A 41,407-nucleotide genomic window follows, 5' to 3' on the forward strand; every position below is an offset into this window, starting at 1 on the left:
ATTGTCCTAAAACAAGAACGATTACTGTTACTGCTTCCGATAAAGCTACTATTACATCGGTAAACGTAGTAGATTTAACCACACCAAATAGTATAACGGTTTATGTTACTGGTGCAGGGAATTATGTCTATACACTAGATGATATAAATGGTTTGTACCAAAATGAAAATGTATTTGCTAATGTGAGTGCAGGAATTCACACGGTTTACATCAAAGATTTAAATGGTTGTGGCGTTGTGCCTAAAGAAGTTGCTGTTTTAGGAATCCCAGATTATTTTACCCCAAACGGCGATGGATATAATGATTATTGGAATATAAAAGGGGCAAATAGTAGTTTAAATTCTAAAACCATTATTTATATTTTTGACCGGTTTTGTAAATTAATCAAGCAAATCACAAAAAACAGTCAAGGTTGGAATGTAAATTTCAACAACCAAGCACTACCCGCAACAGATTATTGGTACTCGATAGAACTAGGAGATGGAAGAATTGTAAAAGGACATTTTGCTTTGAAGAGATAATATCTTAATTTGGATAATTGAGTTAAAAGATGACTAATATTTAGCTCATTTTTTTATTTTATTATGTTTTACATCACTAATTTTAGTTAGATGAAATATCATTAAAATTAGTGATTGTTTGGTGTCTATTTGTTGTTATATATTGCTCATTCTATTATTTAATCCAATTTAATCATTAAAAAATTATGGGAAGTACAGGATCGGGAACATTTTCAGATTACGGACATAAACCGAAAGAAAATGCTAATCAAGGAGCGTCTAGTGGAGAAGATAAATGTGCAAGGGCATTTTCGACATTTTTAGAAGAGATACAAAATTGTGAATATTTTAAAGCTACTACCAATGTTCCACCAGTAGGGACTGCTGTTTCCATTACGTTTCATAATCCAAGATTAGCTGTTCAGGATGATAAGAATGTCATTATTGGATACCTACCTACAAAATTTAACTATTTATTAGCTTGTATAGAGTCTGGGATAAATTACTCTGGAATAGTTTCTAATTCAACATTAACTCCATTAGCCTCTGTTATGGTAGATATTTCTCCTATTTAATGTCGAGTGTTTGTTTAATTGGCGATATTCTGATTGATGTGACGTTACAAACTAAAGAGACTCCTTTAAAAATGAGGCTCGGAGGAATCATACATTCTGCTAGAGCATTATGGGCTATGAACGTTGAATATACAATTGCATATTTTGCTCCAAAATATTTAGTAAAGCAGATAGAAAATTTTATGACAACTCTTGGAAATCCTGAATTAATTTATTTAGGTGAAGTTGTGACGAGTCCATACATTATTTTAATAAATGAAGCTAAAGAAATTGGAAATCAAGGATATGAACTTTTATTACGAGAGAATATTGAAATTGACTATAATGAGTTAAATCTAAAAAAATTAGAGCATTATTCTGATATAATAATTATTTCTGGAAATTTTGATTTAAAAAAAGTCCTTAAATCGCTTAAGCGTGATTGTAATATTAATATTGATTTTGCTAATAACATAAATGATTTTGTAGCTATAGAGAAAGAAGAGATTCATTTTGAAAAAATATTTATCTCAACATCTTCTAATTATTTTTTAGAGTATTATGGTAAGGGAGATTTCAAAATTGAAAATTTCTTTCAGCAGTTTAGAAGTTTTACGAATAAAATAATATTAAAGGAAAATCGTGGAGGGAGCAGAGCTTTTGATTTTGTTAGAAATGAATTGATTTCAGTTACTTCTCAAACCCAGCCAATAGTACATTCTGTTGGTGTAGGTGATGTATATAATGCGATTAGTGTATGTAAAAACAGAACAGTTACTTTTGAAGAGAGTTTAAATTATGCGTCATGGGTTGCAACAGAGTATGCTTTAACCACATTTCCCAATGATTTTAAATTAATGGCTGAGCGTATTTTGAAAATATCTGCGCAGCAACTGGTACAAACAAAAGGGATTCAGTTACCATGGGAAAATAGAAAAAAAGTTAATATTTATATTGCCGCTCCAGACTTTGATTTCGTGGATACATCAGAAATTGATTTACTTTGCGAAAATCTATCCTATCACAATTTTTCACCTAGAAGACCAGTTAGAGAAAATGGGCAAATGAGTACTGATGATACTGAAATTCAAAAACGCGAATTTTTTAATAAAGATATGCAACTATTAGATGAGTGTCATATAGTAATAGCTGTTTTATTGTATAATGACCCTGGAACACTTATAGAAATTGGTGTAGCAGCAGAAAGAAAAATACCAACGTTTGTTTACGATCCGAAAAATATAGCTCAAAATTGTATGCTAACTCAAATACCAAATTTAGTGTCATCTGATTTGGATGAGATTATCAGCGAAGTTTTTTCTTCTGCTTCAAAAGTTTAAATTTATGGAAATAAAACTAGGAGTGATTTTAATGTCAGGTGGGCTAGACTCAACAACATTAGCATATTTATTTATTAAAGAAAAAGTTGACTTTATACCTTTGATAATTAATTATGGACAACATTGTTTTGAAACAGAATTGTCTTGTTTAAAAGAGGTATTACCATCTCAATTTTTGGACAAGCTGGAAATTATTAATGTTTCTGATATCTACAAGCATTCAAAATCGAGATTTATCAAACCTGCTGATTTATGGAATGAAGAAATATCGGCAGACGATTTATATATTCCATATCGTAACGTGCTATTACTGACTATTGCAGCTTCCTTTGCACGCACCATGAACATGAGTCGTGTTTATTCAGCATTCATAAATAGTAATCATGCAAAAGAAATTGATTGTTCTTCAGATTTTTTTGATAATTTAGACGCCTTATTAGAAGACTATGGTTCTGTTAAAATCATAATGCCTTTTAGAAATATGTCGAAATACGAGGTTGCGAAGTTGGGGATCGAATTAAATGCTCCAATTGGGCGAACTTTTTCCTGTCAGGCATCACCTGCGATACCGTGTGGTGCATGTCCTAACTGTGTTGATAGATTAGAAGCAATAACTAGACTGGAACTGAATAAATAAAATTATATGGCGTTAACAAAAATAAGAGATGCTAGAAAATTGGTTGATTTTATAGAAAATGATACAACCTTCGAGCTTATCCCTTCAAACTTTTGTCCTTATCATAACCACATAGCAGCATTATTTACTGATATTGTATTGCAGGCGGGACTCAATTATAAAAATATTGTAGCACCGAGAGTGAAGAGGGTTTTTAATAATTATCCCCATTGCGAAACTGTTAAAGAATTTAATGATCTGATCTTGGAAGAAGGATTGGAAGATATTATTTTGTGGAAAAATGAAGTCAAATTAAATAGAATTTATGATTTGATACAGTTTTGTTTCAGTAATCAAATAAATACTTCTCAAGAATTAAAGAAATATTTATTAAACCCTGAAAATAAAAGTTCTTTTCTCAATATAAAAGGCTTTGGTAACAAAACGTATGATTATTTATTAAAACTATTAAACGTTGATACGATTGCAGTTGATAGGCATATTTTTTCTTTCTTAGATAAAGCAGGCATATTTACAAAGGACTATACCTATACTAAAAACGTTGTTGAAACCGCAGCTGATTTAATGGATATCTCTAGACGTTCAATAGATTATAGTATATGGTCTTATATGGCTTATGAAAACAAGAAAAATTCACCACAGGCTATTTTAGAGTTTAGTTAATTCACTACTTAAATATAATCTTATTCTCAGAATACTTTAAAATATAAATTGGAATCAGTAACAAGAAGAAGTTGCGAAAGTATTCAGATTGTTGGTTAATTGTTGAAAAAAAAAACTTTTTACTTTAAGAATAACAAGGATAATAAACAAACCATATTTGAGTAGTAGTGTAGTTTCTAAAGAAACATTTTATTTAACATTCTTTGAACAAATACAAATCGAAGTTAAAAAGATTAAAAAATAAAAGGTTTTAATCTTCATTTCACAACTTTCGTTGGCTAAATGTTGACTAAAACCTTTGTAATATACTGCAAATAGGCAGTTTTTGTGGGCGATGAGGGGTTCGAACCCCCGACCCCCTCGGTGTAAACGAGGTGCTCTGAACCAGCTGAGCTAATCGCCCTAATTGCTTTCCAAGAATGTTATTCCCTTATTGCGAGTGCAAATATAAGACGTTTTTTTAGTTTTGCAAACAAAAACAAAGAAAATTACAAAATTTCTGCAACAACGAATGTACTTCCCCCAACATAAATAAAATCGTTTGCCGACGATTCTTTTAAAGCCAATTTATAAGCTTCTGAAACAGAATCACATACTTTACCTAACAATCCGTAATCCTTTGCTTGTTGCTGTAAAATACTCGCCGGTAATCCTCGTGAAATATTTGGACTACAAAAGAAATAATTTGCTTTTTTTGGAAATAACGGCAAAATGCTATCTAAATCTTTATCATTTACCACTCCTAAAACAAAAAACAATTTATCGAATTTCTCTTTTTGAACCTGATTTAGTACAATTTTCAGCCCATGACTATTGTGGGCAGTATCGCAAATTACTTTAGGGTTCGAATGTATTTGTTGCCATCGGCCTAACAAACCTGTATTTTTCACCACATTTAGCAATCCGCTTTTTAGATTCTCTTCCGAAATAGTAAAATGAGATTTTAAAACTTCAATAGTTTGAACCACGGTTTTCTTGTTGTGTATTTGATAATCACCTAGTAAATCGCTCGAATAGTCATTTGCAATCAAATCTGAAGCAAAATAGATATTAGACTTACATTCTTTGGCTTTGTCCAAAAATACTGTTTTAGTTTCAGTAGTATATTCGCCAATAACTACTGGAACATTGGGTTTTATAATTCCTGCTTTCTCAAAGGCAATAGCTTCGATGGTATTTCCTAAAAATTGGGTATGATCGAATCCTATATTGGTAATCACCGAAACCAATGGTATAATAATATTGGTAGAATCTAGCCTCCCTCCCATTCCAGTTTCAATAATGGCAACATCTATTTTTTCTTTTACAAAATAATCGAAAGCCAAACCAACGGTCATTTCAAAAAAGCTCAAATCATTTTCTTCAAAAAAAGTTTTATTTTGAGCTACAAAATCAACAACAAATTCTTCTGAAATTTCTATTCCATTTATCTTAATTCGTTCCCTGAAATCTTTCAAATGTGGTGAAGTATACAATCCTACTTTATAACCAGCTTCTTGCAAAACCGAAGCCAGCATAGAGGACGTAGATCCTTTTCCATTCGTTCCAGCAACATGTATTGTTTTGATATGTTTTTCGGGATTACCCAAATGATTCGCTAGTAAAATGGTATTAGTTAAATCTTTTTTATACGCAACAGCACCTTGCAATTGATACATAGGCAACTGAGCAAACAGCCAATCTAGAGTTTCTTGATAATTCATATAATACAGTTCAATTCACAAATTTTGACCACCAACAAAATAATTTTCTTCTTTTTTAGTTTAGTATACTATAGAAAATTATCTTTATGCAAAATTGAGATAATTTTTAATATAAATATAGCACTTTACATTTATGATTGGATTTTTTTTACAAGCCACAAACGACACAATAGCAGCAGCCACTGGCGCAGTAGTTCAAAATGTCGTAAAAGAAAACGAAATTTCGGTTTTAGAGTTTATACTAAAAGGAGGTTTTTTTCTGATTCCTATCTCATTACTATTATTTTATACGATTTACGTCATTGTAGAGCGTTATATCTACCTAAGAAAACATACTAAATATGATACCCATTTGATGAAAGATATCCGAATTCATCTTAATTCTGGTAACATTGATATGGCGATTGCTACTGCCGAAAAAGATACAACCGCTTCTGGAAACGTTATCAAAGAAGGGATTTATACCATTGGAAGACCCATTGCCGAAATCGAATCGAATATGGAAAAAGTAGCCAATATCGAAATTGGACAAATGGAAAGACGCCTAGGACATTTAGGTCTTATTGCTGGTATTGCGCCAACATTGGGTTTTATTGGTACTATTGGCGGTGTAATCAAGATTTTTTATAGCATTTCAATCACCGAAAATATTAGTATTGGAAACATTTCTGGCGGATTATACGAAAAAATGATTAGTTCTGGAGCGGGACTTTTAGTTGGTATTATTGCTTATTCTGCTTATCACTTGTTTAACGGCGTAATAGACAGTTTCTCTCTAAACATACAACGCCACGTATTAGAATTTGTAAACATAATTCAAAGACCAAATGCCACAAATAAAACGAAATAAACGATTTCATGCAGAAATAGCGACCTCGTCACTAAGTGATATTATGTTCTTTTTGTTGCTATTTTTCCTTATCATCTCTACATTAGCCAATCCTAATGTGATTAAAATGACATTGCCTAAAGCCAAAGCAACCGAAAAAACCAACAAGCAACTCATTACGCTATCTGTAACCGAGGACAAGAAATTTTACCTCGACAAGCAAGAAGTTGCCTTTAGTGAGTTAGAAGCTACTTTACTCACAAAAATGGGCGGTGCCAAAGACCAAGCCGTTGTAGTACGAATTCCATACAACTTACAAGTTCAGGATTTAGTCGATGTACTGCAAATAGGTGTCAAAAACAATTTGAAGTTTGTTATTGCAACGAGTTCGAGTAAGTAAGATATGAATATTTTAAAATGGATTCTGATCATTTTGTTCTTTCCTATTTCATTAATATTTGTCGGATATTACAAACAACAAGTAACCAAAAAAGAATATAGAAAGTAAAATGCCAATACAAAATATACCTGAAAGTTTTATTTCTTCAAAAAAGCAAAGACAGCTCGTTTCTTCGATTTTCCTACAGGAGTTATTGGAAATCTTTCTCAACCAGGTGGCTCTTTATTTGGAATTGGGCATTCAAACTGGTTTAATTTCTTTTCCTGGAGGAATTCCCGTAAAAAATGCAGATGGTGAAGTGATTAGTGCTATTGGAGTTTCTGGAAGCACTGTAGAAAATGATCATGCAGTTGCAGAAGCAGGTGCAAACTCATTATAATTAATAAATGATTTAAAAAAACTAGAATTAGAAAGCCTCTTTCTTAAAAACAAATATTCCGAAAGAAACATGAAGTTCTTTTCGGAATATTTATTTTTATATGCAACTTTTATTTTTTTATAACATCTTAATTACTTGGTAAAGATTTTTTCTTTTCCATCATATTTACTTCTTCAGGAACAACAACAGTACCTTTTATTTTAAGAGGAACCATACCACCTTCGTAGTTTACAGCATTAGATTCTACAGTAATAGTTTTTCTTATAGGTCCTGGATTCATATTATATTTCACATCTATTTTTCCTGTCTTTCCTGGCAAAATAGCCTCTGTTGGTTTTGTAGGAACAGTGCAACCACAAGATGATTTTACATCTTTAATAATAAGTGGTGCATCTCCAGTATTAGTAAATTCAAAAGTTCTAATACCATTGTCACTATCTTTAGTTACTGTTCCGTAATCAATAGTGTTATCTTTGTCTTTAAATTCAATTTTAGCACCACTTTGCGCTTGAGATGCAAAACCAAAAGTAATAATTGCTATAAATGTAAAAATTTTTTTCATTTCAATTTAATTAAAAATTATTCGTAAAAATAGTTTTGTTTCAGTAAACATACAAATATTTTAACTCTCTTTTTATATTTAATCAGTTTACCTACTTTTGCATACAATTACAAAAAGCATACCAAAGTTTTTTATCCTTTTCTAGGAGCATAACTTTTGCTTTCTGTACATTATTATTCCTGCTGTACGCTAAATCTTTCCTTTTTTAAAAGAAAAAAGAAAAGGATACCGCTTCCATCAGGGCTAAAAATAAAATCAGTCGTTTTTTACAACCGATTTAAACAAATATAAAAGAATAACTGAATCAACAAATATGACAATTCCAGCACAATTCAACGCCAAAGAAACTGAACAAAAATGGTATGACTATTGGATGAAAAATAATTATTTTCATTCTAAACCAGATCATCGTACACCATATACCATCGTAATACCTCCACCTAACGTGACTGGAGTGCTCCACATGGGACATATGCTAAATAATACCATTCAAGATGTGCTTATTCGTCGTGCTAGACTTAAAGGATTCAATGCTTGTTGGGTTCCTGGAACAGATCACGCTTCTATTGCAACAGAAGCAAAAGTAGTAGCAAAACTAAAAGCAGAAGGAATAAATAAAAACGATTTAACTCGTGAAGAATTCCTAAAACACGCTTGGGAATGGACTGACAAATATGGAGGAACAATTCTTGAACAACTTAAACAATTGGGTTGCTCTTGCGATTGGGACAGAACCAAATTCACGATGGATCCTGACATGTCAGCTTCTGTAATAAAATCATTTGTAGATTTATATAACAAAGGACAAATATATCGTGGTTACCGAATGGTAAACTGGGATCCAGAAGCTAAAACCACACTTTCTGATGAAGAAGTAATTTTCGAAGAACGTCAGGGGAAATTATATTTTATCAAATACAAAATAGAAGGAAGTGAAGACTTCTTAACTGTGGCAACCACAAGACCTGAAACTATTTTCGGAGATACTGCTATTTGTATCAATCCAAACGATGAGCGTCATACACACCTAAAAGGTAAAAGTGCCATTATTCCAATTTCAGGAAGAATCATTCCTATTATCGAAGATGAATATGTCGATTTAGAATTCGGAACTGGTTGTCTAAAAGTGACTCCTGCTCACGATATGAATGACAAAACGTTAGGAGAAAAACACAATCTGGAAATTATCGATATTTTCAATGAAGATGCTACGTTAAACAGTTTCGGATTGCATTATCAAGGTAAAGATCGTTTTGTAGTTCGCGAAGAAATTTCGAATGAACTAGAAACTTTAGGTGCCATTTCTAAAATAGAAAATCATGTAAATAACGTAGGAACATCAGAAAGAACAAAAGCCGTTATCGAACCTCGTTTGTCTGACCAATGGTTCTTGAGAATGGAAGATTTAGTAAAACCAGCCATCAAAGCGGTTCTAGAAACGGAAGAAGTAAAATTATACCCTTCTCGTTTCAATAATACGTACGCACATTGGTTAAATAACATTCGTGATTGGAATATCTCACGTCAATTATGGTGGGGACAGCAAATTCCTGCTTATTTCTACGGTGATGGAAAAGAAGATTTTGTTGTAGCTGAAAACATTGAAGAAGCTTTGAAATTAGCCAAAATAAAAACTTCTAACGTCCAACTTCAAACTTCCGATTTAACACAAGATGCCGATGCTTTAGATACTTGGTTCTCTTCTTGGCTGTGGCCAATGGCTGTTTTTGGTGGAATTCTTGATCCTGAAAACGAAGATTTTAAATATTATTATCCAACAAATGATCTAGTTACTGGTCCAGATATTTTATTTTTCTGGGTAGCTAGAATGATTATTGCAGGTTACGAATATACTGGAAAGAAACCGTTTTCGAATGTGTATTTAACAGGATTGGTTCGTGATAAACAACGTCGTAAGATGTCTAAATCATTAGGTAATTCTCCAGAACCATTAGGTTTAATTGAAAAATTTGGTGCCGATGGTGTTCGTGTAGGATTGTTGTTAAGTGCTTCGGCAGGAAACGATATCATGTTCGACGAAGAGCTTTGCAACCAAGGAAAAGGATTTACTAATAAAATTTGGAATGCTTTCAAACTAATAAAAGGTTGGGAGGTTTCTGAAACTATTCCGCAACCGGAATCTTCGAAAGTTGCAATAGAATGGTATGAAGCTAAATTGCAACAAACGTTATTGGCTATTGAAGATGATTTCGAAAAATACAGAATTTCCGATGCTTTAATGGCAATTTACAAATTGGTTTGGGACGATTTTTGTTCATGGTTTCTAGAAATGATAAAACCAGCTTATCAACAACCTATTGATAGCGTAACTTTTGCAAAAGCAATAGAAATGCTAGAAAATAATTTGAAATTATTGCATCCGTTCATGCCTTTCTTAACTGAAGAAATTTGGCAAATTATTGCCGATAGAAGACCAGAAGAAGCCTTGATTGTTTCTACTTGGCCAGAGATGAAATCATTTAACGAAAGTTTAATTTCTGATTTCGAAAATACTATTGAAGTAATTTCAGGGATTAGAACCATCAGAAAAGACAAAAATATTCCGTTTAAAGATACTATTGAGCTTAGAATTGTAAATAATGATAAGGCTTCTACTTATTTTGATTCGGTGGTAACCAAATTAGGAAATATTAGTTCGCTTGATTATGTTTCAGAAAAAGTAGAAGGCGCATTATCGTACCGAGTAAAATCGAACGAATATTTTATTCCAATTACGGGAAATATCGATGTGGAAGCTGAAATTTCTAAATTAACCGAAGAATTAAATTATACGAAAGGTTTTTTAAAATCGGTACAAGGAAAACTATCTAACGAGAAATTCGTGGCTGGCGCTCCAGAAAAAGTACTAGAAATGGAACGCAAAAAAGAAGCTGATGCTTTAGCAAAAATTGCTACAATCGAGCAAAGTTTGGCTAGTTTAAAATAACATAAAATCCCACTTTTAATTAGTGGGATTTTTTTTATTAACTTTGCAAAATACAACACAACAACAATGTACAAATCTTTTATTCGTCCAATTCTTTTCTGGTTTGACCCAGAAAAAGTACATCATTTTACTTTCTCATTAATTAGAAATTTATGTAAAATACCAGGGTTTACATCAATTCTAAAATATTTATACAAAATAGATGACAAACGATTAGAACGTGAAGTATTTGGGCTAAAATTTAAAAATCCAATAGGACTTGCAGCAGGTTTCGACAAAGATGCTAAGTTATATAAAGAGCTTTCAAATTTTGGTTTTGGATTCATAGAAATTGGAACTTTAACCCCTAAACCACAAGAAGGAAATCCTAAAAAACGATTATTTCGTCTTAAAGAAGATTCTGCTATTATAAACCGCATGGGATTTAATAATGGTGGAGTTCACCAAGCTGTAACTAGACTAAAGAAAAACAATGGGGTTCTAATAGGAGGAAATATTGGTAAAAATAAGCTCACACCAAACGAAAATGCTACTTCCGATTATGAGATTTGTTTTGATGCATTATATGATTATGTTGATTATTTTGTAGTAAATGTGAGCTCTCCTAACACCCCAAATCTTCGTGAATTACAAGAAAAAGAGCCACTTACTAACTTACTAAATACACTTCAAAGCAAAAATATTAAGACCAAACACCCTAAACCTATTTTACTGAAAATTGCACCCGATTTAACTAATGAACAACTATTAGATATTATAGATATTATTAAAATTACTAAAATTGCGGGAGTAATTGCAACCAACACGACTATTTCACGTGACAAATTACAATCAATTAATAAAATAGAAATGGGTGGATTATCTGGAAAACCTTTAACTAACCGTTCTACTGAAGTTATTCGTTTCCTTTCTGAAAAGAGTAATAAAGCTTTCCCTATTATTGGAGTTGGAGGAATTCATTCTCCAGATGATGCTATCGAAAAACTGGAAGCTGGAGCAACTTTAATTCAGCTATATACAGGTTTTATTTACGAAGGTCCAGCTTTAATTAAGGCTATTAATAAAAAAATATTAGAGGCAGTAAATTAATGAAATTTATTAACTAAAAGACCTACTAATAAAGCAATTCCAAAACTTAAAAGCGTACCAATAAGAACATATTCAGTTAGTTTTCTATCTTTTGCTTCTTTCAAATCACCAAATCTAAAAATAGATTTTGCAGCTAATAAAAATCCAATAGCTTCAAAATGTGCTGTTATAATAAAGCAAAAAACAAACAACCGTTCTAAAATACCTATATAATTTCCCGCATTTTGTAAAGAATTATCACCCTCTGATTTACTTTCGGGTGTCCAAATCGAGATAATATTTCTTATAAGAATTGATGTTGGCTTAGTTAAAAATATAATTCCTGTTATAAGTATCCAAAAAGTATCATTAAAAACATCAAAATCTACAGTTAACTTTTTATAAATGGTTATAACTACCACAATAGATAGTAAATGTAAAATTTGATCCGCAACAAACCAATTGCGTTTTGTTTCGGTTTTCTGAAAATATAGTTTTAAAAAATCTATAAATCCATGCAATAATGCCAAAAGTAATGCAAACCAACCAAATCTTATTTCTCCAACTAAAATCCAAGCTAAAACTCCGTGTAAAATAGTATGAATATATAAATAAATACTTTTCTGTTTTTTGCTTTCTTTGTCTAAAACCCATAAAGTTGGTTGTAGTAAAAAATCGCCAACCAAGTGGGCTAAAAGTAATTTTACAAAAATAATCATGAGTTTATATTTTTTATTTTTTGTCTAAAATACGCTTCTGTTTCTATCATCAAATCAAATTGCGCTCGTTTACGCCGTCTACTTACAGCAGCTTGATTAATCCCCAGCATAACACCTATTTCTTCTTGAGAAAGATCCTGATTTATAATAGCAACTTGTACAAATTCAGCAGATTGTGATAACCAATTATCCATAAAAACTAAACACAAACGCAAAATTAAATTCATTTCTAAATCAAAATCTTTATTTCCAGAATTAATAGCTAAATTTATTTTTTGCTTTTTTAGCTTTTCAAAAACTTCTCCTGAACGAGAAAAAGCAGTTCCATTACTTTCCGATATTTTTTTCGCTTTATAAGTTTTGTCTCCAAAACCAATACTCATTCTTACATCAAGTTTCATAGTTTTAAAATAAGCTTTTATTTGTAAAGCAACGTACAATGCTTCTTCTGGATTTTTAACTTCCAATTGAAATTCATCTCCTCTATAAATTTCCCATTCCATTGGATTTTTGCCAAAAGTGTTCAATAATTTTTTGAAACCATCTATCCATATTTTAGAAGAAAGCTTTCTCGAATTAACAATATCTCCTGTAATTATACTTATCATACTTCAAAAGTAATTAAAAAAAGCTTTCAAAATAATTTATTTTAAATAAATATTACCAATATATGTAATATAATAAATTATTACCTAATAACGTAATATATTTTATTATTACTAAAAAATGTAATAATTAAAAATTATTGAAATTTGAAATTCATAATTGTTTTTCTATCTTTGACTTTCTATGGAACCAATAAAAATAATCGAATGCCCAAGAGATGCCATGCAAGGTATCAAACCATTTATACCTACTGAGAGGAAAGTAGACTATATTCAATCATTATTACGGGTAGGATTCGATACTATAGATTTTGGCAGTTTTGTTTCAGCAAAAGCAATTCCACAAATGCAAGATACAGCTCAAGTTTTAGCACAACTTGATTTGTCACAAACACAAAGTAAACTATTAGCTATAATTGCAAATACTCAAGGTGCAGAATTGGCTTCAATACATAAAGAAATAAAATATTTAGGCTTTCCGTTCTCTATTTCCGAAAACTTTCAAATGCGAAATACACATAAAACTATTGCCGAAAGTCTAGTTACTTTGCAAGAAATTTTAGAAATAGCTGATAAAACAAATAAAGAGGTTGTTACCTATATTTCTATGGGTTTTGGAAATCCTTATGGAGATCCTTGGAATGTAGAAATTGTTGGAGAATGGACAGAAAAATTAGCCAATATGGGTGTGAAAATTCTTTCCCTCTCAGATACTGTTGGTACATCTACACCAGAAGTAATTAGCTATTTATTCTCGAATTTAATACCTAAATATCCAAATATCGAATTTGGAGCACACTTACATACCACTCCAGAAAAATGGTTTGAAAAAATCGATGCAGCATATAAGTCCGGATGTCGTCGCTATGATGGAGCCATACAAGGTTTTGGTGGCTGCCCAATGGCAACAGATAAATTGACAGGAAATATGCCTACCGAAAAATTATTATCCTATTTTACAGCTCAAAAAGAAAATACTAATACAAGCCCCATGAGTTTTGAAAGTGCTTACAATGTAGCTTCAAGATTATTTGGAGAATTTCATTAATTTTTTAAGGAGCTATTTCCAGCTGTACACTCTATCTTTTCCTTGCTAAAGAAGCAAGAAAAAGGATGCCGTTCCCATCAGGGCTAGGGCATTAATTTTCAAAAAAAATCTATCTAAAACGAATAATCCAGAAATCATTTAAATTTTAAACAAAAAAGTCTATATTTGCATGCAATTTAACTACAACTACAAATTGCAATGATCGCACACAACACAAAGATTATCGGAGAAGGATTGACATACGATGACGTACTATTAGTTCCTAATTATTCCAATGTACTTCCTCGTGATGTAAGTATAAAAACAAAATTTTCCAGAAATATTACATTAAATGTTCCTATTGTATCTGCAGCTATGGATACAGTTACCGAAAGTTCTATGGCAATTGCTATGGCTCAAGAAGGCGGAATTGGAGTTTTACATAAAAATATGACTATCGAGCAACAAGCTGCTAAAGTTCGTAAAGTAAAACGTGCCGAGTCAGGAATGATAATAGATCCTGTTACATTACCTCTAACATCGACCGTTGCAGATGCTAAAAATGCAATGAAAGAATTTGGTATTGGTGGTATTCCAATTGTCGATGATAACAAAACACTAAAAGGAATTGTTACCAATCGTGATTTGCGTTTCGAAAAAAACAATGCTCGACCAATTGTCGAAGTAATGACTAGTCAAAATTTAATTACTGTTGCCGAAGGAACTTCACTTGAACAAGCTGAAGTTGTTTTGCAAGGAAATAAAATTGAAAAACTACCAGTTGTAAATGCCGATTATAAATTAGTTGGTCTTATCACTTTTAGAGATATTACAAAACTAACCCAGAAGCCTATTGCTAATAAAGATGTTTACGGACGTTTAAGAGTTGCAGCTGCTATTGGAGTTACTGGAGATGCCGTACAAAGAGCTGAAGCATTAGTAAATGCTGGTGTAGATGCTATAATTATAGATACTGCTCACGGACATACTCAAGGCGTAGTGAATGTCCTAAAAGAAGTGAAAATTAAATTTCCTCAAATAGATGTTATTGTTGGAAATATTGCTACTCCAGAAGCTGCAAAATTCTTAGTCGAAAATGGCGCAGATGGTGTGAAAGTAGGAATTGGCCCTGGTTCAATTTGCACAACAAGAATTGTCGCAGGAGTTGGGTTTCCTCAATTTTCAGCCGTTTTAGAAGTAGCTGCAGCATTAAAAGGAACTGGAATTCCAGTCATTGCCGATGGAGGAATTCGTTATACAGGAGATATTCCAAAAGCGATTGCTGCTGGTGCAGATTGCGTGATGTTAGGATCCCTTCTTGCTGGAACAAAAGAGTCTCCAGGGGAAACTATTATTTTTGAAGGAAGAAAATTCAAGTCATATAGAGGAATGGGATCTGTAGAAGCGATGGAAGGTGGTTCTAAAGATCGTTACTTTCAAGATGTTGAAGATGATGTTAAGAAATTAGTTCCAGAAGGAATTGTAGGACGTGTTCCATACAAAGGAGAGTTAAATGAAAGTATGCTTCAATTTATAGGCGGTCTTCGAGCTGGAATGGGTTATTGCGGATCTAAGGATATTCAAACATTGCAAGAAACAGGACGATTTGTACGCATTACAACTAGCGGAATTAGAGAAAGTCATCCTCATAACGTTACAATTACGAAAGAATCACCAAATTATTCTAGATAATTTTTAAGTATATTCAAATAAAAAGATATTTTTTATTTATGTAGAAATGAATTAGAAATTTAAAATCTAATTCATTTCTGCAAAAGTATCTCCTTGACGAATGTCTCCAGTTTTATAACCTTTCATAAACCAATATTTACGTTGTTCTGATGTGCCATGCGTAAATGATTCCGGAACTACTTGACCTTGCATTCTACTCTGAATAGCATCGTCACCCACAGCTTGTGCTGCACTCATTGCTTCATCAAGATCGTCTAAATCTAAGTTTTGTTGGTTATATTTTGTCCAAAGCCCTGCATAAAAATCGGCTTGAAGTTCTAACGCAACCGATAATTTATTGGCTTCAACTTCATTTTTACCTTGTTGTAATTGCCTTACTTTTTCAGAAGTACCTAACAGAGTTTGAATATGATGACCAACCTCGTGAGCTATTACATAAGCAACAGCAAAATCACCACCTTTTGCTCCAAATTTAGTTTGAAGTTCCTGAAAAAAAGCAAAATCTAAATATACTTTTTGATCTCCAGGGCAATAAAAAGGACCTGATGCTGATGTAGCGCTTCCGCAAGCTGTTTCTACAGCATCGGTAAATAAAACCATTTTTGGTTCTTGATATTGCATATTATTTTCTTGAAAAATCTTACCCCAAATATCTTCTGTATCTGCAAAAATAGTTTTTACAAATGCTCCTGTTTTTTCTTCTTCAGCAGTTAATACTCTAGATTCTGCTGGTTGTGAAGTTGACTGATTTTGATTTAATTGCTCTAACGCTGGTAGAAATTGCTGCACTTGATCTCCACCAAAAATGCTCAACAATAATATTACAATTCCTAAAAAACCACCTCCAACTATTGCTTTTCCTCCGCCTGACATCCCTCTTCGGTCTTCAACATTATCGCTTTGGCGTCTACCTATCCATTTCATAATTTATTATTTTAAAAATGTTTATACAAATATACTTTTTCATTTTAATTGTGAACAATTCAATAATATCTTTTTTAAAAATTAAGATCTGTTTTTTTCTTCAATCCAGCGCGACATATATTTTGTACTTAGTGCTGTATGATGTAATAATAGACTTCCCATAAAATTTATATTTCTATGGTTTTCTAAATTCGATTGCAAAAAATTAATTTTATCTGTAAATAAGTTTTCAAACAAATCCTTTTTAAACCTATTTTCTAATATCTCAAATCCGTTTTTTTTAGATTGGTTCCAAACTGTTTCATCTTGATATAACAAAATTGCTTTAGATGCAAATTCTCCAAAATCATCAGCTATAAAACCGCTCCAATTATAATTTGCATTTATTCCTTCAGCACCAATATTTGTAGTAATAGTTGGCGTTCCCAATCTCATAGCTTCTAGCAACTTCCCTTTTAGACCAGCACCAAAACGTATTGGAGCAAGTAAAACTTTAGCATTTATAATTACATCATCTGCATTTTCGGCACGACCATGAATAATGAAATTTTCTTTTGAATTATGTAATTGTAATACTTTTTGAGAAGGATAAGCACCATAAATATTCATCATAGCATCTGGCAACTGATTTCTTATTTCTGGCCATATTTTTTCTTTTAGCTGTTTTACGGCATCCCAATTGGGTTCGTGAAGAAAGTTACCTATAAATACAAAATCTTTCTTTTGATGAAAATCTAACAGCTTGTTTTCTTCTTTCAAATCAAAAAACAAAGGTAAATAATGTAATAAATTAGGATCTATTTTGAAAACATCCTCTAGAATTTTCATTTCAATTTCCGATATGATTAATGACAAATCACATCTCAAAATACTAGCAATTTCTCGTTTCGAAATTTCGGAAGTTCGCAAATCCGAAAGTTGAAATTGTATATTTTTCTTAACCGCATTTTGACGCGTTAACCTCAGAGAGTGTAAATCTTCTGTATCTAAAATTCGTAATGTATTTGGACAGTTTTCGTAAACACGCCAGCCAAACTGTTCTTCAAGAACAAATCGGTCAAATAATACAATTTCAGGATTTAATTCTTTTATAAAATCATCAAAAGTATTAGAGTTTAGTACAATTTTTTGAGTTGCAATTCCAATAGATTTTAAATCATACGAAAAATCACTTTCTTGTGCTGCAGATGCAAAAACAACAGAAAAACCTTGTTCTTTAAACAACTTTATAAGTTGCAACATTCTTGTTCCTGCTGCTGATGATTTGGGTTCTGGCCAAACCAAACCTAATATTAAAAGTGTTTTATTTTTCAATCTAAAAAATTTTATGCAAAATACGATTATTAATTATTTTATTCGAGGTTAAAATCAAAACTAAAAAATGTAATTTTACAACCTTATTTTTAAGTTATGTTAGGATTAAAATTAAAAACAGACCCACGCTGGGTAACTATCGTAGAATCAAATATCGAAGAAATTCTTACTGACCATGCTTGGTGCGAACAAAAAGCAGCTACAAATGTGATTACAATAATTACTTATAATTCTGAACATGAGGAATTAGTAACTGAATTATTAAAAATCGCTAAGGAGGAAATTGAACATTTTCAGTTAGTTCATGATATTATTAAAGAACGTGGATTAACATTAGGCAGAGAAAGAAAGGATCATTATGTAAATGAATTATTCAAATTTCTAAAAAAAGACGGAAGCCGTAATGATGCGTTTGTAGATAGATTATTGTTTTCGGCAATGATTGAAGCAAGAAGTTGCGAACGTTTTAAAGTACTTTCTCAAAATATTAAAGACAAAGAATTAGCGAATTTTTATAGAGAGTTAATGATTAGTGAGGCAGGACATTATACTACTTTTTTAGGTTTCGCAAGAAAATATTCAGAAAAAGTTAATGTAGACAAACGTTGGGCAGAATGGTTAGAATTTGAAGGAGAACTAATCTCTAATTACGGCACAAAAGAAACTGTTCACGGTTAATATTTTAAAACAGAAAAATGAAAATTGAAGACTTCATGATTCCTTGTGTAAACAAAACACTCTTTGGAGTAGATTGTTTGGGTTGTGGTACACAAAGAGCATTTGTTTTAATTTTAAAAGGCGAATTTATTGAAGCTTTTTATATGTTTCCTGCTATTTATACCACTATTTTATTTTTTATAATTCTAGGGTTAAACTTTATTGACAAATCTAGAAATTACCACAAACTAATCATATCATTGGCAATTATTAATGCTGCCATTATGATTGCTTCTTATATTTACAAACTAACAAACTAAATTTAAAAACAAAAAAATTATGGAAAAAAGACAATTACCAAACGGAACTGCTGTGCTTGTTTTAGGAATTTTATCAATATTAACCTGTTGTTGTTGGGGTGTTTTTGGACTAGCCTTAGGAATTATAGCTTTAGTGTTGGCTAAAAAAGATATGGTATTATATGCAGAAAGTCCTGAATTATATTCTAATTATAATAATATAAATACTGGAAGAATTCTTGCTATTATCGGAATTGTCTTAAGTTCCATTACACTTGTAGCAACAATATACTCTAAAGTAGTTATTGGTGATGAAGCCATGATGGAAATGCAAAAAGAAATGTTAAAAGAATTACATAAAAGCAAATAACTAATTTTATATTTTAAAAAATCCGTGTCGTTTTTAGAACAACACGGATTTTATATTTTTACGAAATTTAAAAATAAATTACTTCTCAAATTGTTTCAATGTTTTAATAATTATCGAAACACAATCTAACAATTGTTCTTCATTCATTACTAATGGTGGCGCAAAACGAATAATATTTCCGTGTGTTGGTTTGGCTAACAATCCATTATCACGCAAAGCCATACAAATATTCCAAGCGGTATCACTTTCTTCGGTATCATTTATTACAACAGCGTTTAACAATCCTTTTCCACGAACTAAAGTTGCAATGCTAGAAGTTTCTATAAATTTTGCTAATTCCGAACGGAATATTTTTCCTAATATTTCAGCATTCTCAGCTAATTTTTCGTCAGTAACTACTTGAAGCGCCGCAATAGCAACCGCCGCTGCAATTGGGTTTCCACCAAAAGTAGATCCGTGTTGACCTGGTTTAATGACATTCATAATATCATTATTTGCTAAAACTGCCGAAACTGGATAAGCACCACCTGAAATTGCTTTCCCAAGTACTAAAATATCTGGCTGTACATTTTCGTGGTTTACGGCTAATAATTTACCCGTACGAGCAATTCCTGTTTGTACTTCATCAGCAATAAATAAAACATTATGCGCTTCACAAAGTGCTTTAGCTTTTGCCAAATATCCTTCTGAAGGGACATAAACTCCTGCTTCTCCTTGAATAGGTTCTACCAAAAATCCTGCAATATTTTTTGAAGATTTTAAAACATTTTCTAAAGCTGTTAAATCATCATAAGCGATGCTAATAAAACCAGCTGTATAAGGACCAAAGTTTTTACGTGCATTCTCATCGTTAGAAAACGAAATAATTGTAGTCGTTCTTCCGTGAAAATTTCCGTCGCAAACAATAATTTGTGCTTCATTTTCGGCAATCCCTTTTTTCTCATAAGCCCATTTTCTACATAGTTTCAAAGCAGTTTCTACCGCTTCGGCACCTGTATTCATTGGCAATACTTTATCAAAACCAAAATAATTGGTTATAAATTCTTCGTAAGGTCCTAATTTATCATTATAAAAAGCACGAGAAGTCAATGTTAATGTTTGTGCTTGCTCTATCATAGCACCTACAATTTTTGGGTGACAATGTCCTTGATTTACTGCCGAATAAGCAGATAAGAAATCATAATATTTTTTTCCTTCTACATCCCAAACATACACTCCTTCTCCACGAGCCAAAACAACGGGAAGCGGGTGGTAATTGTGTGCTCCATATTTGTCTTCTAAAGCAATAATTTCTTGTGAACTGATTTTTTCTAATACTGACATGGTAATAATTGTATTGATTTTAGTAATCTCAATTCCTTCTTGTAGAGAGAAATCATCTATAATTTTGGCAAAAATACAAAAAAGCTTATAAAGTTTTATAGGTTTAATGAGGTTTAGCTATTAAACTCTTTCTTCAAACATTTCTAACAACTTGGTAACCGTATTCCAGTTTCTAATAGTTGCCGTCACGTTTAGTTTTTTCTCAATATATTTCTGATCCAATCTGGTTTTTCCCGCTCCAACATCATATTTAATGTAAATTCTACTAGAATCAATACTCGCTTCATCGGGTTTGAATTGGCTAATTTTTAAATCGTTTAATGCCGAAGCATTCAATTCTTTCGAAATAAAAGCTACATACAACTTCTTTATATCTACTTCTTTTTCTTTTAAATAGCTGTTATTTTTAAAACAATCTTCTAAATCCTTTTTACCAATAATAACAATAGGAACATCGTGCCCAAAAACTTTAAAAATTTCTTGTTTGATAGTAAAACCAACACTTGGACCATTTTCTTCTTCCGAATCTACAAATACATTTCCTGACTGAATATAGGTTTGCACATTTTGGAGACCAATGTTTTCTAAGGTGCTTTTTAGCGCCTCCATTTTTATCATATTGTGACCAGAAACGTTGATACCACGAAGGAGAGCGAGATGGGTTGTCATTATTTATACAGATTTTGGTATAAATTTAAAATAATTTATCAAATGAACCTAACAATCCTTATTTTTGCAACATGGGAAAAAAAATAACAGACAAAATCGTTTTTGATACGGTAAAAGTCCTTGATGCGGGTGCAAAAGGCGTTTCGGTGGCGAAAGCTCCTGATGGTAAAGTAATTTTTATATCTAATGTCGTACCTGGCGATGTGGTCGATGTGCAAACTTTCAAGAAGCGTAAGGCTTATTATGAGGGAAAAGCCATCAATTTTCATGAATATTCTGAGCATAGAACAGAACCTGTTTGCGAGCATTTTGGTGTTTGTGGTGGTTGTAAATGGCAGAATATGAAATATTCGCAACAGTTATATTACAAACAAAATGAAGTTTATAACAATTTAAAAAGAATTGGAAAGGTTGAAATGCCTGAATTTGAACCTATTTTAGGATCGGAAAAACAGTTCTTTTATAGAAATAAAATGGAATTTGGTTTCTCGAACGCTCGTTGGATGACCGAAGCAGAAATAAAAAGTGATGAAGAGTTCGATGACCGAAATGCATTAGGTTTTCACATCCCAAAAATGTGGGACAAGATTCTTGATATTACAAAATGTCATTTGCAAGCAGATCCATCAAATGCGATTCGTAATGAAATTCGTCGTTTTGCAATAGAAAATAATTTAGAATTCTTCAATCCAAGAAATCACGAAGGTTTACTTAGAACATTAATGATTCGTACGGCTTCGACCGGTGAAATCATGGTTTTGATTCAGTTTTTTGAAGAAAACAAAGTACAACGTGAGTTAATTATGAATCATTTGGCTGAAACTTTTCCAGAAATCACTTCATTACAATATGTGATAAATGGAAAACCAAATGATACTATTTATGACCAAGATATAAAATTATTTAAAGGTCGTGATTATATTCTCGAAGAAATGGAAGGTTTGCAATTTAGTATTAATGCAAAATCTTTTTACCAAACTAATTCTGAACAAGCTTACGAATTGTACAAAATAACAAGAGATTTTGCAGGGTTAACAGGAAATGAACTCGTTTACGATTTATATACAGGAACTGGAACTATTGCCCAGTTTGTTTCCAAACAAGCTAAAAAAGTAATTGGAGTTGAAGCTGTCCCTGAAGCTATTCTTGATGCTAAAGAAAATGCAAAACGTAATAATATTACCAATTGTGAGTTTTTTGTAGGTGATATGAAAAACGTTTTCAATGATGCTTTTATAGCACAACATGGTCACCCTGATGTAATTATTACCGATCCTCCTCGTGATGGTATGCATGCTGATGTGGTAAAACAAATTCTTACTATTGCTCCAGAAAAAGTGGTTTATGTAAGTTGTAATTCGGCAACACAAGCTCGTGATTTGGCTCTTATGGACGAAATGTATCAAGTAACTCGTATTCGACCTGTAGATATGTTTCCGCAAACACATCATGTTGAAAATGTTGTACTTTTAGAAAAAAGAAAATAGATTTTTGATGAAAAAACTAATTATAGCTTCAATTGTCTTAGTAATTGCATTTTCATTCTGGAATTGTGAGAAAGATGATATTTGCGAAGACGGAACACCAACAACACCAAGAATGATTGTCGAGTTTTATGATAATCTAAATCCAACGGTAAAAAAAACTGTTACCAATTTAGGAATTGTTGCTGACGGAATGACAACTGGAATTTTATATAATGGTGTAAGTAAAATCGAAGTTCCAATCCAAACCACCACAGATATTACTAAATATAGTTTTATTTATGACTCACAAAATGTAAATATTTCACTTCGAAATGAAGACAAAATAGTCATTAATTATACAAGAAACGATGTTTTTATCTCAAGAGCTTGTGGCTACAAAACTGTTTTTAGTTTACTTGACAATCCTAATGGAATTATAAAAACTATTGATACTGATAATTGGATTAAAGAAATCGTAATTCAGAAATATAAAATTCTTAATGAAGATGAAATTCATGTTAAAATTTTCTTTTAATATCCTAATTCTATTTTTATCGTTTGGCTCTTTTGCACAAGATAAAAAGAAAGATACTATTGTACCTAAAACGCAAAGATATGGCTTGCGTATAGGTGTCGATTTGTCTAAACTAGCTAGAACAGTTTATGACAAAAATTATAAAGGATTAGAATTTGTAGGCGACTATCGTTTGACAAAAAAAATGTATCTCGCCGCAGAAATAGGTAACGAAACTAAAACTACCGATGACAATACTGTCGATTTTACAACCAAAGGAACTTATTTTAAAGTAGGTTTCGATTCTAACAATTACGAAAATTGGTTAGATATGGAAAACATGATTCACATTGGTTTGCGTTATGGAGTGAGCTCTTTTAGTCAAGAATTAAATAGTTATAAAATATACAATACATCTACTTATTTCCCCACTGCAGCACCAGTTGCAATTGACACAAAATATAACGGATTATCTGCGCAATGGGTTGAAGTCGTTGCTGGGATGAAAGTAGAATTATTTAATAATCTTTATGCTGGATTTAGCTTAAGAATGAATTATTTAGTTTCAAACAAAAAACCTGATAATTTCGACAATTTGTACATTCCTGGTTTTAATAGAACTTATGATGGGAAATTTGGTGTAGGTTGGAATTATACAATTAGTTATTTTATTCCTTTGTACAAAAGTAAAAAGTAAAAAAAAAGCTTTAGTTGGGGAACTAAAGCTTTTTTTTAACAAATCAAACAAACTAAAAACAAACTATTTTTTACGAAAAAATCGTATTTTTTCATCTCATATCGAAACTCATTAATAAGTTTCTACAGTACAATATTACTACATATTCGATAAAAAGCAAAATAAAATCGATAAAATGCACTTATTTTATTATTTTGTAAGTATAATATTATATTTAAGGAGCTAACCTTTCTATCTTCCAAGAAAAATCAGGATTTAATTTATAACGAATTCGGTCATGTAGACGATTAGGTCTTCCTTGCCAGAATTCAATTTCTTGTGGTTCAACAATATAGCCACCCCAATTTTTAGGGCGAAGGATTTCTTTTCCGATAAAACTAGCCTCTAATTCTTTTAATTTTTCTTCTAAAACGGTTCTTGATGCTATTACTTCACTTTGGTTAGAAACAATTGCGCCCAATTTACTTCCGTCTGGTCTGGACTCAAAATAGCCATCAGATAAATTTTCTGCAATTTTTCTCGCCACTCCTTTTATTATAACTTGACGTTCTAGTGAATGCCAAAAAAAAGAAAGACAAACGTGAGGATTGTTTGCAATGGCGCGTCCTTTTTCAGAATCATAATTAGTATAAAAAATAAAACCTTCGTATGTATACCTTTTTAATAAAACCACTCGTGCCTTTGGAAAACCATCTAACCCTATTGTAGTAACTGTCATAGCGTTTACTTCTTCTACTCCATCAAATTCCTCTACTTCATAGAACCAATTCTTAAAAAGTGTAATGGGATCTTCTGAAAGGTTGGTTTCTAATAATTCACTTTTATCGTATGACTTCCTGTAATTGCTTAAATCTTCCATTTTTTATTATCTAAATATTATATTCACCATCTTTTTATAAAAATAAAAGTGGCTTCTGTCCAATGTAAAGTTGATTATATTCGATGTAAAGTTGAATATATTCAATACAAAGTTACTTATGTTCGAGTCAAAGTTGAATATATTTAATACAAAGTTGTTTATGCTCGATACCAAGTTGAATATTTTCTATACAAAGTCTCTTATGTTCGAGTCAAAGTTGAATATATTTTGTCTAGACTCACTTATATTTAAAAGCTACAATCTTTTACAATTCAAAAAACTTTCCATCATCGCCCAAAAAGGTATTCTCGAAAATTGTTTGGGCTTCTTCCTTGAATAAACTTATTGATTCGTATCTAGTTGAATAATGTCCTAAAATAAGTTGTTTACAATTGGCTTGTAATGCAATTCTAGCGGCTTGTTTTGCTGTAGAATGCATTGTTTTTTTAGCCAATTCTACTTCCGTTTCTAGAAAAGTAGTTTCGTGATACAAAACATCTACATTTTTAATTATCGGAATAATCGACTCATTGTATATTGTGTCTGAACAAAAAGCATAACTTTTGGGTTCTTCAGGATCGAAAGTTAATTCAGAATTAGGAATGATTCTTCCGTCTTCTAATGTAATGTCTTTTCCGTTTTTTATATTCTGAAAATAACAGGTTTCAATTTCGTAATTCTGAACGGCATTTACATTTAGTTTGCGTTCTTTTATCTTTTCTTGAAACAAAAATCCATTGGTATAAACCCTGTGTTTTAGTGGAATTGTTTTTACAATTACTTTTTCATCTTCAAAAATAATTTCCGATTCGGTACTTGTAAGTTCTACAAAATGCAATTCATATTGTGGCCAAGAATTAGATAATTTCAATTGTAATTTTATAACTTCCTGAATTCCTTTTGGTCCATAAACGGTTAAATCATTATTTCTATTCAACAAATTGAAAGTAGAAATCAGACCTATTAATCCATAAAAATGGTCACCATGCAAATGGGAAATAAAAATATGGTTTATAGCAGAAAACTTAATCTTATTTTTACGCAATTGCACTTGAGTTCCCTCTCCACAATCTATTAAAAACAATCTATTTCTTATTTCTAATACTTGCGAAGTTGGGTTTGTAAATGTTCTTGGCGTGGCTGCATAACAACCTAATATCGTAAGATTCATTAGTTTTTCCCCTTTCTGCGATTGCGCTCCGTTTTAATTAATAATAACTCACGACTGGTTTGTCCAGCTACTGAAGTATTTTCTTCGGCACGACGAATTAAGTAAGGCATAACGTCTTTTACGGGACCAAAAGGCAAATATTTTGCAACATTATAACCTTCGTTAGCTAAATTATAACTTATGTTATCGCTCATTCCGTACAATTGCCCAAACCAAAGCCTAGAATCATTTTTAGAAATGCCTTTTTCTTGCATTTTTTCCATCAAAGTGTAAGAACTCAATTCGTTGTGAGTTCCTGCAAAAATGGCCATTTTTTCAATATTATTAATCATATATGAAACGGCCAAATCAAAATTATCATCGGTTGCTTGTTTCGATTCGCAAATAGGAGATTTATAGCCTTTTTCATCGGCACGTTTGTTTTCTTTTTCCATATAAGCACCACGAACGAGTTTCATCCCAATATAAAATCCTTCCGTTTTTGCTTGTTCATGTAATTTTTTAAGATAATCTAATCTGTCCCAACGATACATTTGCAAAGTATTATAAACAATAGGTTTTTGTTTGTTATATTTTTGCATCATTCTGGCAACAAGTTCATCGGCAGCGTCTTGCATCCAACTTTCTTCACCATCTATAAGCAATGAAATATCGTTTTCAAAGGCTTTTTTACATACTTTTTCAAATCGCTCTTCTACCCTATTCCATTCGTCTTGTTCTGCTTCGGTTAGGGATTGTCCTTCTCCTAGTTTTTCGTATAATTCAAATCGTCCAAAACCTGTTGGCTTAAAAACCGCAAACGGAATGGCCTTTTTTTCTTTAGCAAAATCGATGATTTTCAGAGTCATATTCATTGCATCATCAAAATGTGCTTCATCTTCTTTTCCTTCTACCGAATAATCTAAAACCGAAGAAACTCCTTTGGTATACATTTTATCGACCACAGGAATACAATCATCTTCAGATATTCCGCCACAAAAATGGTCGAAAACCGTGGCACGAATTAATCCTTCAACAGGTAAATTAGCATTTAATGCGAAATTAGTTACTGCAGTTCCAATTCTAACTAATGGCTGAACGGCAATCATTTTGAACAAAAAATAAGCTCTATCTAGCTCGGTATCACTTTTTAGTGAAAATGCATTTTGGGTATTATCGAAAATTTTATCCATATAAATAATAATGTTATGCAAATATAATATAGTAGCGTATTTTTTTATGCAAATTTTACTTTATTTTGCACAACATATTAAATAATACAAGCCATCATGGTTTCAATAGTTTCAAACGGATATTCAATACATTTTAGTCAAGATGGTTATGATTTTTTAAATCGTAATATCAAGGAGAGTAATTACTCTAAAATTTTTATTTTAGTAGATGAGAATTCGAACGAATATTGTCTTCCACAATTATTACCATTAATTGAAACTAAATCCAAAATAGAAATTATCGAACTCGAATCGGGAGAAGAAAACAAAACCATCGAAACTTGTATTCAAATCTGGAATGTTCTCATCGAATTAGGAGCTGATAGGAAAAGTTTGATCATCAATCTTGGTGGTGGCGTAATTACAGATATGGGCGGATTTATTGCTTCAACTTTTAAACGAGGCATTCCTTTTGTAAATATTCCTACGACTTTACTATCGATGGTTGATGCTTCAGTTGGAGGAAAAAATGGAGTCGATTTAGGTGGATTAAAAAACCAAATAGGAACCATAACCAATCCCGAAATGGTGATTATAGATTCTAGTTTCTTAGAATCACTTCCACAAAATCAGATGCGTTCTGGTCTTGCCGAAATGCTAAAACACGGATTGATTGCTAAAAAAACGCATTGGGAAAAATTTAAAAATCTAAAAGAAATAAATTTTGATGATTTTGATGATTTAATTTTTGAGTCGATAACCATAAAAAGTGATATTGTAACCCAAGATCCTACCGAAAATGGGATTAGAAAAGCACTAAATTTTGGTCATACTTTAGGACATGCTATTGAAACTTATTTTTTAGAAAATCCTGACAAAACAAATTTGCTTCACGGTGAAGCTATAGTTGCGGGAATGATATTAGAAAGCTATATTTCTTTAAACCAAAAGTTAATTACCGAAAGTGAATACATCGAAATAAAATCGACTTTAAATAAAATTTTTGACAAGATAATTATCGATGAAAATGAACAAGAAAATATCATCAATTTACTCATTCACGATAAGAAAAATGAGTACGGAAAAGTACAATTTGCACTTTTAGATAGTATTGGAAAAATAAAAATAAATCAAGCTACTGATAACGAAACAATTATCGATGCTTTTTTAGATTATAAAAATTAATGAATTTTTAATAAAATATATATTATCACATTAATATTTTTTTAAATTTGTGCCATGAACAACGGCTGTAAAGACACCAACAATAATCAATCTCGAAAACCTAAAAATGGTTTTGTTAATTCTGTTTTAAGAAAACGGGAAAGTTTGTTGGCTTTATTTTCAATAAATTCATTTAGGCATAACGAATTAGAAATAGTTTTTGCAAATATTCGAGTTTGATTAAAAAGTATCTTATTTTTTTATACTTTTAATCCTTATAAATCTCTGATAAATAAATGAATACAAAATATTCTGACTTAATAAATCAAACATACTACTTCCCTCAAGAAGAATTTACTCTTGCAAAAGATACTCTAGAGTTTCATAAAATAGATTTAATGAAACTGGTTGAACAATATGGTACACCGCTTAAATTTACCTATTTACCTCAAATTTCCACTAACATAAAAAGAGCCAAAGGATGGTTCCGAAATGCAATGGAAAAAAATAATTACGAAGGTAAATATTTCTATTGCTATTGTACAAAAAGCTCTCATTTTGAATACATTATGAATGAAGCTTTTAAAAACAATATTCATATTGAAACCTCTTCAGCTTTTGACATAAATATTGTTGAAAACCTGATGGCTTCTGGAAAAATAAACAAAAGTACGTATGTAATTTGTAACGGTTTTAAACGTGACCAATACATAGAAAATATTGCCAGAATCATCAATAACGGACATAAAAATACCATTCCAATTATTGATAATTATGAAGAACTAGATTTATTACAAGCAGAAATAAAAGGAAAATTTAAAATTGGAATACGTATAGCAGCCGAAGAAGAACCTAAATTTGAATTTTATACTTCAAGATTAGGGATTGGTTACAAAAATATTGTACAGTTTTACAAAAAACAAATTCAAGACAATAAGAAATTGGAACTTAAAATGTTGCACTTTTTTATCAATACAGGAATAAATGACAATGCTTATTACTGGAATGAATTAGTAAAATGTATTAAGGTTTATATCGCGCTAAAAAAAGAATGTCCAACATTAGATGGACTGAATATTGGCGGTGGATTTCCTATCAAAAATTCATTAGCATTCGAATACGATTATCAATATATGATTGATGAAATCATTAATCAAATAAAAATTGCTTGCGAAGAAGCAGAGGTTGATGTACCTAATATTTTTACTGAATTTGGATCATTTACGGTAGGAGAAAGTGGTGGTGCTATTTATCAAATTTTGTATCAAAAACAACAAAATGATAGAGAAAAATGGAATATGATAGATTCTTCTTTCATAACTACGTTACCAGATACTTGGGCGATAAACAAACGTTTTATTATGTTAGCCATAAACCGTTGGAACGATCAATATGAGCGTGTTTTATTAGGAGGAATGACTTGCGACAGCGATGATTATTATAACTCAGAGCAAAACATGAATGCTATATATTTGCCAAAATATAATAAAGAAAAACCTTTATATATTGGTTTCTTTAATACTGGAGCTTACCAAGAGACAATAGGTGGTTATGGTGGACTACATCACTGTTTGATTCCGCAGCCTAAACATATTTTGATAGATAAAGATGAAAATGGTATCATTGCAACAGAAATTTTTTCTGAACAACAAAAAGCCGAAGACGTACTAAAAATATTAGGTTACAATAAATAATAAAACCCATTCGATTAAATAACATAACTGAATCTAAACCCGAGCGATAGCGAACGGATGAAATAAATAAACAAGAAAATGAAAGGACCAATAAGTCAGTTTATCGAAAAACACTACTTGCACTTTAATGCAGCCGCATTAGTAGATGCTGCAAAAGGCTATGAAGAACATTTACTAGACAATGGTAAAATGATGATTACACTTGCAGGAGCAATGAGTACCGCCGAACTAGGTAAATCATTAGCAGAAATGATTCGTCAAGACAAAGTACATATTATTTCTTGTACAGGAGCAAATCTTGAAGAAGACATTATGAATCTTGTAGCGCACAATTCTTACAAAAGAGTGCCTAATTATAGAGATTTAAGTCCACAAGAAGAAAGAGATTTACTAGACAATCACTTCAATAGAGTTACAGATACTTGTATTCCAGAAGAAGAAGCATTCCGCCGTTTACAAGCTCATTTATTTCATATTTGGAACAAAGCAGAACAAGCTGGTGAGAGATATTTTCCACATGAATTTATGTATCAAATGATAAATTCTGGGGTTTTAAAACAATATTACGAAATAGATCCTAAAGATTCTTGGATGGTTGCTGCAGCGGAAAAAAACCTACCAATCGTAGTGCCAGGTTGGGAAGATAGTACTATGGGAAATATTTTTTCATCTTATTGTATCAAAGGTGAATTTACGGCTACCACTATGAAAAGCGGTATCGAATATATGATGTGGTTGGCAAAATGGTATCCTGAAAACTGTGCTGGAAAAGGAATAGGTTTCTTTCAAGTTGGTGGTGGTATTGCAGGAGATTTTCCTATCTGTGTGGTGCCAATGTTGTACCAAGATATGGAAATGCATGATATTCCTTTCTGGAGTTATTTCTGTCAAGTTTCAGATTCGACTACCAGTTATGGTTCTTATTCTGGAGCGGTACCAAACGAAAAAATTACTTGGGGAAAATTAGATGTTGATACTCCAAAATTTATCGTAGAATCTGATGCTACAATTGTAGTTCCTCTTATATTTGCTTACATTTTAGATTTATAATATATATTTATGAAAAGAGTTATTGTTGATTATTCAAAACTTACAGGAGAAATTTTAAACTTATTAGTCGAAAAATTTCCCGACGGATATGATGATTCAAATATAGTCCGTTTTAAAAATGCAAAAAACGAAACTATTGAAGCGGTAGAAGTACGAACTGTTGATACTATTTTTCTAGTAAAAATAAGTACTAAGCTTTCAGACAGAATTATAAACTATGATGAAGATGATGAATTAGCAGATGATCTTGAAGGTTCTGAAGACACTTCTATTGATGCACTAAAAGAGCTTGAAATTGATGATGCTGACGACGACGACGACGATGATTCTGAAAAATTAGACACAAACGATGGAGACGACGACGATGATGATAGAGATGAACCAATAGATGATGATTCTGACGAAGACGATGATGAAGATTAAAAAAATAAAAGAGGAACTCAATTGAGTTCCTCTTTTATTTTTAATTTATTATTTGTTCCTATTTTTATTATATTGAGCAAATTTAAAAACCTAAATCTCTTTCTATTTCTTCCATTTCAATAATATCGTGAGCTTCAAGAACTGAAGGAACTACAATGATATTTTTTGTGTCAGAATTAAAATCAAATTCTGAAGCTACAATTACTAATGATTTTTTCCCTTTTTTATGGTTTTTATAAAAATCGGTAAATAACAAGATGTCTTTAGCTACTAATCTTTCATAAGATGATAAATCAATTATTAGATTATGCTTTCTAAAACTTGTCTCGTGATCTAATTTTAACAGAAATGAAGCCAAATCACCTTGAGTATCTTTAATAATAGTTGTATGCCCTTTTTCTTCTACTTTCATTTATTATTTAAATTAGTTAATCTGGATATAAAACAAGAAGGATTATAGAAGCAAAAATATCAAATTACCAGTTAACTTCCTACTAGACCTCATAATAGTTTTTAATGACTAACGTTTTACTTTTACTGGTTAACGTTAAATTCTAAAAAAACTGCAAAAATAATTCTAGTTTCCATTTTCATTAAATCAGGTTTCTAATCAATAGGCAATGTAATTGTAGTATAACCCGTTGGGAAAGTCATCTGTCCTATCTATTTTGCTATGTCATATACATTCCGTCAAATAGTGTTTTCTGATATTGAGTCTTTTAATCTCTCTGTTTGTGCATTACTATTATAAATAGTTAGCATTAATAATAATAGTAAAAAAAATAGTTCTCATTTATTTCATTTAAAAATTCATTATTGAGTGTGAGTACTAAATGGTTTTTTAATTCGATTTCAATTAATCTGTTTTTTAGCTTAAAATAGTTACAATAAAGCACAAATGATGAGTCTGTTTTCTTCGTTATCTTTTTTCTCTGTCTAATTTTATGTTAGTTATGGGTTGATAAACCAAAGGAATTTGTTCTACTTCAACATCGGATTTTTCTAGACCAAATGCTTTTTCATCACTTACTCCTAAATGTTTCAAAAAGAAGTAACCTCTTAATAAAAAACCTTCTCTTAATTCAAATTCGTTTTCTATTGATAAAAATTTCTCGATTACCACAAACTTAAAATCGGGTTCGCTATTGTATTTGCTTGATCCATCAGGTCGAATATGCAAATTTAGTTCTTTATTAGCGACTAACTCTTTAACGATATTTTTGAAATACAGTTCCGTTTTAGGTTGTATTCTAAAACCAACATTAATATTTACTTTTATTACTTTATCGTCAACCAATTCTGAAACATCATAAGATAATGTAAATGGGTCTTCAGTACGATTGAGATGTAAAAACCAATATACATCAGCACGTTTTGGTTTTTTTGCGAAAATAGATTTGATTACTTTTTCTTCTATTTCGTGTCTTCTATCTGCTTTGGTTAAATAAATTAAATGAGTTGCAAATTTTGGAATTGCATCGTCTTGGCTTAATTCTGTAAGCTGGTTACTGTATTTGCCTAATTCTACAAATTTTGTAAAACGATTATTAATTTTTCGAGCATAATACCAAATATACATCACCATAAAAATGAATAATTCGAAGAATAAAAACATCCAACGTTCTTTTATTTTTGCCACATTTGCAATAAAAAATGATATTTCAATTGCTCCAAAAATTGTTAAAAATAGGATAACATATATTTTTTTCCATTTTAATCTGTAATAAATAAAATAGCTTAATAATAATGATGTCATCATCATCGTGATAGTTATTGAAAAGCCATAAGCGGCCTCCATGTGAGCACTTTCTTTGAAGTAAACCATCATTAAAACACAACCAAACCAAAGTATTGTATTTATACTAGGTATATATATTTGCCCTTTGCTATCGCTAGGTTGTCTTACTGTAATTCGTGGCCAAAAATTAAGATTCATAGCTTCACTGATTAAAGTAAAGCTTCCACTTATTAAGGCTTGTGATGCAATAATTGTGGCACAAGTTGAAATAATAATGCTAGGTAGTAAAAACCAAGTTGGGATGATTTCGAAAAATGGATTTCTACCATTTAATAAAGTCTCTCCTTGATGCATAAGCCAAGCTGCTTGACCTAAATAAGCAACAACTAAACTAATTTTTACATAAATCCAAGTGATACGAATATTTTTAATTCCGCAATGTCCTAAATCCGAATACAATGCTTCTGCTCCAGTTGTGCAAAGGAAAACTGCACCTAGTAACCAAAATCCTTTAGGGTAATTAACTAATAAATCATAAGCATAATAAGGATTTAAAGCATTTATAATGTCGGTGTGTTGCAAAATTTCTTTTACTCCAAAAACCAATAGCATTGTAAACCAGATGGTCATAATAGGTCCAAAAGCTTTTCCTATTACCTGCGTTCCAAAACGTTGAAAGAAAAATAACAAAGAGATAATGGCTACGACAATTCCAACTGTTAAAAAGTTACCTGGAATAATAATATTCTCTAACCCTTTTACCATACTTAATCCTTCAATTGCAGATGAAACCGATATAGGAGGTGTTATAATTCCGTCCGCAAGTAATGTAGTAGCCCCAAGTATTGTTGGGATAACTAATTTTTTACCATAACGTCTAACCAATGCATAAAGGGAGAAAATACCTCCTTCTCCATGATTATCAGCCCTAAGTGTAAGCCAAATATATTTGATTGTAGTTTGAAAAACTAAAGTCCAAAAGACACAGGAAACACCTCCATAAACTAGCATTAAATTTATATCTCTTGCACCAATTATAGCCTTAAAAACGTAGAGCGGACTGGTTCCAATATCTCCATAAATAATCCCAAGTGCTACTAAAAGTGAGGCAATAGTAACTTTGTTTGCAACACCATTTTTTGTTGTATTCATCATTTAATTTAATTGAAATTTTAATGATACAAAGTACTATAAAATGGTATTTGTAGAATATAAAGATGTGGAGGCTAGATATAAAGATTTTATAAAGATTAACTAAAGCGATAGCCCACACCACTTTCTGTAATGATATGTTTAGGTTGATTCGGATTAACTTCAATTTTTTTGCGTAATGTGGCGACAAAAACTCGCAAATATTGTGTTTCTGTTTGATAACCAACACCCCAAATTTCTTTCAAAATATATTGATGGGTTAAAACTCTACCTTCATTTTTCATGAAAAGAGATAATAAATTAAACTCTGTTGAAGTAAGTTTAAGCACCTCATCATTTCTTTTTACAACTCTTGCTCCAAAATCTATTTGCAAATCATCACAAAATAAAATACTATTATCATTTTGCAGTTGATTTCTTCGAATTACGGAACGGATTCTCGCTAAAAGTTCGGCGGTTCTAAAAGGTTTTGTTAAGTAATCAGTTGCTCCATTATCGAGTGCTTTTACAATATCTTCTTCACTACTTTGAACTGATAATATTATAATAGCCTTGGTATACCAAGTTCGTAATTCCTTAAGGATTTCGTGTCCGCTTTTGTCGGGCAAACCAATATCAAGTAAAATTAATTCTGGTGGATGATTAACAGCCATAAGTATACCTTCTTTACCAGTTTCGGCGAGCCAGACTTTATAATCATTACTTTCCAACGTTATTTCAAGCAATTTTCGTATTGGTGCTTCATCATCAATCACTAATATTTCTGCTTTATTCATTTTTGAGATTGTTTAAATAAGACGTTTCGGTTGGAATTGTTATAGTAAAACAAGCGCCTGAATTTATATTATTTTCTAATTTTATAGTTCCATTATGTGCTTCGACAAAACCTTTCACAATAGATAAACCAAGTCCGCTTCCACCCGTTTTAGTATTTGGTAAACGATAAAACTTATCAAATACAAATTGTATTTGATTTTCGGGAAAACCTTTTCCATTATCTGAAACTGAAAGTACACAATTATTAAATTCATAACAAACACTAATATTTATAATCGTATTTTTTGGAGTATATAATATTGCATTGGTTACTAGATTTTGAACTATTTCTTCAATTAATCCTGCATCTAGTTTAAATAATGGTAGTTTTTCGTCTGGAATAAAGTTTATTATATGCTCATTTTTTATTGGATTAATTTTTTCAATTACAGTGTAAATAAGTTCATTAATATCACACCAATCTTGTTTTAATTTTAGCATTCCCGTTTCTAATCGACTCATATTTAAGAGATTTTCGACTTGACGATTGAGTCGAATACTTGCTTTATCAATTTCTTCGAGCAGTTCGGTTTGGTTATTTTCTGAAAGTTTACTTTTATTTTCTTTCAGTGTATCAATAGCTCCAATAATAGTAGCAATTGGTGTTCGCAATTCGTGAGAAAGCGAATTAAGTAAGGTATCGTAAAGTTTTATTGTTTTTTCCTTTTCTTCTTTATCACGGGCTTTGCTTTCGGCTTCTCGAATTTTAAATGTTAAAGCGGCGTTTACCAATGCAATTATCAGATACATTAGAAATAGTAAAATATCTTCTGTATTTGTAATGTGAAAAGTGAAAAGTGGTTGGATAAAAAAGAAATTTAAAATCAAACCGCTTAAAATAGCAGTTAACAATACTGGTAAAATATCAAACAACATGGCAACAAGTGAAACTATCATTAATAAGATTAATGCAGTTATTCGATAATCGATATATTTTGAAGAAAAAAAACAGGTAGTTGAAACAATAAATACCAATACAATACTAATAAAGCACTGAATTGGTATTGAATATTTTTTTGTTTTTAATTTTCTCAAAATAAAGCTATCTTCTGTTTGAGTAAAAGTATATTAATTAAAGGATATTTTATTTAATTTTTGAAGCTAAAAGATAAATTACAGCCATTCTTATTGCTACTCCATTTTCTACTTGGTTTAATATTACAGATTGTTTAGAATCAGCAACATCACTCGTGATTTCTACTCCACGATTTATAGGACCAGGATGCATGATTACAATTTCTTTATTTAGAGAATCTAACAAAGTTTTATCTAAACCATATTGCATAGCATATTCCCTTGTGGATGGAAAATAACTAATATCTAGTCGTTCATTTTGTACCCGTAACATATTGGCTACATCGCACCATTCTAAAGCTTTCCTTAAATTTGGCTCCACTTTTACACCTAATTCTTCAATATATTTTGGTATTAATGTTTTTGGCCCACAAACTTTTACTTCAGCGCCTAGTTTCTGTAAAGAATAAATATTAGAAAGTGCTACACGAGAATGCAAAATATCGCCCACAATAACTACTTTCTTGCCTGCAACATCAACTAGTTTTTCACGAATAGTATAAGCATCTAGTAAAGCTTGTGTTGGATGTTCGTGTGCACCATCTCCCGCATTTACAATACTTGCTTTAACATTTTTAGATAAAAATACGGCTGCTCCTGGTGATGCGTGTCGCATAACCACCATATCCACTTTCATCGAAAGAATATTGTTTACGGTGTCTATTAAGGTTTCCCCTTTAGTTACTGATGAACTTGAAGCTGCAAAATTTATCACATCTGCCGAAAGGCGTTTTTGAGCTAATTCGAATGATAGTTTTGTTCTTGTACTATTTTCGAAAAATATATTGGCAATGGTTATATCTCGTAAGGAAGGAACTTTTTTAATAGGTCTATTAATAACTTCTTTAAAATGATCTGCGGTTTCAAAAATGAGATTAATATCATCTTCATTAATATATTTGATTCCTAATAAATGATTTACACTTAATTCCTTCATCTTATTTTGTAATTAATTCAACCGAATCCTCTCCAGCAGTTTCTGACCAATTTACCACCACTTTTTCATTATTTATAGCATCTACTTGACGACCACGATAATCGGGTTGTATAGGCAAATGACGACTAAACCGTCTGTCTATTAATACCAATAATTCTACTTCGCTTGGTCTCCCGAAGGATTGTATGGCTGATAATGCCGCATTGATACTTCGTCCTGTATATAAAACATCGTCTATAAAAATTACTTTTTTGTTTTCGACAAGAAAATCTATTTGAGTTTTATTAGCTCCTAATGTTTCTCCACGACGAAAATCATCTCTAAAGAAAGTGATGTCTAAAAACCCTAAAGAAATATCTTTTACATGATATTCGCTTTCTAGAATTTGCTTTAATCTAGTTGCTAATTGTGTTCCTCGAGGTTGAATCCCTATTAAAATAGTATTGGAAAAATCGAGATGATTTTCTATCAACTGACAGGCCAAACGATGAAGTATGATGGAAACTTCTTTGTGATTGAGCAAAATTTTTTGACTCATAGTACTAGTTGTGTTTGGAATACAAAAATAAGTTTTTTTTTGAATAAAAGTACTATTGCACAAAAAAACCATCCTTCATGTCTAGACTTTTAAATTATAGTAAGTTTTATGACGTTCCACAAAATAAATCTGAATAAAAATTTAATATCTTAAATCTAATATCTTAAATCTGTTTATCTTTGCATTTTTTAAACAACAACACACAAAATGCAACTAACTGAACTGAATGCTGTTTCGCCTATAGACGGTCGTTACAGAAGCAAAACCAAATCACTTTCGACCTATTTTTCGGAAGAAGCATTAATAAAATATCGAGTTCTTGTAGAAATTGAATATTTTATATCACTTTGCCAAATTCCTTTACCTCAACTTAAGGATGTAAATCCAAATATATTTGACAGTTTAAGAAATATCTATAAAAATTTCTCTACCGAAGATGCACTTTGGATTAAAGAAACTGAAAAAACAACCAATCATGATGTAAAAGCAGTCGAATATTTTATAAAAGATGCTTTCGAGAAATTAGGATTGTCAGAATACAAAGAATTTATTCATTTCGGATTAACTTCTCAAGATATTAATAATACTGCAATTCCTCTTTCTACAAAAGAAGCATTTGAGAAGGTATATTTATCATCGCTAATTGGTTTAGTTTCTAAACTAAAAGATTTAAGTACTGAATGGAGAGACATTCCTATGTTAGCAAGAACACACGGACAACCAGCCTCCCCAACTCGTTTAGGAAAAGAAATTGGTGTTTTTGTAGAACGTTTAGAGGAACAAATGCGTTTATTATTTAACATTCCGTTTGCAGCAAAATTTGGTGGAGCCACAGGAAATTACAATGCGCATCATGTAGCTTATCCTCAAATAGACTGGAGAAAATTTGGAAATACTTTTGTTGAAGAAACTTTAGGTTTACATCACTCCTTCCCTACTACACAAATTGAACATTATGATCATTTTGCAGCATTTTTTGATGCTCTAAAAAGAATAAATACTATTATAATCGATTTAGATAGAGATATTTGGACCTATGTTTCGATGGAATATTTTAAACAAAAGATAAAAGCAGGTGAAATAGGTTCTTCAGCTATGCCACATAAAGTTAATCCTATTGATTTTGAAAATTCAGAAGGAAATTTAGGTATTGCTAATGCAATTTTCGAACATCTTTCTGCTAAATTACCTTTATCTAGACTACAACGAGATTTAACTGACAGTACAGTTTTAAGAAACATTGGTGTGCCTTTTGGCCATACTATAATTGCTTTTGAAGCCACTCTAAAAGGTTTAAATAAATTATTACTAAACGAAACTAAATTTGCCGAAGATTTAGAAAAAAACTGGGCAGTCGTTGCAGAAGCTATTCAAACTATTTTGCGTCGTGAGGGTTATCCTAATCCTTATGAAGCCTTAAAAGGATTAACTAGAACCAATACAACTATTGATAAAAAAGCTATTCATGGTTTTATAGCAACACTCGAAGTTTCTGAAGAAATTAAAAATGAATTAATACAAATTACTCCTAGTAATTTTTTAGGAGTTTAAATAAATTAGCTTTTTTAGTACTTTTTATAAAACAAAAATCCCAAGTTAAGACTTGGGATTTTTGTTTTATTACTATAAATTAATTATTTAAATGTTCATAAGCACCTAAATCTGGTGGTGTTGTTCTAGTAATTCCATCGGCATCTTGTGCAATAATATAAGTCGGATTACCAACACCTTTCGCAGCAGATGTTAATCCAATTCGTAAATTATTTTTACTCGTATTTTTAAACTTAGGATCAAAAGGTGTTGCATTACTACCCATTAAATTATTATTTGATGGTACAAATACACTTGTATATAAAGGGTTTCCGCTAAACTGATTGTTGGTGTCATTAAACTTAATCAAACAGTTTTTTATGTTATGATTAAAAGATATAGCATTATTACTACTTCTATTTAAACCAATTTCAATATTATTTGGCCCATAAACAATACAATTATTAAAATTTGCTTGTACTAAATTGGCGACATAGATAGTTGTTCCATCATTAAAAGTATTATCTAACAAAACCGTAGGAGATTGTCTTGAACTACCTTGCCAGTAATCTGCAAAAGTACAATGTGTAAAATCATAAGTTCCTCCAAGAGTACATGCTAAAGCATATTGTCCTGCATTGTTTATAACGATATTTTCTCCATTTATTTTAGCAGTTCTGGCTAAAATACCAACATTTGACGAATTGTATATTTGAGTGTTTTTTATCTGAACTGTTGTTGCATCATTGTCCTGAATAAATAATCCAACTGATGCATTTTTTATTGTCAAATGATTAAAAGAATTATTAGTACTTCCGCTAGCCAATAGAATTGTTCCCCATTGTCCAGGTGTTTCGGAAAAAGAAGGTTCTAGTCTATCTCCTTCAAAAATAACTTCATTGGGTAATAAATTTGGCAATGGTGATGGAGGAGCTGGTGGAGAAACTGTTCCATTTACTTGAATACTTCCTGCAACTATAATTCCTGATTGGTCATGAAAATGAACTCGAGCTCCAGGATCGATAATTAAATTTTTTCCTGTAGCTACAGCAGCGTAACCGTATATTACATAAGGTTTAGCATTGGTAAAATGCAATTCGGTATCATCTAAAACAAAACCGTATATTCTGTTTGCAGGATCACTCCCTATTTGCAAGCTTTCATATATAAATCCTCCATTTCCATCCGGTGTTCTATCAGGAAACAAAAAAACAGCATCTTGTATCAGTGTAACTAGGTTTACTTTCTGTTGCAAAGCACCAGCATCAAACAAAATTTCATCTGTATAAAGCATATCTGCGGGATTCGCATCGGCAATATCGGCAGTGGTTTCTATAAAAACAAATAAACTATCATGAGCTAAAAGCTGAACATTCGGAAATATTTTTCCATCACCAATAGCATCAGCATCTGACCCATCTAATCCTGTCATACCATCAACCATCAATCGATATTTTGATGCGCTTCCTTTGGCTAAAGCAATACTAGGAATCGTAATATCGTCACTACTCCTATTATAAACCTTTAACATATAAGTGCTTGAAGCAATGTTTGTAAAAACAGTATCTAAATAAACTGTAGTTTTAGAAAACTCTAATTTTCCTGAACTAGGAATAGTATCAAAATCCTTTCGGCATGAAGTGATAGAAATAAGTAAAGTAAGTATGAATAGAATTGAATAACGCATTTGTAATTTAATTTTTGATAAAAATAGTGAAAATGTACTAACGAACGAAAATGTTTTTTATTCTACACTATTCATAATAATGAATAATCTTATTTTTTTGTAAATTTGAAACACAAAAAACAAATATATGACTTTCGATAAAGATAAAGTACTTGAAATGTGTAATACCATGTGCAAAAACACATTGATGCAGACGCTGAAAATTGAATTTATAGATGCTGGAGAAGATTTCCTAGTTGCTACAATGCCTGTGAATCCTGATGTTCATCAGCCAATGGGGTTATTGCATGGTGGTGCTAGTGTTGCTCTTGCAGAAAGTGTAGGTAGTGCCGCATCGATGTTATTTGTAAATCCTGAATTAAGTGAAATACGTGGCATCGAAATTTCGGCAAACCATCTTAAAGCAAAAAGAGAAGGAATTGTTACAGGAACAGCAAGAATTGTACACAAAGGAAGAAGTATTCATCTTTGGGAAATAAAAATTACCGACGAAAATGATAAATTAATTTCACTTTGCAAATTGACAAACATGGTTTTGCCAAAGAGAAAAATTTAAAACCATAAT

General features: G+C 31.4%; 42 protein-coding genes and 1 tRNA gene. 24 read left to right on the forward strand and 19 right to left on the reverse strand.

The features are described 5' to 3' along the window. The 5 genes from ACKVOV_RS10150 to ACKVOV_RS10170 all read left to right on the forward strand — a co-directional run. Positions 1–521, forward strand: a 521-nt coding sequence (locus tag ACKVOV_RS10150) for a T9SS type B sorting domain-containing protein (RefSeq protein WP_409206645.1), incomplete at its 5' end; no start/stop codon positions are given. Positions 522–706: 185 nt separating this feature from the next. Beyond that, entirely contained in the window at positions 707–1,075 is a 369-nt protein-coding gene (locus tag ACKVOV_RS10155; RefSeq protein ID WP_409206646.1) for a hypothetical protein, read from the forward strand. Between the two features lie 71 nt (positions 1,076–1,146). Continuing rightward, entirely contained in the window at positions 1,147–2,394 is a 1,248-nt protein-coding gene (locus tag ACKVOV_RS10160) for a nucleoside 2-deoxyribosyltransferase (RefSeq protein WP_409206647.1), read from the forward strand. 4 nt (positions 2,395–2,398) lie between these two features. Beyond that, complete coding sequence (locus ACKVOV_RS10165; protein ID WP_409206648.1) at positions 2,399–3,031, forward strand: 7-cyano-7-deazaguanine synthase; 633 nt, start codon at positions 2,399–2,401, stop codon at positions 3,029–3,031. Between the two features lie 6 nt (positions 3,032–3,037). Continuing rightward, on the forward strand, positions 3,038–3,694 hold the full coding sequence (locus ACKVOV_RS10170) for a hypothetical protein (RefSeq protein ID WP_409206649.1): 657 nt from the start codon (positions 3,038–3,040) through the stop codon (positions 3,692–3,694). A gap of 328 nt (positions 3,695–4,022) precedes the next feature. On the opposite strand, the gene ACKVOV_RS10175 is transcribed toward ACKVOV_RS10170, so the two are convergent. After that, positions 4,023–4,097: transfer RNA gene (locus ACKVOV_RS10175), tRNA-Val, on the reverse strand. An 85-nt stretch (positions 4,098–4,182) separates the two neighbouring features. Continuing rightward, positions 4,183–5,397 (reverse strand): bifunctional folylpolyglutamate synthase/dihydrofolate synthase, encoded by a 1,215-nt coding sequence (locus ACKVOV_RS10180; protein WP_409206650.1) that lies wholly within the window; start codon positions 5,395–5,397, stop codon positions 4,183–4,185. A 133-nt stretch (positions 5,398–5,530) separates the two neighbouring features. Between ACKVOV_RS10180 and ACKVOV_RS10185 the strand changes: the two genes are divergently transcribed. From ACKVOV_RS10185 to ACKVOV_RS10195, 3 genes are all read left to right on the forward strand, one after another. Beyond that, a complete protein-coding gene (locus ACKVOV_RS10185) occupies positions 5,531–6,247 on the forward strand; it encodes a MotA/TolQ/ExbB proton channel family protein (RefSeq protein ID WP_409206651.1) in 717 nt (238 codons plus the stop codon). Next, the gene (locus tag ACKVOV_RS10190) at positions 6,225–6,626 is read left to right on the forward strand and encodes an ExbD/TolR family protein (protein ID WP_409206652.1); all 402 of its coding nucleotides are present in this window, start codon (positions 6,225–6,227) and stop codon (positions 6,624–6,626) included. The genes ACKVOV_RS10185 and ACKVOV_RS10190 overlap by 23 nt, the downstream gene beginning before the upstream one ends. A 214-nt stretch (positions 6,627–6,840) precedes the next feature. After that, positions 6,841–7,005, forward strand: coding sequence for a heme-binding protein (locus tag ACKVOV_RS10195; RefSeq protein ID WP_409206653.1), 165 nt, complete (start codon positions 6,841–6,843; stop codon positions 7,003–7,005). A gap of 127 nt (positions 7,006–7,132) precedes the next feature. Here ACKVOV_RS10195 and ACKVOV_RS10200 read toward each other — a convergent pair whose 3' ends face one another. Then, complete coding sequence (locus ACKVOV_RS10200) at positions 7,133–7,567, reverse strand: DUF1573 domain-containing protein (RefSeq protein WP_409206654.1); 435 nt, start codon at positions 7,565–7,567, stop codon at positions 7,133–7,135. A 313-nt stretch (positions 7,568–7,880) separates the two neighbouring features. On the opposite strand from ACKVOV_RS10200, the gene ACKVOV_RS10205 reads away from it, so the two are divergent. Together ACKVOV_RS10205 and ACKVOV_RS10210 are read left to right on the forward strand one after the other, a co-directional pair. Next, positions 7,881–10,514, forward strand: coding sequence for a valine--tRNA ligase (locus ACKVOV_RS10205; protein WP_409206655.1), 2,634 nt, complete (start codon positions 7,881–7,883; stop codon positions 10,512–10,514). 66 nt (positions 10,515–10,580) lie between these two features. Then, positions 10,581–11,603: a quinone-dependent dihydroorotate dehydrogenase gene (locus tag ACKVOV_RS10210; protein ID WP_409206656.1), complete on the forward strand. Its 1,023-nt coding sequence runs from the start codon at positions 10,581–10,583 to the stop codon at positions 11,601–11,603. Here the strand turns inward: ACKVOV_RS10210 and ACKVOV_RS10215 are convergent. Both ACKVOV_RS10215 and ACKVOV_RS10220 read right to left on the reverse strand, forming a co-directional pair. Further along, entirely contained in the window at positions 11,600–12,301 is a 702-nt protein-coding gene (locus ACKVOV_RS10215) for a DUF3307 domain-containing protein (RefSeq protein ID WP_409206657.1), read from the reverse strand. The genes ACKVOV_RS10210 and ACKVOV_RS10215 overlap by 4 nt on opposite strands. Continuing rightward, a complete protein-coding gene (locus ACKVOV_RS10220; RefSeq protein ID WP_409206658.1) occupies positions 12,298–12,909 on the reverse strand; it encodes a SatD family protein in 612 nt (203 codons plus the stop codon). Before ACKVOV_RS10220 ends, ACKVOV_RS10215 begins: the two co-directional genes overlap by 4 nt. A 181-nt stretch (positions 12,910–13,090) precedes the next feature. Between ACKVOV_RS10220 and ACKVOV_RS10225 the strand changes: the two genes are divergently transcribed. Together ACKVOV_RS10225 and guaB are read left to right on the forward strand one after the other, a co-directional pair. Then, positions 13,091–13,954: a hydroxymethylglutaryl-CoA lyase gene (locus ACKVOV_RS10225; RefSeq protein WP_409206659.1), complete on the forward strand. Its 864-nt coding sequence runs from the start codon at positions 13,091–13,093 to the stop codon at positions 13,952–13,954. A 198-nt stretch (positions 13,955–14,152) separates the two neighbouring features. Next, positions 14,153–15,625 (forward strand): IMP dehydrogenase, encoded by a 1,473-nt coding sequence (gene guaB, locus ACKVOV_RS10230; RefSeq protein WP_409206660.1) that lies wholly within the window; start codon positions 14,153–14,155, stop codon positions 15,623–15,625. A 66-nt stretch (positions 15,626–15,691) separates the two neighbouring features. Here guaB and ACKVOV_RS10235 read toward each other — a convergent pair whose 3' ends face one another. Then, positions 15,692–16,549, reverse strand: coding sequence for a neutral zinc metallopeptidase (locus ACKVOV_RS10235; protein WP_409206661.1), 858 nt, complete (start codon positions 16,547–16,549; stop codon positions 15,692–15,694). A gap of 81 nt (positions 16,550–16,630) precedes the next feature. After that, complete coding sequence (locus tag ACKVOV_RS10240) at positions 16,631–17,863, reverse strand: glycosyltransferase family 4 protein (protein WP_409206662.1); 1,233 nt, start codon at positions 17,861–17,863, stop codon at positions 16,631–16,633. Positions 17,864–17,959: 96 nt separating this feature from the next. On the opposite strand from ACKVOV_RS10240, the gene ACKVOV_RS10245 reads away from it, so the two are divergent. From ACKVOV_RS10245 to ACKVOV_RS10255, 3 genes are read left to right on the forward strand one after another with little or no spacing between them, the layout of a single operon-like run. Beyond that, entirely contained in the window at positions 17,960–18,541 is a 582-nt protein-coding gene (locus ACKVOV_RS10245; RefSeq protein WP_409206663.1) for a tRNA-(ms[2]io[6]A)-hydroxylase, read from the forward strand. Between the two features lie 17 nt (positions 18,542–18,558). Next, entirely contained in the window at positions 18,559–18,840 is a 282-nt protein-coding gene (locus ACKVOV_RS10250) for a DUF2752 domain-containing protein (protein ID WP_409206664.1), read from the forward strand. A gap of 19 nt (positions 18,841–18,859) precedes the next feature. Next, positions 18,860–19,189 (forward strand): CCC motif membrane protein, encoded by a 330-nt coding sequence (locus tag ACKVOV_RS10255; protein ID WP_409206665.1) that lies wholly within the window; start codon positions 18,860–18,862, stop codon positions 19,187–19,189. A 78-nt stretch (positions 19,190–19,267) separates the two neighbouring features. Here ACKVOV_RS10255 and rocD read toward each other — a convergent pair whose 3' ends face one another. Beyond that, a complete protein-coding gene (rocD, locus tag ACKVOV_RS10260) occupies positions 19,268–20,512 on the reverse strand; it encodes an ornithine--oxo-acid transaminase (protein ID WP_409206666.1) in 1,245 nt (414 codons plus the stop codon). A gap of 120 nt (positions 20,513–20,632) precedes the next feature. Next, positions 20,633–21,181, reverse strand: a complete 549-nt coding sequence (locus tag ACKVOV_RS10265) for a DUF1697 domain-containing protein (RefSeq protein WP_409206667.1) — start codon at positions 21,179–21,181, stop codon at positions 20,633–20,635. 71 nt (positions 21,182–21,252) lie between these two features. Here ACKVOV_RS10265 and rlmD point away from each other — a divergent pair, with 71 nt between their 5' ends. Genes rlmD through ACKVOV_RS10280 form a run of 3 tightly spaced genes read left to right on the forward strand, consistent with a single transcriptional unit; the run spans position 21,253 to position 23,858 of the window. Continuing rightward, on the forward strand, positions 21,253–22,668 hold the full coding sequence (gene rlmD / locus ACKVOV_RS10270; RefSeq protein ID WP_409206668.1) for a 23S rRNA (uracil(1939)-C(5))-methyltransferase RlmD: 1,416 nt from the start codon (positions 21,253–21,255) through the stop codon (positions 22,666–22,668). 7 nt (positions 22,669–22,675) lie between these two features. Beyond that, on the forward strand, positions 22,676–23,182 hold the full coding sequence (locus ACKVOV_RS10275; protein WP_409206669.1) for a DUF6452 family protein: 507 nt from the start codon (positions 22,676–22,678) through the stop codon (positions 23,180–23,182). Beyond that, on the forward strand, positions 23,154–23,858 hold the full coding sequence (locus ACKVOV_RS10280; RefSeq protein WP_409206670.1) for a DUF6048 family protein: 705 nt from the start codon (positions 23,154–23,156) through the stop codon (positions 23,856–23,858). The genes ACKVOV_RS10275 and ACKVOV_RS10280 overlap by 29 nt, the downstream gene beginning before the upstream one ends. A gap of 214 nt (positions 23,859–24,072) precedes the next feature. Here ACKVOV_RS10280 and pdxH read toward each other — a convergent pair whose 3' ends face one another. The 3 genes from pdxH to ACKVOV_RS10295 all read right to left on the reverse strand — a co-directional run bounded on the left by pdxH (position 24,073) and on the right by ACKVOV_RS10295 (position 27,060). Next, a complete protein-coding gene (gene pdxH, locus ACKVOV_RS10285) occupies positions 24,073–24,717 on the reverse strand; it encodes a pyridoxamine 5'-phosphate oxidase (RefSeq protein WP_409206671.1) in 645 nt (214 codons plus the stop codon). Positions 24,718–24,982: 265 nt separating this feature from the next. Further along, positions 24,983–25,888 (reverse strand): ribonuclease Z, encoded by a 906-nt coding sequence (locus ACKVOV_RS10290; protein ID WP_409206672.1) that lies wholly within the window; start codon positions 25,886–25,888, stop codon positions 24,983–24,985. Beyond that, complete coding sequence (locus ACKVOV_RS10295) at positions 25,888–27,060, reverse strand: proline dehydrogenase family protein (RefSeq protein WP_409206673.1); 1,173 nt, start codon at positions 27,058–27,060, stop codon at positions 25,888–25,890. The genes ACKVOV_RS10290 and ACKVOV_RS10295 overlap by 1 nt, the downstream gene beginning before the upstream one ends. A 96-nt stretch (positions 27,061–27,156) precedes the next feature. On the opposite strand from ACKVOV_RS10295, the gene aroB reads away from it, so the two are divergent. The 4 genes from aroB (at position 27,157) to ACKVOV_RS10315 (ending at position 31,370) form a co-directional block, all read left to right on the forward strand. Beyond that, the gene (aroB, locus tag ACKVOV_RS10300) at positions 27,157–28,224 is read left to right on the forward strand and encodes a 3-dehydroquinate synthase (RefSeq protein ID WP_409206674.1); all 1,068 of its coding nucleotides are present in this window, start codon (positions 27,157–27,159) and stop codon (positions 28,222–28,224) included. Between the two features lie 275 nt (positions 28,225–28,499). Continuing rightward, on the forward strand, positions 28,500–29,897 hold the full coding sequence (locus ACKVOV_RS10305; protein ID WP_409206675.1) for an arginine decarboxylase: 1,398 nt from the start codon (positions 28,500–28,502) through the stop codon (positions 29,895–29,897). Between the two features lie 78 nt (positions 29,898–29,975). Then, entirely contained in the window at positions 29,976–30,947 is a 972-nt protein-coding gene (locus tag ACKVOV_RS10310; protein WP_409206676.1) for a deoxyhypusine synthase family protein, read from the forward strand. A 9-nt stretch (positions 30,948–30,956) separates the two neighbouring features. Continuing rightward, positions 30,957–31,370, forward strand: a complete 414-nt coding sequence (locus ACKVOV_RS10315; RefSeq protein ID WP_409206677.1) for a DNA primase — start codon at positions 30,957–30,959, stop codon at positions 31,368–31,370. A gap of 82 nt (positions 31,371–31,452) precedes the next feature. Here the strand turns inward: ACKVOV_RS10315 and ACKVOV_RS10320 are convergent, their stop codons facing one another. The 6 genes from ACKVOV_RS10320 to pyrR all read right to left on the reverse strand — a co-directional run bounded on the left by ACKVOV_RS10320 (position 31,453) and on the right by pyrR (position 37,625). Then, positions 31,453–31,782, reverse strand: coding sequence for a ribonuclease Z (locus ACKVOV_RS10320; RefSeq protein WP_409206678.1), 330 nt, complete (start codon positions 31,780–31,782; stop codon positions 31,453–31,455). A 507-nt stretch (positions 31,783–32,289) separates the two neighbouring features. Further along, complete coding sequence (locus ACKVOV_RS10325; protein WP_409206679.1) at positions 32,290–34,260, reverse strand: KUP/HAK/KT family potassium transporter; 1,971 nt, start codon at positions 34,258–34,260, stop codon at positions 32,290–32,292. 98 nt (positions 34,261–34,358) lie between these two features. Next, complete coding sequence (locus tag ACKVOV_RS10330; RefSeq protein WP_409206680.1) at positions 34,359–35,036, reverse strand: response regulator; 678 nt, start codon at positions 35,034–35,036, stop codon at positions 34,359–34,361. After that, positions 35,029–36,111 carry an ATP-binding protein gene (locus tag ACKVOV_RS10335; protein WP_409206681.1) on the reverse strand — a complete coding sequence of 361 codons (1,083 nt, stop codon included), beginning with the start codon at positions 36,109–36,111 and terminating at the stop codon, positions 35,029–35,031. The genes ACKVOV_RS10330 and ACKVOV_RS10335 overlap by 8 nt, the downstream gene beginning before the upstream one ends. A 49-nt stretch (positions 36,112–36,160) precedes the next feature. Then, positions 36,161–37,087, reverse strand: coding sequence for an aspartate carbamoyltransferase catalytic subunit (locus tag ACKVOV_RS10340; protein ID WP_409206682.1), 927 nt, complete (start codon positions 37,085–37,087; stop codon positions 36,161–36,163). A 1-nt stretch (position 37,088) separates the two neighbouring features. Then, the gene (gene pyrR / locus ACKVOV_RS10345) at positions 37,089–37,625 is read right to left on the reverse strand and encodes a bifunctional pyr operon transcriptional regulator/uracil phosphoribosyltransferase PyrR (RefSeq protein WP_409206683.1); all 537 of its coding nucleotides are present in this window, start codon (positions 37,623–37,625) and stop codon (positions 37,089–37,091) included. A gap of 207 nt (positions 37,626–37,832) precedes the next feature. On the opposite strand from pyrR, the gene purB reads away from it, so the two are divergent. Next, positions 37,833–39,176 (forward strand): adenylosuccinate lyase, encoded by a 1,344-nt coding sequence (purB, locus tag ACKVOV_RS10350; RefSeq protein WP_409206684.1) that lies wholly within the window; start codon positions 37,833–37,835, stop codon positions 39,174–39,176. 79 nt (positions 39,177–39,255) lie between these two features. Here purB and ACKVOV_RS10355 read toward each other — a convergent pair whose 3' ends face one another. Next, the gene (locus ACKVOV_RS10355; RefSeq protein WP_409206685.1) at positions 39,256–40,842 is read right to left on the reverse strand and encodes a right-handed parallel beta-helix repeat-containing protein; all 1,587 of its coding nucleotides are present in this window, start codon (positions 40,840–40,842) and stop codon (positions 39,256–39,258) included. Between the two features lie 127 nt (positions 40,843–40,969). On the opposite strand from ACKVOV_RS10355, the gene ACKVOV_RS10360 reads away from it, so the two are divergent. Beyond that, positions 40,970–41,398, forward strand: coding sequence for a PaaI family thioesterase (locus ACKVOV_RS10360; RefSeq protein ID WP_409206686.1), 429 nt, complete (start codon positions 40,970–40,972; stop codon positions 41,396–41,398). Positions 41,399–41,407 lie beyond the last annotated feature (9 nt).

It is taken from the genome of Flavobacterium sp., from assembly GCF_046153165.1.
Taxonomy (GTDB): Bacteria; Bacteroidota; Bacteroidia; order Flavobacteriales; family Flavobacteriaceae; genus Flavobacterium.

Excerpts from the sequence above, each read along its gene's own strand:
- ACKVOV_RS10170 (WP_409206649.1), top strand. The coding sequence starts at position 3,038 with ATGGCGTTAACAAAAATAAGAGATGCTAGAAAATTGGTTGATTTTATA.
- ACKVOV_RS10325 (WP_409206679.1), bottom strand. The coding sequence starts at position 34,260 with ATGAATACAACAAAAAATGGTGTTGCAAACAAAGTTACTATTGCCTCA.
- ACKVOV_RS10255 (WP_409206665.1), top strand. The coding sequence starts at position 18,860 with ATGGAAAAAAGACAATTACCAAACGGAACTGCTGTGCTTGTTTTAGGA.
- ACKVOV_RS10360 (WP_409206686.1), top strand. The coding sequence starts at position 40,970 with ATGACTTTCGATAAAGATAAAGTACTTGAAATGTGTAATACCATGTGC.
- ACKVOV_RS10265 (WP_409206667.1), bottom strand. The coding sequence starts at position 21,181 with ATGACAACCCATCTCGCTCTCCTTCGTGGTATCAACGTTTCTGGTCAC.
- ACKVOV_RS10190 (WP_409206652.1), top strand. The coding sequence starts at position 6,225 with ATGCCACAAATAAAACGAAATAAACGATTTCATGCAGAAATAGCGACC.
- ACKVOV_RS10275 (WP_409206669.1), top strand. The coding sequence starts at position 22,676 with ATGAAAAAACTAATTATAGCTTCAATTGTCTTAGTAATTGCATTTTCA.
- rlmD (WP_409206668.1), top strand. The coding sequence starts at position 21,253 with ATGGGAAAAAAAATAACAGACAAAATCGTTTTTGATACGGTAAAAGTC.
- ACKVOV_RS10245 (WP_409206663.1), top strand. The coding sequence starts at position 17,960 with ATGTTAGGATTAAAATTAAAAACAGACCCACGCTGGGTAACTATCGTA.
- pyrR (WP_409206683.1), bottom strand. The coding sequence starts at position 37,625 with ATGAGTCAAAAAATTTTGCTCAATCACAAAGAAGTTTCCATCATACTT.
- ACKVOV_RS10330 (WP_409206680.1), bottom strand. The coding sequence starts at position 35,036 with ATGAATAAAGCAGAAATATTAGTGATTGATGATGAAGCACCAATACGA.
- ACKVOV_RS10305 (WP_409206675.1), top strand. The coding sequence starts at position 28,500 with ATGAATACAAAATATTCTGACTTAATAAATCAAACATACTACTTCCCT.
- ACKVOV_RS10200 (WP_409206654.1), bottom strand. The coding sequence starts at position 7,567 with ATGAAAAAAATTTTTACATTTATAGCAATTATTACTTTTGGTTTTGCA.
- ACKVOV_RS10155 (WP_409206646.1), top strand. The coding sequence starts at position 707 with ATGGGAAGTACAGGATCGGGAACATTTTCAGATTACGGACATAAACCG.
- ACKVOV_RS10315 (WP_409206677.1), top strand. The coding sequence starts at position 30,957 with ATGAAAAGAGTTATTGTTGATTATTCAAAACTTACAGGAGAAATTTTA.
- ACKVOV_RS10320 (WP_409206678.1), bottom strand. The coding sequence starts at position 31,782 with ATGAAAGTAGAAGAAAAAGGGCATACAACTATTATTAAAGATACTCAA.
- ACKVOV_RS10185 (WP_409206651.1), top strand. The coding sequence starts at position 5,531 with ATGATTGGATTTTTTTTACAAGCCACAAACGACACAATAGCAGCAGCC.
- ACKVOV_RS10165 (WP_409206648.1), top strand. The coding sequence starts at position 2,399 with ATGGAAATAAAACTAGGAGTGATTTTAATGTCAGGTGGGCTAGACTCA.
- ACKVOV_RS10205 (WP_409206655.1), top strand. The coding sequence starts at position 7,881 with ATGACAATTCCAGCACAATTCAACGCCAAAGAAACTGAACAAAAATGG.
- ACKVOV_RS10355 (WP_409206685.1), bottom strand. The coding sequence starts at position 40,842 with ATGCGTTATTCAATTCTATTCATACTTACTTTACTTATTTCTATCACT.
- ACKVOV_RS10215 (WP_409206657.1), bottom strand. The coding sequence starts at position 12,301 with ATGATTATTTTTGTAAAATTACTTTTAGCCCACTTGGTTGGCGATTTT.
- ACKVOV_RS10220 (WP_409206658.1), bottom strand. The coding sequence starts at position 12,909 with ATGATAAGTATAATTACAGGAGATATTGTTAATTCGAGAAAGCTTTCT.
- purB (WP_409206684.1), top strand. The coding sequence starts at position 37,833 with ATGCAACTAACTGAACTGAATGCTGTTTCGCCTATAGACGGTCGTTAC.
- guaB (WP_409206660.1), top strand. The coding sequence starts at position 14,153 with ATGATCGCACACAACACAAAGATTATCGGAGAAGGATTGACATACGAT.
- ACKVOV_RS10250 (WP_409206664.1), top strand. The coding sequence starts at position 18,559 with ATGAAAATTGAAGACTTCATGATTCCTTGTGTAAACAAAACACTCTTT.
- aroB (WP_409206674.1), top strand. The coding sequence starts at position 27,157 with ATGGTTTCAATAGTTTCAAACGGATATTCAATACATTTTAGTCAAGAT.
- ACKVOV_RS10225 (WP_409206659.1), top strand. The coding sequence starts at position 13,091 with ATGGAACCAATAAAAATAATCGAATGCCCAAGAGATGCCATGCAAGGT.
- ACKVOV_RS10210 (WP_409206656.1), top strand. The coding sequence starts at position 10,581 with ATGTACAAATCTTTTATTCGTCCAATTCTTTTCTGGTTTGACCCAGAA.
- ACKVOV_RS10280 (WP_409206670.1), top strand. The coding sequence starts at position 23,154 with ATGAAATTCATGTTAAAATTTTCTTTTAATATCCTAATTCTATTTTTA.
- ACKVOV_RS10290 (WP_409206672.1), bottom strand. The coding sequence starts at position 25,888 with ATGAATCTTACGATATTAGGTTGTTATGCAGCCACGCCAAGAACATTT.
- ACKVOV_RS10160 (WP_409206647.1), top strand. The coding sequence starts at position 1,147 with ATGAGGCTCGGAGGAATCATACATTCTGCTAGAGCATTATGGGCTATG.
- ACKVOV_RS10310 (WP_409206676.1), top strand. The coding sequence starts at position 29,976 with ATGAAAGGACCAATAAGTCAGTTTATCGAAAAACACTACTTGCACTTT.
- ACKVOV_RS10235 (WP_409206661.1), bottom strand. The coding sequence starts at position 16,549 with ATGAAATGGATAGGTAGACGCCAAAGCGATAATGTTGAAGACCGAAGA.
- ACKVOV_RS10340 (WP_409206682.1), bottom strand. The coding sequence starts at position 37,087 with ATGAAGGAATTAAGTGTAAATCATTTATTAGGAATCAAATATATTAAT.
- ACKVOV_RS10295 (WP_409206673.1), bottom strand. The coding sequence starts at position 27,060 with ATGGATAAAATTTTCGATAATACCCAAAATGCATTTTCACTAAAAAGT.
- ACKVOV_RS10180 (WP_409206650.1), bottom strand. The coding sequence starts at position 5,397 with ATGAATTATCAAGAAACTCTAGATTGGCTGTTTGCTCAGTTGCCTATG.
- rocD (WP_409206666.1), bottom strand. The coding sequence starts at position 20,512 with ATGTCAGTATTAGAAAAAATCAGTTCACAAGAAATTATTGCTTTAGAA.
- pdxH (WP_409206671.1), bottom strand. The coding sequence starts at position 24,717 with ATGGAAGATTTAAGCAATTACAGGAAGTCATACGATAAAAGTGAATTA.